Raw genomic sequence first — 57352 nt, forward strand, 5'->3', positions numbered from 1 at the left:
TGGCCAGGTAATCGTCGCGGACGGTGGCGAAACCATCTGTTAAGGCGACTGATAACACAGTATGACGAGGCCGGTGGGTGGGGTGTCTTCGTGCAGGGAAAAAGATGTCCGAGCGAAGCGAGTTATTTTTCCCGGAAGGAAGACACCCCACCCGACGGCCGCCGCCCCCGCAGTGGGGCAGCGACGAACAAATTGAAGGCAACGAAATCCATGAGTATCGCACCGGAGTTGGTGGAGGTTCTGCCCGCTCACAAATTTGACGAGAAACGTCTGCTTGATTGGCTGAAAGCGGAATTGCCAGAGGTTGGCCAGCGTATGGAGGTCAAGCAGTTCCAGGGCGGGCAGTCCAATCCGACGTTTTTGTTGGAAACGGATGGCGGCCGCTATGTGCTGCGCAAAAAACCGCCCGGGAAGACACTGCCCTCCGCTCATATGGTGGAGCGCGAGTTTCGGGTAATGGGCGCGCTGCACGACCATACGGAGGTTCCCGTGCCGCGCGTGCGAGTGCTTTGCGAGGACAGTTCTGTCATCGGTACGCCTTTCTATGTAATGGATTTCCTGGAAGGCCGGATCATCAGCCATTCCGCGCTTCGGGCGCTGGACCGGCAGGATCGGATGCCGGCGCATCACTCGGCCATCGATACGCTGGCAGCGCTGCATTCGGTGGATGTGAACGCCATCGGGCTGGGGGATTACGGGCGGCCGGAAGGGTATGTGGCCCGTCAGGTGTCCCGGTGGAGCAAGCAGTATCTGGCGTCGAAGACCGATGAGTTGCCGGCAATGGACAATCTCATGGCCTGGCTGCCGGAAAATCTGCCGGCGAAGGATGAGACCTCGATTGCCCATGGCGATTACCGGTTCGGGAACCTGATGTTGGCGCCGGATAAGCCCGAGGTGATTGCAATCCTGGATTGGGAACTGTCTACCCTAGGGCATCCGCTGGCGGATCTGGCCTATTACTGCCTGCCCTATTACCTGCCGTCGGATATGGAAGGCATGCGGGGACTTCGGGGCGAGGACCTGGAAGCCCTGGGCATTCCCGATGAGCAGGAGACCATTGCCCGGTATTGTGCCAGAACCGGTCGGGACGGCATCGACGACTGGCATGTGTTCCTGGCGTTTTCACTGTTCCGGCTGGCGGCCATTCTGCAGGGTGTCTACAAGCGTGCGCTGGATGGCAATGCGGCCAACGCAAACGCGCTGGAAGTGGGCAAGCGGGCGAGTCTGCTCGCGGATATCGGTTGGCAGATTGCCTGCGACGGACAGAAACAGTGAAGGGAGAGAGCGCCATGAAAGGCCCTATTGTCAATCGCATCCTGATCACCAACGACGACGGTATCAACGCCCCCGGTATTGCGGTGCTGGAAGGAATTGCCCGTCACCTCGCCGAGGAGGTCTGGATCGTGGCTCCGGAGCACGATCGCAGCGGTGCCGGCCAGAGTATTTCCATTCACAGTCCGCTGCGGGTCTACCGGTCCGGGGAGAAACGTTATGCCCTGTCCGGGACGCCGGCGGATTGTGTCCTCTACGCGCTGGCGGAGTGGTTTGGCGAGACGCCACCTGATCTGGTGCTGTCTGGCGTGAACTGTGGCGCCAATATCAGCGATTCGGTGCAGTACTCGGGCACAGTCGGTGCCGCGTTGAGCGCCCTGCACATGAACATTCCGGCGATTGCCCTGAGTCAGGCCTTCCTGAACCGGGAGGGGATTCACTGGTCACCGGTCCAGACCTACGGCGAATCGATCATTCGCCGTCTGTACCAGACCGACCGGGTTCGGGGCTGGAACGTGAATTTTCCCGCCTGCGACGCAGGAGAGATTTCCGAGGCACGCTGGTGCCGGCAGTCCACCGGATCCATACAGCGGCCACGGCTGCTGGCGGGTCAGGATGCCCGCAGCCTGCCTTACTGGTGGTTGGGCTTTGAACGCAGTTCCCGGCACATCGTGGCACCCGATGCCGACGTGACCGTGCTGAGGGAAAAGGCCATCGCCATCACGCCATTACGACACGAAGACCCCCTCCCAGGGGGCACTGATACTTTCGACCTGGCCGCCGGCGCGGCCGACGCATCAAACCGGGGAGACTAATCAACATGTTCACACGCCATTACAACGTCTGGCCGAAGGAACTGCCCAAGACCATGACGCTGCCGGAAACCAGTGTGTATACCAACCTGGAGATCTCCGCCCGGCGCTATCCGGACCACACCGCCATCATTTTCTACGATGCGCCCATGAGCTATCGACGGCTCAATGAGGAAGTGGAGGCGATGGCCGGGTATCTGCAGGCCCAGGGCGTCAAAAAGGGTGACCGGGTGCTGCTGTATATGCAGAACTCGCCCCAGTACGTCATTGGTTATTACGCCATCCTGCGCGCGGATGCGGTGGTGATTCCGGTCAATCCCATGAACCGCCATGCGGAACTGGAGCATTACATCGCCGACACCAGCGCTACGCTGTGCCTGGCGGGTCAGGAATTGGCCAGCTTTATCGTACCCCTGATCGGCGAAACCAACCTGGAGCAGGTGGTAGTCGCCTCCTACAACACCTACATCAACCTGGAAACCGACCTGAACCTGCCGGCGGAAGTGGCCGCGCCTGCCTGGTCGAAAGAGATTCCGGGCGTTGTCAGCTGGGACACCGCAATGGCGTCCGGGCACAAGCCCTCTGAACATACCGCTCAGCCGGACGATCTGGCGGTGATTCCCTACAGTTCAGGCACCACCGGCGCACCGAAGGGCTGCATGCACACCCATCGGTCGGTGATGGCGACGGCCCTGCACCGGGCGTTCTGGAACCTGAGTACGCCGGACACGGTGCAGCTTTCGACGCTGCCATTCTTCCATGTGACCGGCATGACCGGGTCCATGAACAGCCCGATCTACAGCGGCTCCACCTCGGTCATCATGACCCGCTGGGATCGGACCACCGCGGCGAAGCTGATCGAGCGTTACCGGGTGACCGGCTGGACCAACATCGTCACCATGGCGGTGGATTTCCTGTCCAACCCGGACATTGGCCAATACGACCTCACCAGCCTGAACACCATTGGCGGGGGCGGTGCCGCCATGCCGGAAGCGGTGGCAGAGAAACTCAAGCGGATGACCGGCCTGGACTACATCGAGGGCTACGGGCTGTCCGAGACCATGGCTGCCACCCACATCAATCCCCCCGATCATCCGAAGGCCCAGTGTCTGGGTATCCCGGTGTTTGATGTGGATTGCCGGATCATCGATGTGGACACGCTGGAGGAGAAAGGCCCCGGGGAAACCGGCGAGATCGTCTCCTGCGGCCCGCAGGTCACGCTGGGTTACTGGAACCGGCCGGCGGAGACCGAGAAGGCGTTTGTTGAAATCGACGGCAAGCGGTTCTTCCGGACCGGCGATCTGGGCTATTACGACGAGGATGGTTACTTCTTCATGGTGGATCGCGTGAAACGGATGATCAACGCTTCCGGCTTCAAGGTATGGCCGTCCGAAGTGGAAGGCCTGATGTACCGCCATCCTGCCATCCATGAGGTATGCATCATCTCGGCCCCGGATCCCAAGCGTGGTGAGACAGTCAAGGCCTGCATCGTGCTGACCCCGGAAGCGGACACCAATACCACCGAAGAGGACATCACCAGCTGGTGCAAGGAACAGATGGCGGCCTACAAGGTACCCACCATCATCGAGTTCGTCGATGAGTTGCCGAAGTCGCCTACCGGCAAGTTGATGTGGCGCGCCCTTCAGGAAGAGGAGTGGAAAAAACAGGCCTGAATAGTCACTAACCTAACAAAAAGTACGCAGAGCGAAACATAATTTTATTATGTTGACATGCGAAACGATCAGTGTAATTGTTTCAGGTAACGCCGCGGGGTGAGCCCGCCCCGCGGTTTAAAGCCTCAAACCATCCGATAACAACAAACACGGAGGGGCAGATTTGAACCTTTTCTTCCAGCAAATCATCAACGGGTTGACCCTGGGCAGCATCTACGGTCTCGTAGCGCTCGGTCTCACCCTGGTCTACGGAATTCTGCACATTCCGAACTTTGCCCACGGCGCGCTGTATATGGTCGGGGCCTTCATGTCCTACTTCTTCATGGTGGACCTTGGTGTTCATTACTGGGTTGCGATGGCGGGTTCCGCCGCGGTGGTCGCCATCCTTGGCATCCTGTGTGAGCGCCTGGTGTTCCATCCACTGCGAAATTCTCCCCCGATACACGACAAGATTGCTGCCATCGGGGTGTTGTTGTTCCTTGAGGCGACTATCCAGATGTTCTGGGGATCGGACTTCCGTCGGATGTCCTCGCCCTTCACCGGCATCATGAACTTTGACGGCCTGATCATTCCCGAGCAGCGCCTGCTGATCATTGTCGGCGCCTTTACCCTGGTGATCGGTCTTCAGCTGTTCCTGCGCAAGACCATGACCGGCGCCACCATCATCGCCATGGCCCAGAGCCGGGAAGGGGCGTTCCTGGTGGGGATCGACTCCAACCGGGTGGCCATGATGACCTTTGGCATCTCCGGCGCACTGGCAGCAGTCGCAGCCAGCCTCTATGCGCCCATCAACCTGGTTTACCCGGCCATGGGGCACCTGGTCATCATGAAAGCCTTCGTGATCATCATCCTTGGTGGTATGGGCAGCGTGCCCGGGGCCATCGTCGGCGGCATGATCATCGGTTTCGCCGAGGCGTTCGGTGGCTTCTACATCTCCACGGCCTACAAGGACATCATCGCCTTCGGTCTGCTGGTTCTGATTCTGTCTGCTCGCCCACAGGGCCTGTTTGCGAAGGGGGCGCACTGACCATGTTGTTCAAACTCGGAAGCTTTTTTATGAAGCCCGGCGCCAAGATGGCGCTGCTGGCCCTGGCCATCGTGTTTCCGGCCCTGGCCAGCAACGAGTACCAGGTGTACGTGATGGCGTCGGCCTTCGTCTGGGCGATTGCGGTGTATGGCCTTAACATCATCACCGGTTACTGCGGCCAGCTGAACCTGGCCCATGGCGGATTCTTTGCCATCGGTGCCTACACCCTGGGCCTGCTGACCTCGGATGCAGGCTGGAGCTTCTGGCCGGCGTTTGTCGCCGCGCTGCTGGTGACGGCAGTCCTTGGATTCCTGGTGGGCGTGGTGTCACTTCGTCTCAAAGAACACTACTTTGCCATTTTCACCCTGTGTGTCGGCTTCATCATTTATCTGTTGATGGACAAGTGGGAAGAGCTCACCCACGGACCGGTGGGTGTGCGGGACATCGCCGCACCCTATGGGTTCGGCGTGGTCGACTTCACCGAAACCACTCCCTTCTATTACCTGGTGCTGGCGTTCCTGGTGTTTTCCATCTGGTTCATGGGGCGTCTGTCCCGCTCCCTGCTGGGGCGCACCTTCATCGCTATCCGCAATGGTGATGAGCTGGCCCAGTCGCTCGGGATCAACCTGATGCGCAACAAGGTACTGGCATTCGTGCTGTCTACCACCTACGCCGGTCTGGCCGGTGCCCTCTACGCGGGTATGGTTCGGTTCATCGGGCCGGAAGAGGCCAACATCATTCATACGTTCGACATGATCACCTACCTGCTGGTAGGTGGCATCGGCACCCTGACCGGGCCGCTGCTGGGCACCATCAGTATTGTCTGGATTACCCAGTCCCTGCAGTTCCTTGAAGAGTACCGGATGATCCTGTTCGGCCCACTGCTGGTGGTCCTGGTTATCTTCTTCCCGCGGGGCATTACCGGCCAGTTCCTGACCTGGATGCACCACAAGGCCCAGACCCTGTCACCGGCCAAAAAGGAAAAAGCGAGCAAGGTCCAGACCGCCACTTCCGGGGAGGTGAAGAACAATGCTTAAAGTGGAACACCTGACCAAGATGTTTGGCGGCCTGGCGGCGGTCAACGATGTTTCCGTCGATTTCGAGGCGGGCAAGATCAACGCCATTATCGGCCCCAACGGGGCAGGCAAGAGTACGTTTTTCAACCTGATCTCCGGCCTGCACCAGCCCACATCCGGACGCATCCTGCTGGATGGGACGGATGTCACCAATATGCCGTCGGACAAGGTCGCTCGACTGGGCGTTGGCCGCACTTTCCAGACCACTAACCTGTTTGAACAGGCCTCGGTGCTGGACAACCTGATCGTCGGGCACCGTCTGCGCACCAAATCCGGCCTCTGGGACGTGCTGATCAACAGCAAGCGCCTGCAGCGTGAAGAAAAGGCGGCACGGGACAAGGCGATGGAAGCGCTGGATTTCGTGGGTCTGACTCATGTCGCGGGGCAGTTCATTGCCGACATTACCCAGGAAGAGCGCAAGCGGGTGGCCTTTGCACTGGCACTGGCGACCGATCCGAAAATCGTTCTGCTGGATGAACCGGCGGCGGGCGTGAACCCGGAGGAAACCCAGGGATTTGCCGAACTCATGCGCAAGATGGTCGACAACGGCCTGACGGTCTGTCTGATCGAGCACAAGATGGACATGATCATGAGCCTGGCGGACAAAATCATGGTGCTGGATCACGGCGAGAAAATCGCCGAGGGCACCCCGGAAGAGGTCCGCAATAACCCGGTTGTGATCGAAGCCTATCTGGGAGGTGATGAAGATGCTGCAGCTTGAGAATCTCGATGTCTGCTACGGCAGCTTCAAGGCCCTTTCTGACATCAGCATGACCGTCGACACCGGCGAACTGGTGGTTCTGCTTGGCGCCAACGGTGCCGGCAAGTCCACCCTGTTCAACGCCATCAGCGGGCTGATCAAACCGGCCGCCGGCGACATCCGTTTCGAAGACAAACACCTGAACGGCATGAAGCCGAATGCGGTGGTCTCTTCGGGTGTGGTGCAGTGTGCCGAGGGCCGCAAGCTGTTTCCCCAGATGAGCGTCCACCAGAACCTGATGATGGGCGCGTATGTCCATCGTCGGGATCGGGATGGCAACAAGAAACGCCTGAACGAGGTGCTGGAGTTGTTTCCGATTCTGGAGGACAAGGCGGGTCAGCCGGCGGGATCGCTGTCCGGCGGCCAGCAGCAGATGGTCGCGATCGGACGGGCGATGATGAGCCGCCCGCGTCTGCTGATGCTGGACGAGCCCTCCCTGGGCCTAGCGCCGCTGGTGGTCAAGCAGATGTTCGAAACCATTCAACAGATTAACAGCCTGGGCACCACCGTGCTGCTGGCTGAACAGAATGCCTTTGCGGCCCTGAAGATCGCTCACCGGGCCTACGTCATGGAGAACGGGCGCCTGTTGATGGAAGGTGATCGGGAAGCCATGCTGGGCAATGAAGAGGTACGCAAAGCATACATCGGGGCCTGACGAGTCCCGGACACTGAGCAATGACGAGCGCAATAAACCAGGAGAAAACAATGAAAATAGTAAAAAAACTGGGTCAGGCAGTCGCGACGGCAACTCTGGGCATGACCATTGCCACCGGAGCCCTTGCGGGTGAAGTCACCATCGGTTTCACCGGTCCGCTGAGTGGCGGCGCCGCCCTGTACGGGGAAAATACCCTGTCCGGCCTGCGTATGGCCGCAGATGAGATCAACGCCGCCGGCGGATTCGATCTCAATGGCGAGAAGACCACCATCAACGTGGTTGCCCTCGACGACCGTTACTCCCCTGCGCAGGCGGCCACCAACGCCAAGCGTCTGAAACAGGAAAACAACGCGCCGGTTATCTTTGTGCCGCATTCCGGCGGCGTGTTTGCGCTGCAGGAATTCAACGTGAAAGACGATTTCCTGGTCATGGCCTACACCAGCGTGCCCACCGTCACCAAGAAGGGTAATCCGCTGACGGTCCGGATTCCGCCAACGTTCGACAGCTACATGGACCCGTTCACCAGCTATGCGCTGGAGCACGAAGGCAAGAAACTGGGCATGGCCGGTGCCACCCACGAATACGCCAAGATCTGGGCGTCCATGATCAAGAAAGAGTGGCTGGCCAAAGGGGGTGAAGTCGTCTCCGAGAACCCGATGGACTACAACAAGTCTGCGGATTTCTTCACCGGCGTCAGCCGCGTACTGGCTGAAAAGCCGGACGTGATGTTCGTGGGCGGTGCTTCCGAGCCGACCGGTCTGGTGGTTCAGCAGGCGCGCCAGATGGGCTTCGAGGGCGGCTTTATCATCATGGACCAGGCCAAGATTGACGAAGTGTCCAAGGTTGCCGGCGGTCTGGATATGCTGAATGGCGCCGTGGGCGTGGTTCCGCTGAGCGCTTTCCAGGATGAGGCGGCGCAGAGCTTCATCAAGCGTTACCAGGAGAAATTTGACCGTACCCCGGGTTCCGAGGCTGCGTACAACTACCTGGCCCTGAACGCCATTGTGACCGCGATGGACGAAACTGAGTCCACCGATCCGAAGACCATCCGTGCCGCTCTGGGCGATGCGCTCAAGAGCATGCCGGCGATGAAGCGCCCGTATGACGTCACTGACGTGACCGAGGACGGCGGGTTTGTCTCCACGCCGGACATGGCCGTGGTCGAAGACGGCAAGATCAAGATGGTACCGATGCAGTAAACCGGCCATCTGACCATGGGGGCAGGCCAGCGATGGCTTGCCCCTTTTTGTTGGTATCGACGAGAGTGAGTGCAGGGCCGAGCAGAGGAGGCACCATGAAGCTGAAAGATTCAGTCGCGGTCATTACCGGTTCCTCGTCTGGAATTGGTGCCGCGATAGCAACGTTATTCGCCCAGTACGGCTGCCACGTGGTGATCACCTACAGCCGCAACGAAGAAGGCGCGCGTTCGGTTGCCGAAACCTGTGAGCGAGAGGGCGTCAGGACACTCGTCTGTCAGGCCGACGTGTCCATTGATGATGACTGCCGACGATTGGTTGACCAGACCATGGCGGCCTTTGGCCGGATTGATATCCTGATCAATAATGCGGGTACCACAAAGTTCTGTCCGCACGGGGATCTGGAGGGCCTGGACCAACAGGATTTTCTCGACCTCTATGCCGTGAACACCGTGGGGCCGTTTCAGATGACCCGGGCCGCCGAGAAAGCCTTGCGCACCAATGGCTCCGGTCACATCATTAACATGGCATCGGTTGCAGGCCTCGCCGGCGTCGGCAGTTCGATCGCCTATGCCGCCTCCAAGGGTGCGTTGATCACCATGACGCGCTCGCTGGCACGGGTCCTTGGCCCGGAGGTCCGGGTCAATGCCGTTTGTCCCGGGTTTGTCCAGGGTGAGTGGTTGAAACAGGGGTTGGGCGAGACCCGGTACCAGACCATGCTGGAAAAATACGAGGCGGCCGCTCCGCTGAAAAAGACCGCGTCGCCGGAAACCGTAGCGGATGTGTGCCTTGGCTTGATCATCGGTGGCGATCTTACCACCGGCGAAACGGTATTGATTGATGGCGGCGCCCATCTCGGATCGGCGCCGGTGCGCCGATGATCCATCGCTATCCCTGAAGAGGAATTCCCGGAACATGAGTGACAAACCAAGCATTCTGATTGTTGGCGCCGGTGCCATTGGCAGCTTTTACGGAGCCATTCTGAAAAAGGCCGGCTGTTCGGTGAGCACGGTGCTGCGCTCCGAATACGATGTGGTGAAAGAACAGGGTATCCGTATCAGCAGCCCCCTTGGCGACCTGTCGTACCGTCCGGATCATGTCTACCGGGATGGTGAAACGCCCGAAGACTATCCGGACTATCTGATCCTGTGCGTGAAGGTGCTCCCCGGTGTGGATCGTGTTGCCCTGGTCAAACCCTGGATGGGACCATCCACCCGGCTGGTACTGATCGAGAACGGCCTGGATATCGAGCGGGAGCTGGCGGACGCCTACCCGGACCATCCGCTGATCAGCTGCCTCGCCTTTATTGCAGCCAGTCGTACCGAACCGGGGGTGGTGGAGCACAAGGCCTACGGCAAACTGGTCATGGGGCGTTATCCAGAAGGCATTGACGACAACTGTCGGGAACTGTCGGCCCTGTTCCAGGCGGGCGGCATCGGGATTGACCTGACCGAGCAGGTGGTTGGCGAACGCTGGCGCAAATGCCTGTGGAATACGCCGTTCAATCCGCTCTCGGTTATTGCTAACGGCGCCGATACCCGAACCATTCTGGACACCGAAGGCGGTGAGGCCCTGATCCGCGCCATGATCCGGGAGGTGATGGCGGTTGCCGAGGCCGAAGGCTATCCGATGGATGAGAAGCTGATTGATCTGAACATCGAGGGCACGCGGAAAATGCCGCCGTACAAGAACAGCATGGCACTGGACTATCTCAACGGGCGAGCGATCGAGCGGGATGCCGTACTGGGTAATGTGGTGACGATTGCCGAGCGCCACGGCATCCCGGTGCCCCACCTCAACACCGTTCTGGTGACACTCCGTATGAGGGCAAAACTGGCCGGCGAGGACTAGCTCCCACCGGCCGGAAGGCTCAGCCGGTTACGTACATGGCCAGGTTTTCGGCCACGCAGGCCGGCTTGTCCTCACCCCGTATCTCGATGGTGGTCTGGTAGGTCGCCAGGGTGCGGTTCGCGTCCACCCGTTGCAGATCCACCAGTTTGATCCGGCTCCGGATTTCCGCCCCGACCTTCACGGCGGCGGGAAACCGGAGCTTGTTCAGCCCGTAGTTGATGGTGGCTGACAGGCCCGTGACTTCCAGCACCTGCTTGTTCAGCATGGGAAGCAGGGATGCGGTGAGAAAGCCATGGGCCACCGGACTTTTCCAGGGGGATTCCCGGCGCGCCCGCTCCACGTCCACGTGAATCCACTGGTGATCGCCGGTGGCGTCGGCGAACGCGTTTACCCGTTCCTGACTGATCTCGGTCCAGGGGCTTTCACCGATGACCTGCCCCACGTGGCTCTCAAGCTCCGTGATCGGAATACTGACCATATTGCTCTCCTGTATGCAGCGGCCGTCAAACGCCGTAGCCGGGGTTTTTGCTGTCCAGCAGGCGAACCAGCGCCGGCCAGGTCAGTGCCGAAGCCATACCGAGTTGCTGGGACTGCTCGGCGGTGGTGGCAATCGCCTGTTCGGAAGGCAGGTAGGTGGGGCCGCAGGCCAGCGCGCGAACCTGGATCTCGCAGGCCTTCATCAGGAAATAGAGGTACGTGAAGGTTTCCGGTACGTCCTTGCCGGCGGTCAGAACGCCATGGTTGCGCAGCAGCATCATGGATTTGTCACCCAGGTCCCGGATCAGCCGCTCGCGTTCATCCAGGTTCAGGGCGACGCCCTCGTAATCGTGGTAGCTCAGATGGTCCAGGCACAGCATGGCGGTCTGGCTCAGGGGTAACAGGCCATCCCGGTGGGCGGACACGGCGACACCGTCGGGCGCATGCAGGTGCATGACCGCACCGGCGTCTTCCCGGCCCATATGCACCGCGCTGTGAATGGTGAAACCCGCCGGATTAACGCGGCTGACACTGCCCGACTCGACCACCTCTCCATTCTTGTCCACCTTGACCAGGGACGAGGCCGTGATTTCGTGGAACAGCAGGCCGTAGGGGTTGATCAGGAAATGATGGTCCGGACCGGGTACCCGGGCGGACAGATGGGTAAAGACCAGATCATCCCAGCCAAACAGGGCGACCAGGCGATAAGCCGCGGCCAGTTCGGTGCGAACTTTCCATTCGGCCTTTCGCAGGTCCTGAAGGTCTTCGTTGGTGTTTGTTGTCATGATTATCACCTCTTGTATTAGGGCGATGGCCCTGTGCCTACCATAAAAAAGGGGGTGGCCACTGGCCACCCCCAAAAAGGCCTCTGACTGGTTGAGGGAGGCCTCAGGCTCACTGATGAAGGGGATTTAGCTGGCCTGTAACAGTGCGGCGTAACGTTCCAGATGGAAATCGTCATCGCCGAGTTGATGGTTGATCATCACCAGCCGCTTGGCGTAGTGGGCAAAGTTGTATTCCCAGGTCATGCCAATGCCGCCGTGGGACTGGATGCCCTTCTCGGAAATGAACTGGCCGGCACGTCCGATGACGTTTTTGGCAGCCGCCAGGATCCGGCGACGCTCATCGCTCTGGGGTTCGTCGGCGACGCTGGCGGCGAGAATGGCCATGGACCGGGCCTGTTCCAGCTCTGACATCATGTCCACCATGCGGTGCTGCAGAACCTGGAACTTCCCGATGGGAACGCCGAACTGCTTGCGCTGCTTCAGGTAATCCAGGGTCAGGTCGCAGGCCACTTCCATGGCGCCGACGGCTTCGCCGCACAAGCCGGAAATGGCACGGCCGGTCTGGTATTCAATAATGTCGGCGGCCTTGCCTTCTTCACCGAGCAGGGCATCGGTGCCGACCTTGACGTTGTTCAGCACCAGGTCGCAGCCCTTGGCGCCGTCGATGGTCGGATAGGTGCGTCGTTCAACACCATCGGCATCCGGGCTCACCAGGAACAGGCTGATGCCGCCGGCCTCGCGGGTGTCACCACTGGTACGGGCGGATACCACCAGGACGTCGGCACAGTGCCCGCCGATCACAACCGCCTTGCGACCGTTCAGCACGTAGCCGTCACCACTGTTTTCGGCGCGGGTTTCCACGTTGTTCAAGTCGTAGAAGCTCTGCGGCTCCTGAAGACCCACGGCAGCGCGGACCTCGCCGGACGCGATGCCACCGAGCCACTGCTCCTTCTGTGCATCGTTACCGGCCTGGCTGATCAGGCCGCCGCCGAGGACGACGGACTGCAGGTAGGGTTCGATGCACAGGCCGCGGCCGAGCTCGGTCATCACGCTCTGTACTTCGACACCACCGCCGCCAAAGCCTCCGAGCTCCTCGGGGAAGGGAACGGCGGTCAGGCCCAGTTCACCCAGTTGTTTCCAGAAATCCTCGCTGAAGCCCAGCTCGGATTCGCTGAATTCCAGGCGCTTTTCAAAGCTGTATTCACCGCGCACCAGGCGGGCCACGGTGTCCTGCAGCATCTGCTGCTCTTCGTTCAATCGGAAATCCATGGTCGCCTCCTTAGAGCCCGAGAATCATTTTCGACACGATGTTCTTCTGGATCTCGTTGGATCCGCCGAAAATCGAGAGCTTGCGGTTGTTGAAGTACTGGGCGGCCAGCGGTGCGGCGTTCTCATCGGAGAGGAACTCGCCGTCGTAGTCCAGATCCAGTTCTTCTTCCACGAACGGAATGGCGTAGGGGCCAATGGCCCGGCGTGCCAGATCGTTGATCGTCTGGCGGATTTCGGTGCCACGGACCTTCAACATGGAGCTCTCGGCACCCGGTACACCACCGCCTTCGACGGATGCAATGATCCGAAGGTTACTGATGGCGGCAGCGGTAAGATCGATTTCGACCTGGGCGATGCGCTGACTGAAGGACGGATCCTCGATCAGTGGGCGACCGTTCTTGAGACGACGGCCGGCCAGCTCTTTCAGATGCGACAGCGCCGCCTTGGAAATGCCAATGCCGGCAAGGCCGGTGCGCTCGTAGGTCAGTAGGTACTTGGCGTAGGTCCAGCCCTTGTCTTCCTCGCCTACGAGGTTTTCGACGGGAACCTTCACGTCTTCGAAGAACACTTCGTTGACTTCGTGCTCACCGTCCAGAGTGATGATCGGGCGTACGGTAATGCCCGGGGTGTTCATGTCGATCAGCAGGAAGGAAATACCCTCCTGGGCCTTCACTTCGGTATTGGTGCGCACCAGACAGAAAATCATGTTGGCGTGCTGGCCAAGCGTGGTCCAGGTTTTCTGGCCGTTGACGATGTAATGATCGCCCTCGCGCACCGCGCGGGTTTTCAGGGAGGCAAGGTCGGAACCGGCACCCGGCTCGGAATAGCCCTGACACCACCAGTCTTCGCCGCTCAGGATACGCGGCAGGTATTTCTGCTTCTGCTCTTCGGTACCGAACTTGATGATGACCGGCGCCACCATGTTCACCCCGAACGGAATGGAGCGGGGGACACCGTAGCGGCAGGATTCGTCGTCCCAGATGTGCTTCTGGACCGGTGTCCACTTGACGCCGCCGTACTCTTCCGGCCAATGGGTCGCGTACCAGCCTTTTTCAGACAGGATTTTCTGCCAACGCTGATGGTCTTCCTTCGACAGGCGACGGAACCCTTTCACCTTGGCAGCGATGTCTTCCGGAAGCTTCTCGTCAAGGAACGCCCGTACCTCATCACGGAAGGCAAGTTCCTCAGCCGTGTAGTTCATGTTCATCGGATAGCCTCTTTGTGAGTAAAAGCGAAAATCTATACCGCATAGCAGAATTGCTTAATCATGGAACATCATAACCGCTGTGTCAATCGCCCATTAATGAAGAGCGTAGTCGCAAATATTGGTTGGGAAGTGACGAACTTGCGAACGAATCTGCGGACTGGCCCCGTGGCCGCCGGAATCGGGATGGAGCGGGTGTTGAAAGCCCGGGAACCAGAGGGGTGGTTCCCGGGAGAGGGGCGTTCAGCGAGCGATCAGCAGGTCCATGTCCGGTGTCAGTGAAGCCCCGCTTTCGCTGACGACGACGGCCAGGTTGGGACCAACCAGATCAACGACGCGGGCTTTGCCGATGGTTTTTCCGGGGCGCCAGGCAACCGGTTGTCCGCTGGACGCCCGGACCAGGCTGCCCGGTTCGTGCACCGTGAGTTCCGTTCCCCGGGTTACGCCGTTGCTGGTCCCCGCGCTGATATATAGCTGGCCGTCGTCGCCGGGAAACGCCCGGAGCACCCACGGACTCAGGGTCGAACGCTCGGCCGCCAGTTTCAGGGCCGCGTCAGCAGGATTGTCCGAAGGCAGGTCGGTGGGCGGATAGGTGACCCCGGCGCTGGGGTCAATCAGGGTAAGTTCCCGGTTTTTCACCACCATCATCAGGCGAACGCCGGGGTAGACCGCCAATGCCCGGGCGCAGGCCAGTGAGCTCAGGTCGCTGCATTCAGGAAGTCGTGCGGCCGCATCCCGCAGTGCCGATGTCGGAACGGGTATGAAGCCATAGCCGGTCGCTTTGTTGCGCAGGGCCGTTTCCAACGCGGGAGTGACGTCGTCGCCGATAACAATCCCGATGTTGGCCCTGAGGGTACCGTCAGTTGGCGGGGTTGCCTGGGGCGCTGGTGCGGCCTCACTGGCTTCCGGTGTCCGGTTGCGTTCCCAGAACGGGGTTTGCCAGTCGGGCTTTTCATAACCCAGTGCTTCGCTGGAATCCGCCACTGAGATCTGCTCATCCGGCGGGGCGGTTGTGCAGCCAGTCAGTAGAAAGCCGGCAAGGCTGGTTGCGATCATCAGTTTTCGGGCCATGACCGTCATCGTGGAATCCTGTTTGTGGGTGAGTCGTAAGCGTATGGCATGGCTTTCACACGTGCCACCGGAACCCCCATAAAAAAGGACGAACCGGTGCGGGAACCGATTCGCCCAAGGGTGCAGCATGTGTGGTTCGTTTCCGGTACTTAGAACTTCACGGAGAGGTTCAGGCTGCCGGAGGAAACGCTGTTGTTACCAAAGCTGGCGCCATTGATAGGCGTTGGTACAGCCGTTTTGATAGTACCCAGAGGGGTGGAAACAGGAACGGCCTGTTGGCCACTGTCAACGAGAGGGTTGCCAGTCAATTTTCCTACATCGTTACTTGCAATCATGCCGGCAGTGGCCCAGACGCGAACAGCTTTGTTGACTTGGTAGCTGGCTTGGAGATCAAACACCATGGAGTTGTCACTATTGGTGCCATTGTCGACGTTCAGACTGCCCGCCGCTCCGGTGACCTTGAACTTGGGTGTAAAGTTATAGCCTACTTTGCCAATAAAAAGGCTTTCATTGTAATCTTTCAGGCCTTTAGCGTTACCCATTCGGTAGAGGCTTGTCGGATTAGCAGTGGATTCAGGGTTGTTGTTGATCATACTGGACCATGTGTCAAAGCCTGGAGAGACAAGTCCGCCGTCCTGTGAACCTACAAACTGAATTCCAAGATCGAGGTTCCCGATCGCTTTTTCGATACGAAGATATTCAGAGAAAGATGAATCACTGTAAACCAGTCCGTCCTTTCCGAGATCTGAATATGAAATAGTCGAATTGTACTGATCAATTTGGTTGTTCCCTATCCAGTTAAAGCCTGTAGTCAAGGAGAACATGTCGGCCACGGAGCCGGTGATATAAGGAGAGATAATGTCGGCGCCCTGAACTGAGTAACCCTGGCTTGCACCGCTGTTATTGTTAAACCAATGAACATATAGAAGGCCGGTCTTGAATTCCGAAAGTTTAGTGACAAACCCGAGACCTACCTGATCGCCGTTATCGTTGGAAAAAAAGCCCTGTTGATCACCCCGACGATCATAAAATGCTAGGACAGTGCCGAGGGTTGTCGGTACGATGCCGAGGATTCGGTCCCGGCGATCATCAGAAACGAGGAAGCCGTTATTCCAGTTGGATTCTTGGCGACCGATACGGAGAATCGCCTTGCCGGGTAGAGGCACTTGGGCATAGCCGAGGTCCAAGCTCACGAGTGGGCCACGGTTGTCCGTGTTGAAAGCTTCGTCTGCGCCAGTATTGTAGTTTAAATCATCGCCTTGCCAACGATCTCCAGTCAGCTCCAAGCGGGTATGTACCGAGACGCCCGTTTCTTCATCTTTGAAGTTGGCCGTCACGCGAAGCAGTTGGGCCAAGCCGTTATCGCGGGCGTCGGCAAAGTGACAGTCTGCTGGTGCGGTGATATCGGGGCAATCGCTCGTGTAATTGCCCGTCCAGGCACCAGAACGAATCGAGTACGCCTTGGCCTCGTAGTCCACACCCAGATCGGTCTGAAGCGCCTGAGCCGACGAAGCGCCCATCACGGCAAACGCCAGCAGGGAAACAGAACCCAGGGCTTTGGTTTTGTTGTGCTTTCGAGTGTTACTGCGTTGTTGTGTCATGCTTGTAAACCCTTGTTGTTGTGGTTTGGTGGTACGACTCTTTCTTATTGGATGCGTGTTTTTACTCGGGATTTTTGGAACCCGTGGGCGCCAAAACAGGGCAATCCGCACCTTGGCTGGAGCGGATCAAAAATGGGGTTGTCTGTGACAGATCGGCCAATCATTGTTGTTTTCTTGTTCCGAAAAATGTCTTTTGAATCTACATAATTTCGCAAAGCGAAACCATATACCACGTAAAGTTAGCAGATGAAAAAATAGCTGTCATCCCGTTAAGGTGAAAAAATATGCAAGTCCAAACGGAGAACCCGGGCGTGGAGGGCAATTCCTAACAAATTGCAATTGAGGATTATCAAGAATTTGCTTTGGGTCAAAAAGCGCATGTGATAGAAATGGAGTAGGAAATATTCGAAAACATCAGCGCAGACCTGTGTATGCGAAGACGTTTGTATAGCAATCCGGCCATCCGCATCAGCGTATTCTCCACGCTGATTGTGGCCCTGCTTTTTCTTTTTTCCGCAACGTCCGCCCAGCCTGCACTGGAACTCAAGTTTGATGGGCCCGCGTCCATCAAGATTGTATCGGTGGATGGGTCCGGGGATTCGCCGTCCTCCGAACCCCCGGTTCTCGCCGACCTGTCGCCGATCCTCTCCCTCCCGGAAGCTGATGCGTCCTTCTGCGTCAGTCTGGAGTTTATTCAGCCGCCTGAGCGGCTCCTGAGTTATCCGGCCTTGCCGCAGGGTCCGCCCGCCCTCGCATAGTAATTGTCGACTGACCTGGCGGTTCCGACCGCCCAACCAGATTGCAACTATGTGAGGATTCCCTATGAACAGTTTATTCAGTGCGTTACCGGTGCAGGATCTGACCCGCACCAGTGCCATCTCAACGGCAAAGCCGCTGGCCCATATCGGCCCTGACGACGCTGCCGTGCATCTTCTGACCGATTTTGCCGAGCAGAAACCCTCATCGCTGAGTTCCGGCATGCCGGTGACCGAAGCCCGGCTGTGGATGCGGCTTGCAGACACGCCGATCAAGCTGGTTGAAAACCAGGCCGGCGATTGTATTGGTATACTGACGATTCAGGATGTGAACGGTAAAAAGCCCATGATGGTGGCCAACCGTCAGGGCGCGGCCCTCCGGGACATTCATGTGCGTGATATCATGCGCCCACTGAGTGAAATTCCGGCGATCCATTACCGTGATCTGCGAGCCGCGACGGTTGGCGATCTTGTGAGTACCTTTCAGGAAGTCCACGAGGAATATCTGATGGTGCTTGATGACGACCGCCAGCATCCTGGCCAGACCTATCTGCGCGGCCTGCTCGTCGCGCGGGAACTGGCCAGCCGGCTTGAGCTGACGATCGATCTTGAACACCGTGCCACCAAGTTCTACGAGATCGTGAACGTGGTACAGGGAGGGTTCTAGGTCGATGGAGGCCCGATAGCCCTTGTGGTATCGGGCCAAACCCGGAACACTGGCCAGGATGCTGGTGTTCCAAAATCCATCCCAAGACCGAGAGGTAACATTCATGGCCATCAGGAAGCTGCTGATCGCGAACAGAGGCGAGATCGCGGTCAGAATTGCCCGGGCCTGCAGTGAACTGGGTGTACGCTCAGTGGCGATCTATTCGGAAGCCGATGAGTATTCGTTGCACGTCAAGAAAGCGGATGAATCCTACCAGATCAGCAAGGATCCCCTGTCGGGATACCTGAATCCGCATCACATTGTGAACATGGCGGTGGAAACCGGCTGCGATGCCCTGCATCCGGGGTACGGGTTCCTGTCCGAGAACGCGGAACTGGCCGCGATCTGCAAGGAGCGGGGAATTACCTTCGTGGGGCCGTCTTCCGAAGCGATTGCTTCCATGGGCGACAAGACCCAGGCACGACAAACCGCCCTGGCCGCTGGCGTTCCGGTAACACCCGGCTCGGAAGGAAATCTGGAGGATGTTGAGGACGCCGTGGCGCAGGCCGCTGACATCGGTTATCCGGTGATGCTCAAGGCCACGTCCGGTGGCGGTGGCCGGGGTATCCGGCGCTGCGATAACGAAAAAGAGCTACGCCAGAATTACGAGCGCGTGATTTCCGAAGCCACCAAGGCCTTCGGCAGCGCCGAGGTGTTTCTGGAAAAGTGCATCATTGAACCGCGCCACATCGAGGTCCAGATCCTGGCGGACAGTCACGGCAATGTGGTTCATCTGTATGAGCGTGACTGCTCCATTCAGCGGCGCAACCAGAAGCTGATCGAACTGGCACCATCCCCGCAGCTTGAAGAAAGCCAGCGCGAATACATTGGCGACCTGGCCAAGCGGGTGGCAAAACAGTGTGGCTACGTGAATGCCGGCACCGTGGAATTCCTGCTGGACCACGACGGCAGCTTCTATTTCATGGAAATGAACACCCGGGTGCAGGTGGAGCACACCATCACCGAGGAAATTACCGGGGTGGATATCATCAAGGCCCAGATCCGCATTGCCGCCGGCGAACCGCTGGGCCTCAAGCAGGAAGACATAAGCTATCGTGGCTTCGCTGCCCAGTTCCGCATCAACGCGGAAGACCCCAAGAATGGTTTCCTGCCAAGCTTTGGCCGGATCAGCCGCTACTATTCAGCCGGTGGCCCGGGCGTCCGGACCGACGCCAACATGTACACCGGTTATGAAATTCCGCCCTATTACGATTCCATGTGTGCCAAGCTGATTGTCTGGGCCATGGACTGGCCGGAGCTGATTGCACGCTCCCGCCGGGCACTGGGCGACATGGGTATTTACGGTGTCCAGACCACCATTCCTTATTATAAGCAGATCCTGGAACACCCCGATTTCCAGGGCGCTGATTTCAATACCGGTTTTGTCGAGCGCAATCCGCAGTTGTTGGAATACAGCAGCAAGACCCGCCCCGAATCCATTGCCACAGCCATTGCTGCCGCCATCGCAGCCCAGGCGGGCCTGTAAAAGAATATTGGAGAGATCCTGATGACTAAGCGCAAGATTCATATTACCGACGTTATCCTGAGGGACGCGCACCAGTCCCTGATCGCAACCCGATTGCGGACCGAAGACATGCTGCCGGCTTGCGAATGGCTGGATCAGGCCGGTTACTGGTCGCTGGAATGCTGGGGCGGCGCCACCTTTGATGCCTGCGTCCGCTTCCTGAAAGAAGATCCGTGGGAGCGCCTGCGGACCCTGCGTGAAGCCCTGCCCAACACCCGACTGCAGATGCTGTTGCGGGGCCAGAACCTGCTGGGGTATCGCCACTACGGTGACGACGTTGTCGGGGCCTTCGTGGCCAAGGCTGCCGAAAACGGCATGGATGTTTTCCGTATTTTTGACGCGTTGAACGACGTCCGTAACCTGGAAACCAGCATCAAGGCGGTCAAGAAAGCCGGCAAGCATGCCCAGGGTACGATCTGCTATACCGTCAGTCCGGTTCACAACACCGATGCCTATCTGGAACAGGCCAAAGCCATGGCGGATATGGGCGCCGACAGTATTGCCATCAAGGACATGGCCGGTCTGCTGACGCCGGGCGTTACTGCGGAACTGGTGGGCAAGCTCAAGGACACTCTGGACCTGCCGGTATTCCTGCACTCCCATGCCACCTCGGGCATGGCGCCGATGTGCCAGTGGGCGGCAATGGAAGCCGGCGTCGACCACATCGATACCGCGCTGTCGGCCTTCGCCGGCGGTACCAGCCACCCGCCCACCGAGTCGCTGGTGGCGGCCCTGCACGATGCCGGATTCGACACCGGTCTGAACCTGGAATTGCTGGACAAGGCGACCCGTTATTTCCGCGAAGTCCGCAAGAAGTACCATCAGTTCGAAAGCGAATACAACGGCGTGGACACGTCTGTGCTGCTGTCCCAGGTACCGGGCGGCATGATGTCCAACCTGGCGAACCAGCTCAAGGAGCAGGGCGCCCTGGATCGCATCCAGAACGTTTTTGAAGAAATTCCCCGGGTCCGGAAAGACCTTGGCTATCCTCCGCTGGTGACGCCGACGTCCCAGATCGTGGGCACCCAGGCGGTGATCAACGTACTCGCCGGCAAGCGTTACGAATCCATCACCAACGAGGTCAAGAAATACCTGCAGGGCTGGTACGGCAAGGCACCGGCGGCCGTCGACCAGGAGTTGCAGCGTCGCGCTGTCGGTAAAGAGGACCTGATCGAGGAGCGCCCGGCCAACCTGATTCCCCACGAGCTGGATGAGCTGCGCAAGCAGGTCGGCGATCTGGCCACCGCCGAAGAGGACGTACTGACCTACGCGATGTTCCCGGATCAGGCCCGCGCTTACCTCGAGCAGCGTCGCGACGGTACCCTGGAGCCCGAGCCGCTCGAGCCGATCCCTGCCAAAGGCACTGGCGGACCCGTGGATACCAAGTTCAAGATCACCGTGCACGGTGAGAGCTACGACATTCACGTTACCGGTGCCAACCCGGTCAGCGACGGTGAGCGTCGGTTCTACATGACTGTGGACGGCGTGCCGGAAGAGATTCACCTGGCGTCGCTGAGTGACGGCAACGAGGGCGGTGGCAAGAGCGGCGGCCGCGCCAGTGCCACCAAAGAGGGGCACGTCACCACCAGCATGCCGGGCAACATCGTGGACGTGCTGGTCAAGGAGGGCGATCAGGTCGAAGCCGGGGATCCGGTGCTGATCATCGAAGCCATGAAGATGGAAACCGAGGTGAAAGCCACCATCAGCGGCTCCGTCAAAGGCGTGTTCATCGCCAAGGGCGACCGCGTGGTGCCCGGCGAGGTTCTGGTGGACATCGAATAACGGTCCCGCCGGACAAAAAAAGCCCCTCGACTCGAGGGGCTTTTTCGTTTTGGGGTCAACCCGCTGTCAGGCGACTCAGCTGAACGCCTGGATCCCGGTCTGGCCACGTCCGAGGATCAGCGCGTGGACATCGTGGGTACCCTCGTAGGTGTTCACGGCTTCCAGGTTCATCACATGGCGGATGACGTGGTATTCATCGGCAATGCCGTTACCGCCGTGCATGTCACGGGCAGCCCGGGCGATATCCAGGGCCTTGCCGCAGTTGTTGCGCTTGAGCAGCGATACCGAATCCGGTGTGGCGATGCCCGCATCCATCATCCGGCCCAGTTGCAGGACGGACTGCAGACCAATGGTGATTTCCGTCTGCATATCCACCAGCTTCTTCTGGATCAGCTGGTTGGCGGCCAGCGGCTTGCCGAACTGTTTGCGTTCCAGTGTGTAGTTGCGGGCCGCGTGCCAGCAGAATTCGGCGGCGCCCAGAGCGCCCCAGCTGATGCCGAAGCGGGCCTTGTTCAGGCAGCTCAGCGGGCCCTTCAGCCCCTCTACCTGAAGCTTGTTTTCCTCGGGAACAAAGACCTCGTCCATGAAGATGGAGCCGGTGTCGGAGGCGCGCAGGGAGAACTTGCCCTGGATCTTCGGGGTATCGAGCCCTTTGGCGCCTTCCCGCTCAATGACAAAGCCGGTCACGGTGCCGTCGAGCTTGGCCCAGACCACGCAGACGTCGGCGATCGGTGAGTTGGTGATCCAGGTCTTGGAGCCGCTCAGCAGGTAGCCGCCGTCCACCTTTTTGGCTCGGGTTTCCATACCGCCGGGATCCGATCCGTGGTTAGGTTCGGTCAGGCCGAAGCAACCCACCATCTCGCCAGATGCCAGCTTTGGCAGGATGCGCTTTTTCAGTGCTTCCTGGCCATAGGAGAAAATCGGATACATGACCAGCGAAGACTGGACACTCAGCGCCGAACGATAGGCGGAATCCACCCGCTCGACTTCCCGGGCAATCAGGCCGTAGCAGACGTGGTTGAGACCCGGACCGCCGTATTCCTCCGGCAGGGTCGCGCCGAGCATGCCCAGCTCGCCCATTTCGTTGAAGATGGTGCGGTCGAACTTCTCGTGGCGGTTGGCCTCGATGATGCCGGGCATCAGTCGCTGGTCACAGAAGCTGCGAATGCTGTCCCGTACCTGGCGTTCGGTTTCGTCGAGTTGTTGGTCAAAGTTGAGCAGGTCGTCCCAAGGTGCGGAAGCCATACATGTTCTCCTGAAAATTAGTTGGAAACTCGTTCGATAACGGCGGCAATGCCCTGACCGACGCCAATGCACATGCTGACCAGGGCGTAGCGGCCGCCGCTGCGTTCCAGTTGGCGAATGGCGGTCAGGGCGATGCGGGCGCCGGAAGCGCCCAGCGGATGGCCAACGGCGATAGCGCCGCCGTTGGGGTTGAGTCGGCTGTCGGTCGGATCAATGCCTAGTTTCGTGGCACAACCGAGTACTTGTGCGGCAAACGCCTCGTTGATTTCAATAACGTCCATGTCGGCCAGCGTCAGGCCGGCCCGGGCAAGGGCTTTCTCGCTTGCGGGAACCGGGCCATACCCCATCACCCGGGGTGGAACGCCGGCGATGGCCGCAGACACGATGCGGGCGCGGGGGGCAATGCCTGCCTTTTCCCCCGCTTCCCTTGAACCAACCAGGAGGGCTGCTGCGCCATCGTTGATGCCGGAGGCATTACCGGCGGTAACAACGCCGTCTTCGAACAGGGGGCGCAGGCCGGACAGGGCCTCCAGGGTGGATTGCGGGCGCGGGTGCTCGTCATGTTCAACGCTCAACGGGGGCTTTTTGCGACCCTGCGGCACGTCGATGGGGAGGATTTCGCCTTCAAAGAAGCCCGTCCGCCGGGCCGCCTCGTAACGGGCCTGACTCTGGGCGGCAAAGCGATCGACCAGATCCCGGCTGAGATTCAGTTCCCGGGCAATGTTGTCGGCGGTTTCCGGCATGGTGTCGGCCCCGAACTCACGTTCGATCTGTGGGTTTGGGAAACGGGCACCAATGGTGCTGTCGAAGGCACGGAAATCGCGGCTGAATGGCGTTTCGCCCTTGGCCATGACAAACGGGGCGCGGCTCATGCTCTCCGCACCGCCGGCGACGAACAGTTCGCCTTCCTGGCACCGTACCGCGCGGGCTGCGTCGATAATGGCTGCCAGGCCGGAGCCACAGAGGCGATTGACCGTCAGTCCGCCGGTTTCAACCGGAAGTCCGGCCAGCAGGCCTGCGTGCCGGGCCAGGTTGCGGGCGTCTTCGCCGGCCTGGTTGGTGCAGCCGGCAATGACATCTTCATAGGCATCCGGTGCAAAGTCGTTCCGTTCCACCAAAGCCTTGATGACGTGACCGAGAAGGTCATCCGGACGAACCCTGGCAAGGGCGCCGGCGTGACGACCGAACGGGGTTCTCAGGCCATCATAGATGTACGCGCTCATAGGGAATCCCTCATGCAATTCATGGGCAGGCGAGAACGGGAGGGTCGGTGTTGCACTGCCACTTGTGCTAATATAATTTCGACAAGCGAAATCAAGTTTTGTAAAACGGTTGGAAAAGACTAATCTGCACGTATGGGAAATGCAAGCAGTGTTAAACGGTGAGCCGGAGCCCGCCTTATGAGCATGGCGTTACAATGGGTGCTGACCCTGGCCGTCCTTCTGGAGCTGTTGGCAATCGGCTCCGGGGTTCGCACGGTCAGCGAGATCGCCGGCGTTCTTGTGGTGCTGGCATTCCTGGCAGCACTTCCCCGTCTCAATGGCTATGCCCGTTTTCTGTTTCTGCTGTCCCTGGCGGCACTGATGCTGGCTGGAAGCGGCGGATACCTGGCTCCGGAACAATGGTTCAAGGCCTCATCGGACGCCGCATTCTATGCCGCATTTCTAGGCAGTCTCGGCATGATGCAGTGCCTGGTCCGACGGTTTGAAGTCCTGCGCCGTATTCACGATGTTCTGTTAGGTGGCCGGGCCTTATGGCTGTATCCCAAATACGCTCTGGTCAGTTGTGGTGTGGCGTCCGTGCTGAGTTTCGGCATGATGAGCGTCCTCTGCGGCACGCTGTCGGAGACACTGAGGGAGCGGGGAATTGAGGGCGGGTCCCGGTTAATCTGGCTCCGGAGTGTTCTGATCAGTGCCTTGCGGGGGTTTGCTCTGGTTCCCCTGGTGGCGCCGACCAGCGTCGCTGTGGCGATCCTTACTCGGGAATTGCCACAACTGAGCTGGTCACAGCTCTTGCCTTATGGCGCGGTGTCCGCCTTGTTGCTGGTGCTGATTGGCTGGTTTCTGGAGCATCGTCGTTTTCGGCAGATCAGTGGTGAACGAATGGCACTTGATGCCTGGCCGACAGGCACTACAAAGCTGCTCCTTCTGCTGATCATCGTTTTCACGCTGATGGCCTTGCTGGTTCTGCTGACCGGATTCAAGGTTTCCGTGGCCGCCATGTTTGCGGTTCCGGCAGTCACCCTTCTTTATATGACGATTGAGAGCGGAACACTGTCGGTGCTCGATGAAGCCGTCGGGCAAGTGGCTGGCATGGCCAATGAAATGGCGATTTTTGCCGCATCGGCCATTCTCGGGGTGGCTCTTTCGGCGGTCATTCCGGCGGACGCCCTGCATGGCGTTGTCGACTCCGGACAAGGCATGTTCCTGCTGGCGGTCATCGGGTTGTTGATGCTGCCACTCTTCTCCATGCTCGGCGTGATTCCGATCACCGTGCTCAGTGTTCAGGCAGGTCTGTTGCCCACACTGGTGGCGGATGGGCTGGATCCGCTGGTGATAGCCGTAGCGCTGGTGATCGGATTTTCACTGGCCATGATGCTGTCGCCATTTGGTCCATCAGTCATGCTGTTATCCCGGTTTGGACAAGTGTCCCGCTGGATTGTGGCGTTCCGGTGGAACGGTGTGTTTGTGCTGATCGCATTGCCGGCCCTGGCTGTCTGGACGGCCCTGGTGCTTGTCTGGTTATCCTGACGACAGGTTGCAGAGAAGGGGGTTGGCTTCAAAAAATTCCGACTAGCAAAATGAAATATCGAAAAAACCGACGAAAGCTGTATGTGTGTACCGCTAAGCGACTCTGATTTTGAAACATAACGCCAGAGTGTTTCACATTTGGCACGACTTTTGAAAAGAGTTGCTGGCACTTGAGTTGTTCAATGATTAAAATAACGCATCTTTGGTTATTCATAATACTAATATCCCGGTCAGCGGATCAGGCTAAGCTGTTGGAGGCGCCCGAATATGGCAAGAGCAACTATTGATTCACCAGAATTGCGGGTGGCATCCGGCGACGGCGTCCCGGTGAAGCCGGAGAAAGATCGCAAGTTTGTCGAGGCACTCTCTCGCGGGCTGGACGTCCTCAGGGCCTTCAGTCAGGGGTCTGTGATCCTGGGTAATCAGGACATCGCCCGGATTACCGGTCTGCCAAAACCCACCGTTTCCCGGATGACCTACACGCTGACCAAGCTCGGGTACCTCAGTTACAACACCCAGCTGGAAAAATACCAGTTGAGCTCCGGGGTTCTGGCGCTCGGTTACGCCTATGTCTCGAACCTGAAGGTGCGTCAGCTCGCCAAGCCCTACATGGATGAGTTTGCGCGCCAGACCAACATGTCCGTGGGGCTGACCTGCCGCGATCGTCTTCACATGATTTACGTGGAGAACCGCCTGCCGCCGGAAGCGTCCCTGCTCCGCATGGAGATCGGGCTGAAGCTGCCCATGGCCACGACATCCGCCGGGCGTGCCTATTACTCTGCCATCAGCGACAACGGTCGTAAGCTGATTGACGAATCCATGGAGGCAAAATACGGAGATTCCTGGCCCGAGAAGAAGGCCGGTCTGGAGCAGGCCATGCAGGATTACAAGGAGCATGGTTTCTGCCTGTCCCTGGGAGAATGGGACCGGAACATCAACTCTGCCGGCGTGCCCATCCATCTGCAGGATGGCACCATCATGGCGCTGACCTGTGCCGCACCGTCCTATCTGGTGTCGGCTGAAAAGCTCCGTGAATCGGTGGCTCACCAGTTGGCAATGCTGGCCGGGGATATCGAGTCGCTCGGCGTGTGATATTTCAGAGCGACAGATAAGCCGTTCGGGCCGCTGATTTCAGGACCGTAACACCAAAAACCGCAGACGAATGTCTGCGGTTTTTTTATGCTTACTATTTAATTGGCGGTTGAAACGGCGTATAAACTTGTATTAAATCGTACGTATGTTTCGCTAGTTAAAATCATATTCCATATAAGGCGAGGAGGAATTATGTCTGAGGTGGTTTCGTATAACAGAGAAGGCAGTGTTGGTGTCATCACGGTAGATTATCCACCGGTCAACGCCCTCAGCCATGCGGTCCGCTCAGGGCTGCTCGCCGCTCTGGAACAGGGCCAGAAAGATGCCGAAGCCAAGGTGCTGCTTCTGGTTTGCGAAGGCCGGACCTTCATTGCCGGTGCCGATATCCGCGAGTTCGGCAAGCCCATGCAGGAGCCGGGCCTGCCCGAAGTGGTCAATACCTTTGAGAACAGCGACAAGCCGATTGTGGCCGCCATTCACGGTACGGCCCTCGGGGGCGGTCTGGAAACGGCGCTGGGCTGTCACTACCGGGTTGCGCTGAGCAGTGCCAAGGTGGGGTTGCCGGAAGTGAAGCTGGGGCTGTTGCCCGGTGCTGGCGGCACTCAGCGTCTGCCGCGTCTGACTGGCGCCCAGAAAGCGCTCGAAATGATCACTACCGGTGAGTTTGTCGGTGCAAAAGACGCCCTGGCACTGGGTATTGTCGATGCCGTCGAGGATGGCAGTGACATTCGTGCCGCCGGTCTCGCCTTCGCCAATAAGCTGGCTGACGAGGGCAAGCCGGTTCGTCGTGTTCGTGACATCACCGACAAGATCGACGCCGAGAAAGGCAGTGACGTGTTCGATCAGTTTCGTGAAGGTCTGAAAAAACGGGCCCGTGGCCTGTTCTCTCCGTTCAAGTGCGTGGATGCGGTGGAAGCGGCCTTCAACCTGCCGTTCGACGAGGGCATGAAGCGCGAGCGGGAACTGTTTATGGAGTGCATGGAATCGCCCCAGCGCGCCGGCCTGATCCATTCGTTCTTTGCCGAGCGGGAAGTGTCCAAGGTCAAGGGGCTGTCCAAGGATACCCCGGTCCGTGATGTGAAAACCGTGGGTGTGATCGGTGCCGGCACCATGGGTGGTGGCATTGCCATGAACTTCGCCAACGTCGGGATTCCGGTCACCATGGTGGAAGTCAAGCAGGAAGCCCTGGACAAGGGTCTGGCAATCATCCGTCGCAACTACGAGAACTCCGCCAAGAAGGGCAAGCTGACTCAGGAGCAGGTGGAAGAGCGCATGTCGCTGATCACGCCGAGCCTCACCTACGACGACTTCAAGGATGTCGATCTGGTGATTGAGGCGGTGTTCGAGAACATGGCCATCAAGAAAGAGATCTTTGGCAAGCTGGATGCGGTCTGCAAGCCGGGCGCGATCCTGGCGTCCAATACCTCCACCCTGGATATCGATGAGATCGCCTCCGCCACCAAGCGTCCCGAAGACGTGGTAGGCATGCACTTCTTCAGCCCGGCCAACGTCATGAAGCTGCTGGAGAACGTTCGCGGCGAGAAGACGTCTGACGAGGTGAAGGCGACGGTGATGGCCGTCGCCAAGAAGATCAAGAAGGTGGGTGTCCTGGTGGGCAACTGCCATGGTTTCGTGGGCAACCGCATGCTGCACAAGCGCGGTGCCGAGGCCATGTCTCTGGTGAATGAAGGTGCCACGCCGCAGCAGGTGGACAAGGTGCTGACCGACCTGGGTTACCCGATGGGTCAGTTTGCCATGTCGGATCTGGCCGGTATCGACGTTGGCTACCGCATCCGCGAGGAGCGCCGGAATGCCGGTGAGCACGTGGAGCCGAGCTGGATGGACAAGCTGGCGGAGCAGAACCGTCTTGGCCAGAAGACCCAGGCCGGTGTCTACCGCTACGAGGAAGGCAGCCGCAAGCCGATTCCGGATCCTGAGGTCGAAAAGCTGATCGAAGAGTTCCGTAAGGAGCAGGGCATTACGCCGCGGGAGATTTCCGATCAGGAAATCCTCGAGCGCTGCATGTACGTGATGATCAACGAGGGCGCGAAGATCCTGGAAGAAGGTATCGCCGATCGGTCGCTGGATATCGACATTGTCTGGATCTACGGCTATGGCTTCCCGGCATACCGTGGTGGCCCCATGTTCTGGGCCGATCAGCTGGGTCTGGACACCATTCTGAAGGCCGTGAAGACCTATCAGGACACCGTGGGTGGTGAGCAGTGGAAGCCGGCGGCTTTGCTGGAGAAGTTGGTGGCTGAGGGTAACAAGTTCGGGGATCTTTGATTTCTCGAGACTCAGTTTGGGGGCGGGTCGCGGGGCGGGAACCCTTTTCCTCTGGGAAAAGAACTCGCTTCGCTCAGACAGCTTTTCCCGGGCGGAAAAGGGTTCCCGCCCCGCGACCGACAGAATTTTGAGTTCAGGTTTGACCGGGCTGCGCCCGATCCAAGCCATTCGACTATATGAGGACGTTTGTTATGTCTGATGCCGTTATTGTTTCCACTGCCCGCACCGGTCTGGGCAAATCCTACCGGGGTGCACTGAACAACACTCACAGCGTGGATATGGCCGGTCATGTGATCCAGCACGCGGTTCAGCGTGCGGGTATTGATCCGGCGATTGTCGAGGATGTCATTCTTGGCGCGACTTTCCACGAAGGTGCGCAGGGCAAGAACATGGCTCGCCTGGCGGCGATTCGGGCCGGGCTGCCGGTGACCACCGCCGGTCTGTCCATCAATCGTTTCTGCAGCTCCGGTCTGCAGTCCATCGCTATCGCGGCCCAGCGTGTGGTGTCCGAGAAAGTGCCGGCGATGGTTGCCGGTGGCGTGGAGTCCATCTCCCTGGTGCAGAACGACAAGCTGAACAGCTTCCACGCCACCAACGAGTGGCTGATGAAGCACAAGCCCGAGCTGTATTTGTCCATGATTGAGACCGCAGACATCGTGGCGCAGCGGTATAACGTGAGCCGGGAAGCCCAGGACGAGTACGCCCTGATCTCCCAGCAGCGGACCGCTGCGGCGCAGGAAGCGGGCAAGTTTGACGACGAGATCGTGCCCTATGACACCACCATGCTGGTGAAGGACAAGGAGACCGGTGAGGTCAGCCAGAAGGATGTCACGCTGACCCGTGACGAGTGCAATCGTCCGAACACGACGCTGGAAGGCCTGCAGGGGCTGGATCCCGTCCGTGGCGAAGGCAACTTCGTGACGGCGGGTAACGCCAGTCAGCTGTCCGATGGCGCGTCGGTCTGTACCGTGATGAACAGCACCTACGCCGAGAAGAACAACATTGAGCCCATGGGCATCTTCCGTGGCTTTGCCGTGGCCGGTTGTGAGCCGGATGAGATGGGTATCGGTCCGGTGTTCGCCATTCCGCGTTTGCTTGAGCGCAATGGCCTGACCATGGACGACATCGACTTGTGGGAACTGAACGAAGCGTTTGCCTCCCAGGTGGTGTACTGCCGTGACCGGTTGGGCATCCCGATGGAGAAGCTGAACGTAAATGGCGGTTCCATTGCCGTGGGTCATCCATACGGTGTGACCGGCTCCCGTCTGACCGGCCATGCCCTGATCGAGGGTAAGCGTCGCGGTGCCAAGTACGTGGTCGTGACCATGTGCATCGGGGGTGGCCAGGGCGCTGCCGGTCTGTTCGAAGTGGTATAACGGAGGGGCGTCGCCATGCAGCAGAAAATCGTCAATCCCGGTGATCTGGCCTTCCAGCTGTACGAACTACACGATGTGGAAAGTGTCCTGAGGTTTGATCGGTATGCGGATCACAGCCGCGAGACGCTGCAGGCGGCGCTTGACCTTGCGTTGAAGGTTGCGGCCGAGGAGTTTGCGCCTCACGCGCGCCTGGTGGACGAAGAGGAACCCACCTTCGAGAACGGCCGGGTGGAGATGCGTCCGGAGGTTCGCAAGGCACTGGATGTTCTCAAAGGCACCGGCCTGATGGCGGCCAGTCAGGACTACGAGCGTGGCGGTATGCAACTGCCGGCCGCCGTGGCCCAGATGTGCGTCGGGATGTTGAAGGGCGCCAATGTGGGCACCCAGGGCTACGCCGGTCTCACCATCGCTGCCGCTAACCTGATCCTGGCACACGGCAGCGATGAACAGAAAAGCCGTTACGCCGAGCAGATGCTGGCGGGGCGGTTCTTCGGCACCATGTGCCTGACTGAACCCCACGCCGGTTCTTCCCTGGGCGATCTGCGCACCCGCGCCGAGCCCCAGCCGGATGGCAGCTACCGCCTGTTCGGCAACAAGATCTACATTTCCGGCGGCGACCACGAGCTGAGCGACAACATCGTTCACATGGTGCTTGCACGACTCCCGGATGCACCCGCCGGGGTCAAGGGTATCTCCCTGTTTCTGGTGCCCAAGATTCTGGTCAATGAGGACGGCAGTCTGGGCGAGCGGAACGATGTGGCCCTCGCCGGCCTGATCCACAAGATGGGGTACCGGGGCACCACCTCCACCATGCTCAATTTTGGTGAAAAGGACGGTGCCGTCGGCTATCTCGTTGGCCAGCCGCATCAGGGCCTCGCCGCCATGTTTCACATGATGAACGAGGCCCGCATCGGTGTGGGTCTGGGTTCGGTGATGCTGGGATATACCGGCTACCTGCATGCACTGGATTACGCCCGCGAACGTCGGCAGGGAAGACCGGTGGGCGAGAAAGATCCGCAAAGCCCCCAGGTTCCCCTGATTCGCCACGCCGATATCCGCCGCATGCTGCTGGCCCAGAAGGCCTACGTGGAGGGTGGGCTGGCCTTGTGTCTGCAGGGCGCGATGCTGGTGGACGAGAAGAAGTTTGCCGAGACTGACGAGCAGCGGGAGCTGGCCGCCGGCCTTCTGGACCTGCTTACCCCTGTTATCAAGTCCTGGCCCTCCCGATACTGCCTGGAGGCCAACAGTCTGGCGATCCAGGTACACGGGGGCTATGGCTATACCCGGGAATACCCGGTGGAGCAGTTCTACCGGGATAACCGGCTGAATCCGATTCACGAGGGCACCCACGGTATCCAGGGGCTGGACCTGCTCGGGCGCAAGGTGTCGCTGGCGGGCGGTCGTTTCTACCAGGCACTGATGGACCGTATCGAAACATCGATTGGCGAAGCGCGTCAGCATCAGCGCCTGGCGGATAGTGCCGATCGGCTGGAGCGTGCCGTCCGGGCGATGGCCGAGGCAACCGACGCCATAAATGCCGAAAAGGCCGGCGGCGATAAAGAGAAGGCACTGGCCAATGCCACCCTGTACCTGGATGCTTTTGGTCAGGTGGTGGTCGGCTGGCTCTGGTTGCGTCAGGGTATACGGGCATTGGCCGGCCTGTCAGGCAACGGCGAGCAGACAGCTGACTTCTATGAAGGTAAGTTGAAGGCCTGTGATTACTTCGCCCGGTATGAGTTGCCTTCGGTCCTGCATACGGCCGAGCTGCTGAAAGCAGTGGATACCACTGCCCTGAATATGGCCGACGAGGAATTCTAGAAAGCCGAACACGACAACAACGTCAACAAAATAAGGGGAGTACAGATGGACAGACAAGCCAAAGCGGTGGTCTGCCGGGAATGGGGCAAGCCCGTCCAGGTTGAGACCATCACCGTCGAGGGTCCCAAACGGGGCGAAATCACCATCAAGATCGCGGCCTGCGGTGTCTGCCACAGCGATCTGTCTGCCACCACGGGCAAGATCCAGTATCCGCCTCCCCTGGTCCTCGGCCATGAAGCCGCCGGTGTGGTGGTCGAAGTGGGTGAGGGCGTGACCGAGTTCAAGGAGGGCGACCATGTGGTCAGCTCTTTCATCTCCATGTGCGGCAAGTGTCGCCAGTGTGTTCGCGGACGTCCGGTTCTCTGTGAAAACGCCAGAAAAGCCATGTTCACCCTGCCGGACGGTACCGTGCGTACCAAGGATGCCAACGGCGAGCCTCTGAACGTGTTCGGCGCCTGCGGAGTGATGGCCGAGTACGCCACCATGCACGTCGATAACTGCGTCAAGGTGGACCAGTCGGTGCCCATGCAGAACGCTGCCCTGGTTGGTTGCGCTGTCATGACCGGTGTCGGGGCTGTGTTCAATACGGCAAAGCTGGAGCCAGGCTCCCGGGCCGCGGTCTTCGGTATTGGCGGTGTCGGCCTGAACGCGATTCAGGGTTGTGCCACCGCCGGTGCGGAGATGATTGTGGCCGTCGACAGCAATCCGAAAAAACTGGAAATGGCCCGGGAATTCGGTGCGACCCATACCGTTGATATCAATGAGGTCGAGGATGCCGCAAAGGCGGTGAAGAAGCTGACCGGTGGTGTCGACTATGCCTTTGAATGCGTTGGCGCGGGACCGGTCGTCGAGCAGGCCTACAAGAGTCTGGGCCGCGGCGGCACCGCTGTCGTGGTAGGCGTGGCCGATCCGAAGGACAAGACGTCAATCACCACCCTGACGCTGCCCGCCGACGAGAAGACCCTCAAGGGAAGCTGGCTGGGGTCAGCCCGGCCGCAGCACGATTTCCCGCGCATCCTGGGGCTTTACAAGGCCGGTAAACTGAAGCTGGACGAACTCATCACCCGCACCTATCCGATCGAGGACGCCGCGCAGGCGTTCGATGATATGGTGGCGGGCAAGAACGCCCGGGGCGTGATCGTGTTCGAATGAACACCCGGGCGGACAGAGACTGATCAAGGGGAATCCTATGAATGATCTGAGCAAGAATTACATCAATGGCGAATGGGTCGCGTGGTCCGGTGAAACCATCGACGTACACGAATCCGGCACGGGCGAGGCGATTGCACGGGTACCGGCCTCCGGTCGTGAGGAAATGGAACGGGCCGTGGCCGCGGCTGATGCCGCATTTGAGTCCTGGTCCGAGAGCACGCTGGAACAGCGGATCAAGGTGTTGGAGCAGCTCCACGCGGGACTGAAGGAACGGGCGCCGGAGATTGCCGAGACCGTGTGCCGGGAAGTGGGCATGCCGATCAAGCTGGCCACCGCCATTCAGGCAGGTATGCCGGCCACGGTCACCAAGACCTACCTGAAAATGTTGCCGGACTTTCCGTTTAACGAGCAGTCCGGTAACTCCGAAGTGCAGTACGCGCCGGTCGGTGTGGTTGGCTGCATCACCCCATGGAACTACCCGCTGCACCAGGTGATCCTGAAGATTGTTCCGGCCATCGCCGCCGGTTGCACGGTGGTGCTCAAGCCGTCGGAAATCGCGCCCCAGAGTGCCTATATCCTGGCGGACATTCTGGATGGTACCGATCTGCCCAAGGGGGTGTTCAACCTGGTCTGTGGCCACGGCCACACCGTGGGCGACACCCTGATCAAACATCCCGATGTGCGGATGGTATCGTTTACCGGTTCCACTCGCACCGGCCATCTGATTGCCCACGCGGCGGCGGATGATTTCAAGCGCATCGCCCTGGAGATGGGCGGCAAGTCCGCCTCGGTGGTGCTGCCGGATGCGGATTTGGCGGCGGCGGTCAAAGGCACGGTCAACAACTGCCTGCTGAATTCGGGGCAGACCTGTACCGCGCTGACCCGTCTGCTGGTGCCGGCGGACAAGCACGACGAAGCCTGCGAGCTTGCCTCTGCAGCCGTCGCCAAGATGACCCCGGGCAATCCGCTGGAGGAAACCACACGCCTGGGGCCGCTGGCGTCAGGGCAGCAGCGGGATCGGGTCATCGACTACATCAAGCTGGGGATCGAGGAAGGTGCCACCCTGGTGACCGGTGGTCCGGAAGCGCCCGAAGGCTGTAATCCGGGCGGCTTTTTTGTCCGTCCAACGGTGTTTGGCAACGTCAAACCGGACAGCCGGATTGCCCAGGAAGAGATCTTCGGCCCGGTACTGTGCGTCATTCCCTACACCGATGAGGCAGAGGCGATCCGCATCGCCAACGGTACGCCCTATGGTCTGTCCGGTGCTGTCTGGTCCGCGGATGGGGACCGTGCCAAGCGCGTGGCCGGCAAGCTACGCACCGGCCAGGTGTTCGTCAATGGCGGTGCTTTCAACCCGGTTGCGCCGTTTGGTGGTTTCGGCCACTCCGGCATCGGCCGTGAGTTCGGCAAATGGGGCCTGGAGGAGTTCCTGGAGATCCGTTCACTCCAGCTCTGATGCGGGCAGGAGGTCAGACCTTGCCGCCGAGCAGGATTCGCACGGCGGTACAGGCGTCCTCCAGTTCCTCTTCCCGTGGTTCCCGGCCGCCGAGAATGTCGCTGTAAAGGCAGGATTCGGCGAGCCGCACCATGAAGTAGGACAGGCTTTCGATGTTCATGGGCGGGGTGATATAGCCCCGGGCCACCTGGTCCCGGAGGATCCGGGTGTTGGCCTCGACCGTGCGGGCTCGCAATGTCGACTGGGACGAGGTCAGGATCTTCAGGGCGTACTCGGGATCCTGATGAATGAAGCGCCGGAGCGGCTCGAAATGCAGCACCGTGGAGTTGATGTGCCGGTAGACGCCAACCACGAAGTCGATGCCGTGGCCCGGTGTGATGGCGAGAGCTTCCTGTCGCAACGGCTCGTAGAGGGACCAGAGCACTTCTCCGATCAGCAGATCCTTGTTGCCGACCCAGCGGAAAAGCGTGGCCCGCCCGATGTTGAGTTCATCGGACAGGGAGGCAAGGTGAATGCGCTCTCCCTTTAACCACATCCGTCGGGCACGTTTGAAGGCGTCTGCCGGTGTTGGCTTTGTTGTCGCTCTGGCTGTCACAGGAACCTCATAACACAGTTGCGAACCATTCTAACGACAAAACGGAAAACCCGCTATGAAGACAAGAATCACTGAACTGTTCGGCATCCGTTATCCCATCATCCAGGGTGGCATGCACCACGTGGGTTACGCCGAGTTGGCCTCAGCGGTCTCGAACGCTGGCGGACTGGGCATCATCACCGCGCTCACCCAGCCGACACCGGAAGATCTCGCCAAAGAGATTGCCCGCTGCCACGAGATGACCGACCAGCCGTTCGGCGTCAACCTGACGTTCCTGCCGTCGTTCAAGGCGCCACCCTATCCCGAATACATCGATGCCATCATCCAGGGCGGCGTGAAGGCGGTGGAGACCGCCGGGCGGAGCCCGGAGCAGTACATGCCCCAGCTCAAGGCCGCAGGCATCAGGGTGATCCACAAATGCACGTCGGTGCGCCATGCCCTGAAGGCCGAGCGCATTGGTTGTGATGCGGCCAGTGTCGATGGCTTTGAATGTGGTGGTCACCCCGGGGAAGACGACATTCCCAACTTCATCCTTCTGCCCCGGGCGGCGGAGGAACTGACCATCCCGTTTGTCGCCTCTGGTGGTATGGCTGACGGACGCAGCCTGGTGGCCGCCATGGCGCTTGGTGCCGAGGGCATGAACATGGGCACCCGGTTCCTGGCCACAAAAGATGCTCCCATCCACGACAACGTCAAGCAGGCCATCCTGGAGGCGGACGAGCTCCAGACCCGGTTGATCATGCGGAACCTCCGCAACACCGAACGGGTGATGAACAACGCGGCTGTGGAAGAAATCATCCGGATCGAAAAAGAGAAGGGCGAGGCGGAAACCATCGACGATATCCGGCATCTGGTCACCGGCGCCAAGGGACGTCTGGTGCTGCAGGAAGGCAAGATGGATGAAGCGGCCTGGAGTTGCGGCATGGTCGCCGGCCTGATTCACGATATTCCGACCTGCGACGAGCTGATCCGCCGGATCGTCGATGATGCCAACGCGATCGTTCGCGAACGCCTGACCGGTTTTCTGGGAGGCTGAGCCATGAGCGGATTGTCGTTACTGGCCGACGGTGGCTGTTTTTTCGAGGGCCCGCGCTGGCGTGATGGTCGCTGGTGGGTCTCCGATTTCTACCGTCATGGCGTCTTCACGGTGACGCCTGATGGCGATATGGAGAAGGTCCTGGAGATGCCCCAACAGTCGTCCGGCCTGGGGTGGCTGCCGGACGGATCCCTGCTGGTGGTCTCCATGCTTGATCACAAGATCCTCCGCCGGCGGCCCGATGGCGGTACGGAAATCTATGCCGACCTGAACGACCATGCCACCGGCCACGTCAATGACATGGTGGTTGCAGAGGACGGCACCGCCTGGGTTGGTAACTTCGGTTTCGACCTTATGGGCGGCGCCGACCTGGAACCGGCAACGCTGGTCCGGATCGACACCGACGGCACCGTGACCGCAGCCGCCGGGGACTTGTGGTTTCCGAACGGCATGGTGATCACCCCGGACGGTCGCACGCTGGTCGTCGGGGAGACCTTCGGCAACTGCATGACGGCATTCACCATCGAGGCTGACGGTAAGCTTTCCAATCGCCGTCCCTGGGCTGCCTTTGGAGAGCGCCCTGAGCGCGGGCCACGGCGGGACATGCTGAAGCAGCTGGCGGTCGGGCCGGATGGCTGCTGTCTGGATGCCGAGGGCCAGATCTGGATTGCCGACGCCTTCAATCAGCGTTGCGTCCGGGTGGCCGAAGGTGGCGAGATCACTGATGAGATTCGTGCCCCGGACGGTCAGGGAGTATTCGCCTGCATGCTCGGCGGTGAAGACGGCCGGACACTGCTTCTGTGCTGTGCACCAGACTCCGCTGCAGGTCGCCGAAAACAGGCTCGGGAGGCCGCCCTGATGACCGCCCGCGTCGCTGTTCCCCACGCCGGTCGGCCTTGAGTCGCCTACCTGCCGTTTCGGGTTTCGGCCGATCTCTCCGGACGTGATCGTTTCGTGATATTTCTGGGCTAGACTCAGGAAAAGTCACGAAAAAGGGACGGGAGTCCGGGGAGACCATGACACGAACCGTACTGATTATCGAGGACAACCCCGGTATCGGCGAACTGGTGCGCATGCAGGTGGCCGATTTGGGCATGGAGCCGGTCCTGGTGGATAACGGCGAGCAGGGCCTGGTCCGTTTTCGCCAGGGCGGTATCGATCTGGTCATCCTCGACCTGATGCTGCCTGGCATGGACGGTCTGGCAGTGTGTCGTGACATCCGCGCCGGTCAGGGTTACGTGCCGGTGCTGATGCTCACCGCCAAGAGCACCGAGCTGGACCGTGTGCTGGGACTGGAAATGGGGGCCGATGACTACCTGACCAAGCCGTTCAGCGTGGCGGAACTCTCGGCCAGGATCAAGGCGCTGTTCCGCCGTGTGGATGCGCTCGCGGCCAGGGCGGAGGCGACGCCCGAGCCGGAGGAGATCGTCGTCGACGGGCTGCGCGTTGACCCGGTCCGGCGCCGGGTCATTGTCCGGGACCAGGAGGTGGAGCTGACTGCCCGGGAGTTTGACCTGCTCTGGTATTTTGCCCGTCACCCGGGCCGTGTCTTCAGCCGGGCCCAACTGCTGGATGCGGTCTGGGGCTACAATCACGACGGCTACGAACACACCGTGAATACTCACATCAACCGGCTCCGGAACAAGATCGAGGCGGATCCGGCCGAACCCCGCTACGTCCAGACGGTCTGGGGCGTCGGCTACCGGTTCATGGACTGAGCCATGGTCAGACCCATGTTACGAACACTCTACGGCCGACTGGCACTGGCGCTCTTCCTGCTGCTGGTGACCGTGGGAGGGTTGTTCACGGTGCTCAGTCTGTATTCCGTGCGCGAGTACACCGCGGCGGTGAACCAGGAACTGAACCGGGACCTGGCGCGGAATCTCGTGTCGGATCGCAACCTGGTGACCGACGGCCGGCTGAACCGGGACGCCCTGAAAAAGCTCTTCGAGTTGTACATGACCATCAATCCGAGTATCGAGATCTACCTGCTCGATTCGGACGGTCGCATCCTTTCCTACTCGGCCGACCCCGACAAGATCAAACGCAAACGGGTGTCGCTCGGACCCATCCATGAGCTGCTCAGCGATCCATCGTCGTTTCCACTGCTCGGCGATGATCCCCGCAGCCATGATCGGCGCAAGGTGTTTTCCGTTACCCCTGTGCCCTCGGAAGCGAATCCCACGGGGTACCTGTACGTGGTCCTGCGGGGCGAGGAATACGACCTGGCCGAGAGCATGGTCCACAGCCGTCAGTTGTTGCAGATGGGCGCGGGCGCCCTGGCGGTGAGCCTGTTCGTGGGCCTGCTGGCCGGTTTGCTGTTTTTCCGCCTGCTGACACGTCGGTTGTCCCGGCTGACAGAACGGGTTGAAGCCTTTGAGGCTGACGCAGCGACCCCGGCGGCAGATTCCCGCGATGAAGTAACGGTAACCGGGGATGACATCGACTATCTGTCCGACCGGTTTGACCAGATGTCCCAACGGATTGTGGCCCAGCTGGAGCTGCTGAAGGACAAGGATCATCAGCGTCGACAGTTGGTGGCTCAGGTGTCCCATGACCTGAGGACGCCATTGGCCTCCATCCAGGGCTACCTCGAGGCGCTGAAGCTGAAACAGGACAGTCTGGCCCCGGCGGAACGGCAGCGTTTCCTGGAGATTGCGCTGTCCGAAAGTCGTCGGCTGGCCCGGCTGGTGGACGAGCTGTTCGAGCTGGCGGCACTGGAGGCCCGAGAAAAGCGTGCCTCACCGGAACCGTTTGCAGTGGCTGAACTGGTGCACGACGTCGTTCAGAAACACCTGCCGGAGGCGGAGGGAGCCGGGGTTACGCTGCACCTGGGAGTCATGGAGCCGGTCCGGGCACTGGCAGACATCGAGCTGTGCGAACGGATTCTGGACAACCTGATCGGAAACGCTATCAGACATTCGCCTCCCGATAACACGGTCCTGCTGTCGGTGTGCGCCGAAACGAGTGGCGCGAGCATCGCCGTGGTGGACGCCGGCCCGGGCATTCCTCCGGATCAGATCGACCATGTCTTCGAGCCCTTTTTTCAGGGCAACACCCGTTCCCGGGTCGGGCACGCGGGGCTGGGACTGGCCATTGCCCAGCGGCTGGCCAGGCTTCAGGATGGTCGTATTTCAGTAAACAACCGGCCCGGGGGTGGTGCCGAATTCCGGCTCTGGTTGCCTCCGGCTGACAAGGCGATCACCGGTAGGAATGGATAACCCGGATCGTTATGGATTCGTGATAAACGGAAAACGGTTTTGTGAAACCTCAGCGTTAGGCTGATCGTACTGAATGATCAGAGGAGGTGTTTATGAAACGCAAAACGATTGGGGCAGTGTTCACCCTGGCTGTAGCGCTGGCCGCGTCAGTCTTTGCCCTTCAGGCGTCGGCTGAAAAGCAGACCAGGGCCGATACACAATTCGCACCGGATAATCCGGATCTGTCGGTCGCGACGTTCGCCGGCGGCTGTTTCTGGTGTGTGGAGGCCGGTTTCGAGAAGATTCCCGGCGTGGTTGAGGCGGTGTCCGGCTACGCGGGTGGCGATGTGGACAATCCCTCATACGAACAGGTCTCTTCCGGCGGTACCGGCCATACCGAATCCGTGCAGGTCTATTACGATCCCACGAAGATGACCTACGAAGGGTTGTTACAGGGCTTCTGGCGGATGATGGACCCGACCGATGCCAAGGGTCAGTTTGTGGACCGGGGCAACCAGTACCGGCCGGTGATTTTCTACCATAACGAGGCGCAGAAGCGGCAAGCTGAAGCTGCCAAGGCGAAGCTGCAAGCGTCCGGCATCTACGACAAGCCGGTCGTGGTGGCGATCGAACCCCTGAAGAAGTTCTGGCCTGCGGAAAAATACCACCAGGACTACTACGAGAAGAATCCGATCCGGTACCACTTCTACACCTTCAATTCGGGCCGCTACCAGTTTATCGAGAAGGTGTATGGCGAAGACTATGAGCTGGATTTCTCCCGCTTCAAGCCCGATGCCATGAATGCGCCATCGGCCAGCAAGGGGTTTGATCCGGATGCCTTCACCAAACCGGACGATCAGACGCTCAGGCAGGAACTGACGGATCTGCAGTACGAGGTGACCCAGGAGGAGGGCACTGAGCCGCCCTATGACAACCGGTACTGGAACAATAAACGGGCGGGACTCTATGTCGACATCGTTTCCGGGGAACCGCTGTTCTCGTCCCGGGACAAGTTTTCATCCGGCACCGGATGGCCCAGCTTTACCCGGCCGATCAAACCGGATGCGGTGGTTGAAAAGAAGGACACCTCGTTCTTCACGACCCGCACGGAAATCCGCAGCCGGTACGCCGATTCCCATCTGGGACACGTGTTTGATGACGGTCCTGCGCCCACGGGATTGCGGTATTGCATGAACTCGGCGGCCATGCGCTTCATCCCGCTCGACGACATGGCTGCTGAGGGCTATGGCCAATACATCGACCAGGTGAAAGGCGAATCCGGGTCCGGGAATTAAAGCCAGAGATCCCGGACCGGGGTGTCCGGTCTGAAATGATGCCAGATTTGCGCCTGTAGCAGCTCCGATGTCGCCAGGGCATCGATCAGGGCATTGTGAGAGGCGTAGTGGGGAAGCCCGTAGCGGGCCCGGCTGTCCGCCAGTCGGATCGACACGGGCTTTTTTCCCATCAGCCGTTGCCAACGGCTCGGGCGACGGTCGGGGTGAAGGTGAGCCTCGATCGCCATGGTGTCGAGGACGGGAAACCGGATGCCCTCACCCAGTCGCCATTGCAGGGCGACGTCCAGGAACGGTCGTTCGATGTCCCGATAGTGGACGACGGGGATGCGTCCGTTCAGGAAGCTGAAAAGCCTGTCCAGAACCTCGCCCAGATCCGGGGCCTCATCGATATCGCTGTGGGTAATGCCATGAATGGTAATGGAGGTCTGGTGCAGCGGCAGGGCCGGTCGAACCACCTGGTGCCAGCAGTGATTCAGTTCGATGGCATTCAGGGTAAACGGCACCGCGCCAACGCTGACAATGGAGTGCTGGCTCGGGTCCAGCCCCGTTGTCTCGAAGTCGAGAGCCACCAGGGGAACGTCGGAAATCGGCGTTTCCGGATCGACACATCCGGCCTCGTAGAAGGCCTTGAGTAACGGTGTCCTGGCCTGTTTTGCCAGGGCGGCATACTGGTCCGGCCAGGGGAGACTATGAAGGTTTCCCGCATTTGCTGGATTACTGGGCATTGCGACCCACCTGGGCGTTGTACCGGAACCGGAGGAATTTCTGGGCATTGCTGACGACCTGGAACGCATCCTTCAGGTGACTGCGTTCGAAGGGTGACAGGTCTTCGGGGCGGACATTGTTGTCCGGTTCCCGGTCGGCCTCGATCGCCAGTGCCTGATGCCGTATCCGGACGATGGAGATGAACTCCAGGGCGTCCCTGAGGTTGCCCAGGTCGTCCTCCAGCAGCAACTTGGTCTTGCCGATCGCCTGGAGCCGGTCGAAGGAATTCTGGGCCCGGGAGCCGCACGCCAGCGCGTGCACCCGGATCAGATCCGACACCGGTGCTGTGCCCCGTCGCTTGAGGTTGAAGGTCTTTCGGTGCTGGCCGTCCTCTTCCAGTACGAACGTCCGGAAGAATCCCAGTGGCGGTGTACGGTTCAGCGCATTACGGGCCAGCAGCGTAAGGAAGCGCTGACTGTGGCTGGCTTTCTCGGCCACCAGGGTTTTCAGCGATTCGGCGAATTCGGTGTGGCCATGGATGCCATCCAGGTCGAAGAAAATATTGCTGTTGAGCAGGGCGTCGGCCCTGGGGTTCTCGATCCAGTCGGTGAAGTACCGCTTCCAGACGGCCAGTGGCTGTCGCCATTTCGGGTTGGTCGCCATGATGTCCCCAGTGCAGTACTTGTAGCCACATTCGGCGAGGCCGTCGCTGACGAATTTGGCCAGCGCGAGGAAGTAGGGATCATGCTCCTCCGGCACGTAGCTGTCGTCCAGGATCATGGCATTGTCCTGGTCGGTCACCACCAGCTGCTCGTCCCGGGCCATGGAGCCGAGCGCCATGAAGCAATAGGGAATCGGGGGCGGCCCGAGTTGCTCCTCGCCGAGTTCGAGCAGTCTCTGGGTAAAGCTGCGACCAATCCCGGCCATGGCACTGCCGATCATATGGGAGTTGGCGTCCTCGTTGACCATCCGGACAAAGGTGTCCCGTACGCCCAGGCTGATACGCTTCAGCCCTTTGACGTTGGTTTGCTGGTAGATGTTGCTGACCAGGTAGAGGCTGCTCTGACTTTCGTATTTCACGATATCCGAAAGGGCGATGACCCCACGCACTTCGTCCCTGTCCATCACCGGAAGATGGTGAACGTTGTTGTGCAACATGGTGAGCATGGCTTCGAAGATAAACGAGTTGGCGCGGATCGTGATCAGGTCTTCGGACATGATGTCCGAGATGGGTGTCTCGGAGGGCAGGGCTTCAGTGACGGCGCGGGTGCGCAGATCCCGGTCGGTGATGATGCCGTGCAGTTTCGGCGTGTCGCCGGTTTCGTCCATCAGGAGCAGCGCCGATACGCCCTGGTCGGTCATGATCCGCGCTGCCTCCTGCAGGCGCACGGTGGAGGGGGCCGAAACAACCGCGCGGGAGATAAGACGGGTGACGCGGGAGGTCATCAGGTCGTTGGACTTCTCCCGTCGGGAAAGCGCGGAGCGCAGGCGGCTCCGATCCTCGATCTCGACAAAATCCGCGAAGTTTTCGTCGTTCTCGAAGAGGAACTGAAAGATGTCATCCGGAATCCGGTAAACCAGGGTGTCTTCGAGGGCCTTGGCCGGGAAACGGGTCTTCTTGTGCATCAGCAACCCGAATTGCCCGAAAATCTCCCCCTCGCCGAGCCGGCTGTAGAGCTCTCCGGAGCGCCGGAAGACCTCCACCGCACCGCTGCGAATGTAATACAACCAGGTGTTGGCGGCGCCGAACTCAAGAATCGTGGTGCCGGCCCGGAAATACTGGATTTCGATATTTTCAACGACCTGATCGAGAAGCGCTTCGGGCATCTCGTCGAATGGCGGGAATTGGGCCATGTGGTTGCGGATGTCGATGAGCTCCGGCTGCATAACGCTCCCTGATGGGCGATCCGTGGATACTGAAAAATGTCAGTTAATCAAGGACTATAGCAACACCCGGAGGCACTGGCCACGGCCGATGCCGGATCGATTCGATTGACCACTATGCAGGCAATTGCTAGCCTTGCCGCACTTTTTCAGGTGTCCGTCGCAAAGCGCGACGGGTGAAACGGGAAATCGGTGAGCCTGGTGAAACCCACTGGTGCAAGTCCGATGCTGCCCCCGCAACGGTAAGCAGGAACCGGCGATCTGTCGCGCCACTGTGCCCTCGGCATGGGAAGGTGATCGCCCGGGAACCCATGGTTCCGCCTGTAAGCCCGGAGACCGGCCTGGAAAACACACCCGGAGCTGCGGTGGGCGGCTTGGGTGGGCGACGTCCGGCCCTGCTGAGCATCCCGTCTTCCGCCTGCCCTCCCTCTGTCCGCGATCCGAACCTGATTTCCCGTGCGGGTGCGCGCGGTCAGCGGAGAACCAGCAATGTCCAAGAAGTGCTTTCCTGTCCCCTTGCTAGGCGCGAGCCTGGTCTTCCTGCCCATCACAACCCTGGCTCAATCCAACGCCGGTACCGAGGGTTCCGAACTGGACCCGATCGTCGTCACCGCAACTCTCGGCCCGGAGACCGTGGGCGAGAGTCTGTCCTCGGTCACGGTGATCGACCAGGACACAATCCGTCGTCAGCAGCCGGCCGAGTTCCGCGATCTGTTGAGGGCGCAGCCGGGTATCAATGTGGTTTCCGACGGAAGTTACGGCAAAACCACCAGCGTGTTCCTGCGTGGCGCGGGAAGTTCCGGTACGGTCCTGTTGCTGGATGGTATCCGTCTGCGCTCTGCCACGGCGGGCATTCCGCCATGGCAGTTCCTGCCGACGGATCTGATCGATCGCGTTGAGCTGGTTCGGGGTGCCAAGAGTTCCCTCTACGGCGCCGACGCCGTTGGTGGCGTCGTGCAGGCGTTCACCCTGACTCCGTCCGAGGGCCAGCGTGGTTGGATGGATGTGGCCGGTGGCTCCCATGATACCCGTTCCACATCTGCTGGGCTGGCGGCCACGGAAGACAACACCTCAGTTTTGCTCGGTGGTCTCTATTCGGATACTGATGGCACTAATCTGCGTAAAGGCGGTGAAGACCGTGGCTACCGTAATGCAGCGGGTCTGGCCAAGGTCAGTCACAGGTTTGAACGTGGTGGTGGCGTCGGCGTCACGGTGCTGCAATCCCAGGGTAATACCGAGTTCGAAGGGGGCGATACCGACTTCATGATCCGGGCAGCCGGGCTGCATCTGGAGGCGGTCGCAAGCGATTACTGGCGGACCCGCATCCAGTTTTCCGAGTCGCGGGACGAACAGGAAACCTTTGGCGACTATCCCAGTGTCTACAACACGCTGTCCCGGTCGGCCCGTTGGGAAAACACCCTGACAGCGGGCGTGCATGAGCTGGTCCTGGGCTCCGAAATTTCGCAGGACGAAGTGGGCGGCAGCGACCAGTTTGCCGAGGACAGCCGCACCAATACCGCCGTGTTCGGCCAGGGCCGGCTGAACTTCGGAGCTACGAACGTCACCGGCAGCCTGCGCATGGATGACAATGAGGCCTACGGCCGGAATGAGACCGGTGGCATTGCCCTCGGACACGAGTTGGACCGCTCGCATCGCGTTCGGCTCAGCTACGCGACGTCCTTTCGTGCTCCCACGTTCAACGACCTGTACCTGGTGACCCCTTACTACAGCGGCAATCCGGATCTGCAGCCGGAGAAAGGCCGTATGGTCGAAGCCGGATTTTCCGGCCGGTACCAGACCTGGTTCTGGGATGTGGCGGTTTATCAGAACGAAGTCCGGGACCTGATCACCTATGTGTCGGATCCGGTTACCTGGCAGGGCACGATGGAAAACGTGGAAACCGCCCGCATTCGGGGGATTGAGTGGACGTCCGGTTACCGTACCAGCCAGTGGGACCTTCAGGCAGCGCTCACCTATGCCGATGCCGAGAACCGCGATACCAACAAACGCCTGCCCCGACGGGCCCGGAAAACCGCCCGCCTGGACGTGGACCGGCTGTTCGATCAGTGGTCGGTCGGTGCCACCCTGGTGGCCGAGGGCAATCGCTACAACGATGCGGCCAACAGCCAGTTGCTGCCTGGCTATGGCACCATGGACCTGCGCGGAACCTGGCAGTTCCTGCCGGGCTGGTCCGGGCAGTTGAAGGTCGCCAATGTCTTTGACCGTCGTTACGCCGCCAGTCTGGGCTATGACAGTACCACCATGGAAAACTTCCGTTATCTGGCAGCCGGTCGGACGTTTCTGGCGTCGGTGCGCTATGATTTCGGCCACTAACCCACTCAAAAAAGCGGCGTAACACCCTATGCGGGCGCATCCGATTCTGGCACTGGTCCTCTGGTTGATCCCCCTGGCGGGGTTCGCGGCCGATCTCTGTGCCAGCGATGCGCTCGACCGTCGCGTCTGTCTGCCTGATCCCGCCAGGCGGGTCGTTTCCCTGTCACCGGGAACCACGGAACTGCTGTTTTCCGCCGGAGCCGGTGCGTCGGTGCTCGCGGTCAGCGCGTGGAGTGACTACCCGCCGGCGGCTCGGGAGCTTCCCAGGGTCGGCGACAGTACCCGCCTGGATCTCGAGGCCATTGTTGCCCTGCAGCCGGATCTGGTGGTGGCATGGACCGACGGCAATTCCCGGGCCCAGCTCGACCGGATTTCCGCATTGGGTATTCCGGTGTTCTGGCTGGCGCCAAGACAGTTCCAGGCGATCGCAAGCGCGGTGGAAACGCTGGGGATATTGACCGGACACGCTGCCCTTGCCCGGCAAAGGGCGGCCGGCTTTCGGCGCGAACTGGAGAGTTTGCGGGCTCGCTTTGGCGATGCCCCGCCGGTTCGCGTGTTCTATCAGGTCTGGGGCGAACCGTTGATGACCGTGAACGGCGAGGAATTGATCAGCAAGGCGATTGCCCTTTGCGGCGGTGTGAACGTGTTCGCCGATTCGCCCCGCCTGGTCCCACGGGTTTCTCGGGAAGCGGTGATTGCCACCGATCCCCAGGCGATCCTGACTGCGGGTCGTGGGGGGGATGGCCTGGCATCCTGGCGGGCGTTCCCGGGCCTGGCGGCTGTTGAGCGGGGTAACCTGTTCGCCCTGACGCCGGACCTGTTGCAACGGCCCACGCTGAGAATGCTGGATGGGACGCGCGAATTGTGCCAGACACTGGAGACCGCCCGTGATCGTCTCTGACCGGCGTCGTGCCCTCGGTGTGCTGCTGGTGCTGGCGGTGGTAGCCGTTGCGGGCTCACTCACTATCGGCAGTGTCCCCCTGCATCCCGGGGACGTGGTATCGGTTCTGTTTGGTGGCGGCGACGAACTGCAGCGTACCCTGATTCTGGATCTCCGACTGCCCCGGACCCTGAGTGCTTTCGCCACCGGCGGGCTGTTGGCGGTGGCGGGAGCCTTGATGCAGGTGCTGTTGAGAAACCCACTGGCAGATCCCTACGTTCTGGGTCTGTCCGGCGGGGCGGCGGTCGGCGCGCTTATGGCCATGCTGGGCGGCGTTGCCGGCTGGCTGGTGTCTGGCTCCGCATTCGCCGGGGCGATGCTGTCGACCCTGCTGGTGTTCGGTCTGGCCCATGGCAGCGGCAGCTGGACTCCGGCCCGGCTTCTGCTTACCGGTGTGGTGGTGGCAGCCGGTTGGGGGGCGTTGATGACACTGCTGCTCGCCATGGCCCCAACCAGCCGATTGCCCGGAATGCTGTACTGGCTGATGGGGGATCTGTCTCATGCCGGATCGCCCTGGCCAGCGCTGGCGGTGCTGGTGGTGGTTTGCGTGCTTCTGTTTCCCCTGGGGCGCACCCTGAATGTCCTGGCACGGGGGCATGTCCAGGCGGCGGTGCTGGGTGTGTCGGTCCGTCCACTCGAATGGCTGGTCTACCTGCTTGCCAGTCTTCTGACATCGGTGGCGGTGACCACCGCAGGCACGGTCGGTTTTGTCGGACTGGTGGTACCGCACATGCTGCGGCTTCTGATCGGCAACGATCAGCGCCTGATCCTGCCGGCCTGCGCCCTGGCCGGAGGCACCCTGGTGCTGGTGGCCGATACCGTGGCAAGGGTGGTGATCGCGCCGGAACAGCTACCGGTCGGCGTGATCACGGCGCTCATGGGCGTGCCCACGTTCCTCTACCTGCTGTACCGGAGTCGCTGACATGAGTGTTCTGGAGACGGACGAGCTGGTCATCGATATTCCCGGCAGGGCGTCGGGATCTGCCCTGTCCCTCACCGTCTCGCCCGGGGAGGTCTGGGGCGTACTCGGTCCGAATGGGGTCGGCAAGACAACGCTGCTGCACACCCTTGCGGGACTCCGTACACCCCGGTCCGGTCAGGTCCGGCTCGATGGCAACCTGCTCGCGGACATGGGACGGCGACGGATTGCCCGGCACCTGGGGCTGGTGTTTCAGGAACACCAGGATGGATTCCCGGCGACGGTTCTGGAAACCGCACTGGTGGGGCGTCACCCCTGGCTGTCTCCCTGGCAGATGGAGTCGGCATCGGACCTCGGCCGGGCCCGGGACGCGCTGGCACGGATGGATGCCGTCGATCTGGAGCATCGGCTGGTGCACACCCTGTCCGGCGGAGAACGCCAGCGGGTCAGCATCGCCACGGTGCTCACCCAGAACCCGGGCATCTGGCTGCTCGATGAACCGACGAATCACCTGGACCTGCATCATCAGGTGGCGGTCATGAAACTGCTGCGGGAGCTGGCCGGAACCGGTCGCGCCATCCTGATGGGACTCCACGACCTGAATCTTGCGGCGCGATGGTGTGACCAGGTCCTGCTGATGTTTCCCGACGGTCAGGCCTGTTGGGGACCGGTGCGCGAGATGCTGCTCCCGTCGGTGCTTGAATCGCTGTATGGCCAGCGGCTCAAGGCGACCGAACTGGACGGATGCCCGGTATTCATTCCGGTTTGACGGGCGCTGTCAGGGATTTCCGGTCGCTGGCCGGCAGCCAGATCTCGACACAAAGGCCGGATTGGCCATCCGAGCGATCGCCGAGCGTCAGACTGCCCTTGTGAAGATCGGCAATCCGTCTGGCAATGGCGAGGCCAAGACCGGCGCCCGCGCCCTGGCGCTGATCCAGCCGGGTAAAGCGGCTCAGTGCCCGCTCCCGATCCTCCACGGCAATGCCCGGTCCCTGATCGCAGATCTGCACCAGGAATCCGCCTGCTTCCTCCCGCATGGTGGTTGTCACTCTGGTGCCGGGTGGGCTGTACTGGATCGCATTGGCCAGCAGCGAGCGCATCATCGTATTAATCAGTGCGCTGTGACAGGACACCATCGCCAGCACGCACTGGTTGTCCAGTTCCGGTTCGATCTGCTTCTTGAGGGCCAGCGGCACCACATCGGCGATGCTCTGTTCGATCAGTTCCGCCAGGTTCACAGGTTCTGCGTGAAAGCCGGTGCCGGCATCGACCCGGCTGAGCAGCAGCATCTGCTCGACGAGGTGCACCATCCGGTCCACGGATTCGGTCAGGGAATCGAATTCCTCCGGGTGGCGTGTGGCAAGCCTTTCGAGATTCAGGCGCAGGGCCGAGAGTGGCGTCCGTAGTTCATGGGCGGCGTCGGCAGAGAATCGTCGTTCACGTTCGAGTGCCTGGTTCAGGCGTCGCAGGAGGCCGTTTACGGCCTGAACCAGGCCCGCCACTTCCTTGGGTGCCTGACGGTCGTCCAGCGGGTGTATGCGTTCGGGTGCCATGTTCCGGATCGGCTTTTCCAGGATGCGCAGCGGTCGGAAGCCGAGCTGGATGGAAATGATCACGCCAATCACCAGCAGAGGCAGAATCACCACCAGGGGCAGTACGTTGGCCAGGGCGATTTCCCGACTGAGTTCATCGCGGACGTCTTCCCGCTGCGCACTTCGTATCCAGAAACCGCTTACTGGATCCTGCAGGGTGAATGTCCGCCACCGGTAGTCGGTCAGTGATCGCCAGGCAAATCCCGGTTGAAGCCCCCTGGATTCGTCCATAGGCAGCGTGTCGAGTATCGGCTTGCCGTTCGGAGCCCATACCTCAAAGGCAATCTTTCTCTCGTATTTGTGTCCCGCACCGCCGGGCAGAATTTCATCATCGCCATTACTTTCCCCGTTTGCTGGCTGGGGTAATGCCAGCGTGCGGGTGAGTATTGCCGCCAACTGATTGGTGGGCTGGTCGGGAGCCAGATTCTGAACCAGTCCCTGGACGATCCGCGTGTTCTGGGCGAGCTCGGCATCGAACAGCTCCTCGAGCTGATGGTCGCTGACCACAAAATCCCAGATGGCGGCGACGGATGCGATCAGAAAGACCGTGCTGGTGATCAGGATGGTCAGCTTGCGGGTCAGACTCATGCGGACTCCCCGGCGGCAGTGCTGTCGAGCATATAACCCACGCCGCGCACCGTCCGGATCGTGTGTTTGCCAACCCGTCGTCGTAGGTGGTGAATGTGGACTTCGAGTGCGTTACTTTCGACGCCCTGTTCCCAGCCATACAGCTGTTCCTCCAGTCGCCGGCGGGTCGCCACCTGATTGGGGTGGCGCATCAGGTAATGCAGGATCTGGAATTCGCTCTTGGGCAGGGCAACGCTGTCGCCATCGATTGCCAGCTGGGCGGTCTGGGTGTCCAGAGTGAGGCGTCCGACGCTGAGCCCCGAGACCGCGCTGCTGGCAGAGCCCCGGCGGGTCACCGCGCGAATCCTGGCCTTGAGCTCGGCCATGGCAAAGGGTTTGGTAAGGTAATCGTCGGCTCCGGCATCCAGACCATTGAGCTTCTCATCCAGGGTTGTTCGCGCGGTCAGGATGATGACGGGGACATGGTTCCCCTGCTGCCGGAGCCGTTTGACGATGTCCAGGCCGTCGACCCGGGGGAGGGTCAGATCCAGGATCACCAGGTCAAAATGCTCCTCGCACAGGGCATTCATGGCCTGCTGGCCGTCGTCCAGCCAGTCCACGGTATTGTGGTTCTCCCGCAGCATGTCGAGCATGGTGCGGGCGAGCATGTGATCGTCCTCTACCAGTAATATCCGCATGTATCCGTTCCACCAATAAAAAAGCCCACGTCCTGGCGTGGGCCTTTGATGATGCCAGTCCGATCGATCAGTCGTCGATCTCTTCCTTTACGGGCTTGCCGTTAACCGGATTGTAGTAGATTTCGACACGCTTTCCGTCTTTCTGCCAACCGTAGATTTCATAGCAGTTGGTGTCTGTCACTTCAAAGCGCTTGATCTTGTAGCCCTGTTCCTCAAGAGATTGACGAAACATGTCCTGATCCTTCCAGGATGACTTGGGTGCGCTGGTACACTCCGGCTCAGCCAGGGCCATTCCGGAAACAGTGGTCGCAAGGGCCAGGGTCAGGGCTTTGGTGATCGTCTTTGCTTTCATGGTAACTCCTTTTTGAGTGATAAACGCAAGGTCACGCTCAGGCGAGGTCATCGCCGCTCGGCGGGCGTTTTTTGCCGGTGATCATGGCGCGCGGCAGGTTTTCACCGTGACGCCGACTGGCTACAAACACCCCGGCAAGGTGTGCAACCACAAGAACCATGACGCCGTCTGCCAGGAAGCCATGGGTTTCCTCCACCCATTCCACACCCCAGAACATGTCGGTGGTCTGGAGCCAGCCGGTGAACGCGGTTGCCGCCAGGGCAATCATCAGCATGACCACCATGGCACCGCCGGCAGGGTTGTGGCCGATGTGCCGGCGTTCGCGTTTGGCCACAATGTCACCCAGGTAGTCCAGAACGACCCGGGGGTGATGAACGAAGTGGCGGAATCGGGCGTAGTGGGAACCGACGAGACCCCAGATAACCCGGAAGGTCAGCAGCCCGGCGATGATGTAGCCAGAGATCTCGTGGGGATCGTCCCATTCGCCTCCGGTAATCCAGGAAAACGTGAAACAGGCAACCAGGGCCCAGTGGAAAATGCGGACCAGAGGGTCCCACACGCGAACGGATTCAGGCATTGTCTGCTCCTTTGGAAGATTGAGTGGTGACGGTGGACTTCGAATTCACCGGAATGCGGAAAAGGATATAGCGACGGTTGTGGTCAATCTGCTCTGCCCGGGCGTCCAGCTTTTGCCGGAGTGTCCGATCGTTTTTCGGGACGGCCAGCAGCATGGGACGTTCCAGAGTGCCCGAGGCCAGTTTCTCGTTAAGCGTCTCGGACGGGATGGACTGGACTTCCCCTTCACCGTAGAAGCGGGCGGAAAACGGTGGCTTGTCGAGGTACACCAGCGGATGGTTCGCCAGATCCGAGCGCGCACGGGAGCGTTCGATCATGGCTTTCTCCGTCTTCAGGTCGTCCGGATGCAGGCTGAGCCAGAGTGTGGCGCCGGCACACAGCACGGGTGCTGCCAGAATGCTGGCTACGACGAGGTTTCGGCCCGTTCTTGCTGGCTCGCGGGGCAGCAGGTTGGAAACCAGTACCGCCAGGAAAGGCAGACCCGGCAGCACATAGGTCCAGAGGATATTGCCGGCCAGCGTGAAGAACAGGGCGGGCGTCAGTGCTGCGCCGATCACCAGGCCGGTTACGCCCCGAGTCCGTGTCAGCCATTGGTTCTGATCGCCGTTCCGACGCCACTGCTTTTTAATCCACCCGCCCAGCGCAATCAGTCCCCACGGGAAGCTCGCCAGAACCAGATACAGCCAGATGGTGCCTCGCGGGAAGTCGTGGGCATCACCGTACAGATCGCCCTGCCAGTTACTCACCAGGAAGCGCTTGATGTGCTCGCCGACGATGAAGTAATCCAGGAAGCCCGGGGTCTTGAGCTCGGCCAGGATGTACCAGGGCAACACCAGCACCAGCATGGCCAGCGTGCCGCGGACCCAGGGCAGACACTGCCAGAGCCGTTGCCACTGCCGGCTTAACAGGGCCCAGAAGAACACGGGCGCGCCGGTCAGAACCACGGCAACCGGACCCTTTGCCAGGAGGCCAATGACCAGCCCCAGGAAGAACAGCCAGGCCCAGCGTTCGCTGCCACCCTGCAGTCGGACAATCAGGCCCGTAAGAATCATGGTGGTGCCCAGCGCCAGGAAGGAATCGGTCATTACGGTTCCCGCGCTGACGAACCCCAGTGCCATGGTGGCGTAAATCAGTGCTGCCCAGAGACCGGCGCGCTGCGCGCTGTCGGATGCCTTTTCCGGATGCAGCGCCACCCGCGTGGCATAGACGAGGTAAACGATACCGACGTTCGCCAGCCAGGACGGCAAGCGTGCCGCGAACTCGTTGAAACCGAACAGTTTGAACGACAGGGCCTGACACCAGAAGGAGAACGGTGGCTTGCCCCAGAAAGGCACGCCCGCATCGAACCAGGGTGTGATCCAGTCGCCGCTGGTGGCCATGACCCGGGCGATTTCCGCATAGCGGGGCTCGGTGGTATCCGCCATGGGCAACAGGGCAGACAGTCCGAGCCGGAGTGCCAGGATCGACACCAGGGTCCAGAAAAGGGTATTAACCGTGCGGGTCATCGCTGGCCACTCTCAGTGAAGGAACAGATTCATCGGCATGGTCGTTGCTGTCGTCAGCGACGATGAAGACCGGTCGTTGTTTGGTTTCCATGTAGATCCGGCCCACGTATTCACCCAACAGCCCTACGCACAGTAACTGCACGCCGGAGAGAAAGGTGATCATGGCGATCATGGAGGCGTAACCCGGCGTGGAAATGCCCAGCATCAGCGCCTTCAGTACCTGCCAGGCACCGAAAAATCCCCCGGCCGCAGCGGCCAGAAAGCCAAGGATCAGCGCAATGCGCAGCGGGCGGGTGGAGAAGGAGGTAATGCCCTCCATGGCCAGGTGCATCAGTTTGAAATAGTTCCACTTCGTGGTGCCCGCAGCCCGCGGATCGCGATCGAATTCCAGCGTGACGGTCGGCATGCCCACCCAGGCAAACATGCCCTTCAGATAGCGGTTGCGCTCGGGCAGCTGATTCAGGGCGTCGACGGTGCGCCGGCTCATCAGGCGGAAATCACCGATGTCCACGGGAATGGGGGCATCGCTGATACGGTTGATCAGGCGATAGAAGAGTGACGCCGTGGTGCGTTTGAGCCAGCTTTCGCCGCAGCGTGAGCGGCGCTTCATCAACACGACGTCGGCACCTTTGTGCCACTCCGACATCATTTCCGGGATCAGTTCCGGTGGATCCTGCAGGTCGGCGTCGATCAGCACGACGGCGTCTCCGCGGGCATGCTGGAGTCCGGCGCTCACCGCGGCTTCTTTCCCGAAGTTCCTGGACAGCTGCAGTATCCGGATATCCTTGTGACGGCGCCGTGCCTGCATCAGCAGGGCCACGGAATTGTCCTGGCTGCCGTCATCGACGAACAGGAGCTCTACCTCTCCCTCGATTTGCCGGCTGACCATGGCCAGTCGATTCAGCAGGGTAGGCAGAACGTCGGCCTCGTTGTGAACCGGGACGACGATGCTGAGAGTGATGTTATTCCGGGGTTTCATCGGGTGCCTCGTGGAACACGAATCTTTGGGCGAACAGGAAGTTGGCCAGCGCAACCACCGCCGTAGCGATGCCCTGTGACCAGACGATGCCTGCTCCGGCGCCGATCAGCGCGGAAAAGGCGACGAGATTGAGAACCCACCCCAGTGCGGCGCCGGCAAGATACCGGGGAAAGGCAACACCGTGTGCCAGGTTGGATTCGAAGGTGAAGCGGTGCTGGGCGAGGTAGTTGACCAGCAGCCCGACGCCGGCACCAATCGACGTAGCCACCCGTGCGTCCACCCCTGTCTGCACCAGTGCCCACATGGTGAGCCAGTGAATAAGGGTGGCGCCGCCGCCGGCGACCAGAAACCGGGGCAATCGGCCGAGTCGGGTTTCAAGCATGGTCAGTAGTTTCATTGAACCTCATGAAGGTTTTGCTGCAATTCAGTCACGGGTTGTCACTTTAGAGTTTCTTTCTTAAGCAAGCCTTAACGCAGGTCACTTGCAAAGCTTAAGGCCCTCATAAGCTTTCTGTCAGATTAGCTTAAGACTGGTTTAAGGCGGCCTGCCTAGTCTGGTTTGCGTCGTAGAAGTCTCGCCTGATCGGGCGACCGGAGAGTGCAATGACAGACCCCTTGATGATGTCCACGTGTTGTCCCCTGGATTCGGGAGACGTGGTTCCCGTCCTGCGCTGCGGTCGGCGTTGGTTGAGCGAGATACTCCCGGGAACCGGTGTCGCCGAGCTGGTCACCGGTTTTATTCGCCAGCGGTTCCTCATGGCCTACGGAGCCGAGCCGGTCCTGCGGATTCCGGGACTGCTGGCCCTGACGACCGGGCAGGGGTCCCTGCTCGCGGCGGTCGGCGTCCGTGATGCCAGTCGTGAACGTCTGTTCCTGGAGGACTACCTGACGGTGCCCGTGGAAGACGTCATGCCGCGGCCCGGCCTTTCACGTCACCGGATTGCGGAAATCGCTCACCTGGCGGGTGTCGAAGCGGGGGTGAGTCAGTATCTGTTCACGACGCTGGCACTGTGGCTGAACGCCGCGGGGTTTGAATGGGTGGTCTGCACCGGCACTGGCCAGCTGCGCAACAGCTTTCATCGCCTGGGTATCGATACGCAGGTGCTGGCGGAGGCCGATCCGCTGCGGTTGCCCGATCAGGGCGCGGGGTGGGGCCGCTATTACGAACACCGGCCGGTTGTCATGGCAATCCATGTGCAGGACACCATCGCTGCGCTTGAAGGCACAGGTCTTTTGCGCCTCGCACGTTTTCTGTCCGCACCGAACACCCGAATTTCTTCCAACGGAGGCCGATATGGCGTTATTGCCTGAGCTCCTGAAAAAGCAGGCTGAAGAACATCCCTCGGACATCGCGCTACAGGCAGGCGATACGGTCCTTACCTACGCCCAGACCATGGCCGCCGTGGAGGCTCTGGCGGATAAGCTCAGGCACAGTGGACTGAAGCGGGTCGGCCTGTGCGGCGATAACTCATTGCCCTGGGTCCTGGCCGATCTGGCCTGCCTCATGGCGGGCGTTGTCTGTGTGCCGGTGCCGGTGTTTTTCTCCCGTGCACAGACCGAGCATCTGACGGAGCGGGCCGGACTGGAAGCACTGCTGTCGGATGAGACACTGCCCGACAGCGAACCACTGGGACACGGCGTCCGGTTCCGTCATCTTCCGGTGTCCGCCGCCTCAGCCTGGATGCCGGAACAGACCGCCAAAATTACCTTTACCTCCGGCAGCACCGGCACACCCAAGGGGGGCTGTCTCTCGACCGAGCAGATGACGGCCACCACCCTGGCACTCAGGGCCCGACTGGATGGTGTGTCCATGCGCCATCACCTGTGCATCCTGCCGCTGGCAACGCTGCTTGAGAACATTGCCGGTGTTTACCTGCCACTGCTGATGGGGGCCACGGTCTCGGTCGCACCCTTGGACAGCCTCGGGATGACCGGCAGCAGCGGACTCAACCTGGAACGACTGGTGCAGGGGATCAACCGGGTGGCTCCGGAATCCCTCATCCTGGTACCGGAACTGGCGATGGCGCTGGTCGGAGCGACCGAACAGGGAATGCTGGACCCGTCGAGCTTCCGCTTCCTTGCGGTCGGCGGTGGCCGGGTATCCCCCGACCTCCTGATACGCGGCCGCAATGCAGGGTTGCCGCTCTACGAGGGCTATGGCCTGTCGGAGTGCGGCTCTGTGGTGGCACTTAATGTCCCGGGCGGTGAGTGCTCCGAGTCCGTTGGGCGACCGTTGTCCCACGTTGAGGTGACAGTCGATGACGAGGGTCACATCCGGGTCCGGGGCAATACCCACCTCGGTTACCTGGGCGATGAGCCGGAGCCTGATGGCTGGCTTGATACCGGTGATATCGGTGCCATCGACGAAGCGGGCTTCCTGTCCGTCAGCGGGCGGGCGAAGAACCTGCTGATCACCAGTTTCGGGCGGAATATCAGTCCGGAATGGCTGGAGAGCGAACTGGTTCAATCGGTAGGTGCCCGCCAGGCGGTGGTGTTCGGTGATGGAGAAGCCCATCCCCGCGCCCTGCTGGTGGTCCCGGACGGGCGGGCGCCGGAAACCATCCGCACGCAGGTGAGCGAGCTCAATGCCGGGCTGCCCGACTACGCGCAGCTGGAAGCCGTCTACATTCTGCGACAGCCGCTGACCCAGGCCCGGGGTTACGTGACCGCCAACGGCCGGCCCGTCCGGCACCAGATATCCACCGACCTTCCGACCCTGATGGCCGGCGCTTTTCCCCTTTTTCTGAACCTGACCGATGAAGTGTCAGGCTCTGCCAACACGCCAGGAGAAACCACTATGGCATTTTTCGACCGTCTTCAATCCGAAACCGCCGAAGCGCGGGCCCACGTGACAGGTGCCCCTGTGATCGGAGCCATCCGTGAGGGCCGCTTCTCCCTGGAGGGCTACACCTGGTTCCTGACCCAGGCCTATCATCACGTGAAACACACCGTGCCGTTGATGATGGCCTGTGGCGGCCGTCTGCCAGAGCGTCTCGAGGACGTTCGCAAGGCGCTGGTGGAATACATCGAGGAGGAATACGGCCATCACGAGTGGATCCTCAATGATCTGGAGGCCTGCGGCGTCGACAAGGACAGCGTGCGTCATGGTCAGCCCGACGTGTCCATCGAGTTGATGATTGCTTACCTGTACGACCGGATCAACCGCGGCAACCCGGCGGCTTTCTTCGGTATGGTCCAGGTGCTGGAGGGAACCTCGATTGAGCTGGCTACGCCGCTGGGCGAGGCGATCCAGACGCAGCTGGAACTGCCCAATCAGGCGTTCAGTTACCTGTATTCCCATGGGGCGCTGGACCAGGATCATTTCGAATTTTTCCGCAATCTGATGGACAGCATTACAGACCCCGAGGATCAGCAGGCCATCATTGACTCGGCCCGGATGGTCTACCGGCTGTATGGCGATATGCTGCACAGCATCCCGTTGCCTTCGCGGCAGGAGGAAAACAAACATGAGGCTGCATAATCGCGTATTCCTGTTGCTGGGC

The 57352-nt window shown here is 60.4% G+C and carries 52 protein-coding genes and 1 riboswitch (2 of these 53 running past the window's edge); of the genes, 34 read left to right on the forward strand and 18 right to left on the reverse strand.

Going from position 1 to position 57352, the window contains the following annotated elements; all coding sequences use genetic code 11:
* From MLD04_RS12080 to MLD04_RS12130, 11 genes are all read left to right on the forward strand, one after another.
* Positions 1–43, forward strand: the 3' portion of a protein-coding gene (locus MLD04_RS12080; RefSeq protein ID WP_248158638.1) for an SDR family NAD(P)-dependent oxidoreductase. It extends 725 nt beyond the left edge of the window; 43 of the gene's 768 nt are visible here — the last part of the coding sequence; its start codon lies off the left edge, out of view; it ends in the stop codon at positions 41–43.
* 167 nt (positions 44–210) lie between these two features.
* Positions 211–1275, forward strand: coding sequence for a phosphotransferase (locus tag MLD04_RS12085; RefSeq protein WP_248158641.1), 1065 nt, complete (start codon positions 211–213; stop codon positions 1273–1275).
* 14 nt (positions 1276–1289) lie between these two features.
* Positions 1290–2087: a 5'/3'-nucleotidase SurE gene (surE, locus tag MLD04_RS12090; RefSeq protein ID WP_248158644.1), complete on the forward strand. Its 798-nt coding sequence runs from the start codon at positions 1290–1292 to the stop codon at positions 2085–2087.
* Positions 2088–2092: 5 nt separating this feature from the next.
* Positions 2093–3757 carry a long-chain fatty acid--CoA ligase gene (locus MLD04_RS12095; RefSeq protein WP_248158647.1) on the forward strand — a complete coding sequence of 555 codons (1665 nt, stop codon included), beginning with the start codon at positions 2093–2095 and terminating at the stop codon, positions 3755–3757.
* A 163-nt stretch (positions 3758–3920) separates the two neighbouring features.
* Entirely contained in the window at positions 3921–4784 is an 864-nt protein-coding gene (locus tag MLD04_RS12100) for a branched-chain amino acid ABC transporter permease (protein WP_008940318.1), read from the forward strand.
* Between the two features lie 29 nt (positions 4785–4813).
* Positions 4814–5821 (forward strand): branched-chain amino acid ABC transporter permease, encoded by a 1008-nt coding sequence (locus tag MLD04_RS12105; RefSeq protein WP_248158649.1) that lies wholly within the window; start codon positions 4814–4816, stop codon positions 5819–5821.
* Positions 5814–6581, forward strand: a complete 768-nt coding sequence (locus MLD04_RS12110) for an ABC transporter ATP-binding protein (RefSeq protein ID WP_008940320.1) — start codon at positions 5814–5816, stop codon at positions 6579–6581. The genes MLD04_RS12105 and MLD04_RS12110 overlap by 8 nt, the downstream gene beginning before the upstream one ends.
* Positions 6568–7275: an ABC transporter ATP-binding protein gene (locus MLD04_RS12115; protein WP_248158651.1), complete on the forward strand. Its 708-nt coding sequence runs from the start codon at positions 6568–6570 to the stop codon at positions 7273–7275. Before MLD04_RS12110 ends, MLD04_RS12115 begins: the two co-directional genes overlap by 14 nt.
* Before the next feature lie 50 nt (positions 7276–7325).
* The gene (locus tag MLD04_RS12120) at positions 7326–8474 is read left to right on the forward strand and encodes an ABC transporter substrate-binding protein (protein ID WP_248158654.1); all 1149 of its coding nucleotides are present in this window, start codon (positions 7326–7328) and stop codon (positions 8472–8474) included.
* Positions 8475–8569: 95 nt separating this feature from the next.
* Positions 8570–9352: an SDR family NAD(P)-dependent oxidoreductase gene (locus MLD04_RS12125; RefSeq protein WP_248158658.1), complete on the forward strand. Its 783-nt coding sequence runs from the start codon at positions 8570–8572 to the stop codon at positions 9350–9352.
* Positions 9353–9386: 34 nt separating this feature from the next.
* Complete coding sequence (locus tag MLD04_RS12130) at positions 9387–10322, forward strand: ketopantoate reductase family protein (RefSeq protein WP_248158667.1); 936 nt, start codon at positions 9387–9389, stop codon at positions 10320–10322.
* 19 nt (positions 10323–10341) lie between these two features.
* Here the strand turns inward: MLD04_RS12130 and MLD04_RS12135 are convergent, their stop codons facing one another.
* From MLD04_RS12135 to MLD04_RS12160, 6 genes are all read right to left on the reverse strand, one after another.
* Positions 10342–10800 carry a MaoC family dehydratase gene (locus MLD04_RS12135; protein WP_248158668.1) on the reverse strand — a complete coding sequence of 153 codons (459 nt, stop codon included), beginning with the start codon at positions 10798–10800 and terminating at the stop codon, positions 10342–10344.
* A gap of 25 nt (positions 10801–10825) precedes the next feature.
* Positions 10826–11584 carry a class II aldolase/adducin family protein gene (locus MLD04_RS12140; RefSeq protein WP_008940326.1) on the reverse strand — a complete coding sequence of 253 codons (759 nt, stop codon included), beginning with the start codon at positions 11582–11584 and terminating at the stop codon, positions 10826–10828.
* Between the two features lie 126 nt (positions 11585–11710).
* Positions 11711–12853 carry an acyl-CoA dehydrogenase family protein gene (locus MLD04_RS12145; protein ID WP_248158669.1) on the reverse strand — a complete coding sequence of 381 codons (1143 nt, stop codon included), beginning with the start codon at positions 12851–12853 and terminating at the stop codon, positions 11711–11713.
* Between the two features lie 10 nt (positions 12854–12863).
* On the reverse strand, positions 12864–14060 hold the full coding sequence (locus MLD04_RS12150; RefSeq protein ID WP_248158671.1) for an acyl-CoA dehydrogenase family protein: 1197 nt from the start codon (positions 14058–14060) through the stop codon (positions 12864–12866).
* Between the two features lie 240 nt (positions 14061–14300).
* A complete protein-coding gene (locus MLD04_RS12155; RefSeq protein ID WP_248158674.1) occupies positions 14301–15137 on the reverse strand; it encodes a hypothetical protein in 837 nt (278 codons plus the stop codon).
* 140 nt (positions 15138–15277) lie between these two features.
* A complete protein-coding gene (locus MLD04_RS12160; protein ID WP_248158677.1) occupies positions 15278–16729 on the reverse strand; it encodes a hypothetical protein in 1452 nt (483 codons plus the stop codon).
* Between the two features lie 431 nt (positions 16730–17160).
* Between MLD04_RS12160 and MLD04_RS12165 the strand changes: the two genes are divergently transcribed.
* The 4 genes from MLD04_RS12165 (at position 17161) to oadA (ending at position 21497) form a co-directional block, all read left to right on the forward strand.
* Entirely contained in the window at positions 17161–17487 is a 327-nt protein-coding gene (locus MLD04_RS12165) for a hypothetical protein (RefSeq protein ID WP_248158679.1), read from the forward strand.
* A gap of 64 nt (positions 17488–17551) precedes the next feature.
* Positions 17552–18151: a CBS domain-containing protein gene (locus MLD04_RS12170; RefSeq protein ID WP_008940332.1), complete on the forward strand. Its 600-nt coding sequence runs from the start codon at positions 17552–17554 to the stop codon at positions 18149–18151.
* Positions 18152–18254: 103 nt separating this feature from the next.
* Positions 18255–19676, forward strand: coding sequence for an acetyl-CoA carboxylase biotin carboxylase subunit (locus tag MLD04_RS12175; RefSeq protein ID WP_248158681.1), 1422 nt, complete (start codon positions 18255–18257; stop codon positions 19674–19676).
* Between the two features lie 21 nt (positions 19677–19697).
* The gene (gene oadA / locus MLD04_RS12180) at positions 19698–21497 is read left to right on the forward strand and encodes a sodium-extruding oxaloacetate decarboxylase subunit alpha (RefSeq protein ID WP_248158684.1); all 1800 of its coding nucleotides are present in this window, start codon (positions 19698–19700) and stop codon (positions 21495–21497) included.
* Positions 21498–21572: 75 nt separating this feature from the next.
* Here oadA and MLD04_RS12185 read toward each other — a convergent pair whose 3' ends face one another.
* Together MLD04_RS12185 and MLD04_RS12190 are read right to left on the reverse strand one after the other, a co-directional pair.
* Positions 21573–22742, reverse strand: coding sequence for an acyl-CoA dehydrogenase (locus MLD04_RS12185; RefSeq protein WP_248158686.1), 1170 nt, complete (start codon positions 22740–22742; stop codon positions 21573–21575).
* Between the two features lie 17 nt (positions 22743–22759).
* Positions 22760–23965, reverse strand: a complete 1206-nt coding sequence (locus tag MLD04_RS12190) for a 3-oxoadipyl-CoA thiolase (protein ID WP_248158688.1) — start codon at positions 23963–23965, stop codon at positions 22760–22762.
* 177 nt (positions 23966–24142) lie between these two features.
* Here MLD04_RS12190 and MLD04_RS12195 point away from each other — a divergent pair, with 177 nt between their 5' ends.
* From MLD04_RS12195 to MLD04_RS12225, 7 genes are all read left to right on the forward strand, one after another.
* Positions 24143–25492, forward strand: coding sequence for a hypothetical protein (locus tag MLD04_RS12195; protein ID WP_248158691.1), 1350 nt, complete (start codon positions 24143–24145; stop codon positions 25490–25492).
* A gap of 267 nt (positions 25493–25759) precedes the next feature.
* A complete protein-coding gene (locus MLD04_RS12200; RefSeq protein ID WP_248158694.1) occupies positions 25760–26584 on the forward strand; it encodes an IclR family transcriptional regulator in 825 nt (274 codons plus the stop codon).
* Positions 26585–26776: 192 nt separating this feature from the next.
* Positions 26777–28870, forward strand: a complete 2094-nt coding sequence (locus MLD04_RS12205; protein ID WP_248158697.1) for a 3-hydroxyacyl-CoA dehydrogenase NAD-binding domain-containing protein — start codon at positions 26777–26779, stop codon at positions 28868–28870.
* 191 nt (positions 28871–29061) lie between these two features.
* On the forward strand, positions 29062–30246 hold the full coding sequence (locus tag MLD04_RS12210) for an acetyl-CoA C-acyltransferase (RefSeq protein ID WP_248158711.1): 1185 nt from the start codon (positions 29062–29064) through the stop codon (positions 30244–30246).
* A 15-nt stretch (positions 30247–30261) separates the two neighbouring features.
* Positions 30262–32064, forward strand: a complete 1803-nt coding sequence (locus tag MLD04_RS12215) for an acyl-CoA dehydrogenase (RefSeq protein ID WP_248158713.1) — start codon at positions 30262–30264, stop codon at positions 32062–32064.
* A gap of 45 nt (positions 32065–32109) precedes the next feature.
* Entirely contained in the window at positions 32110–33216 is a 1107-nt protein-coding gene (locus MLD04_RS12220; RefSeq protein ID WP_248158714.1) for a zinc-binding dehydrogenase, read from the forward strand.
* A gap of 37 nt (positions 33217–33253) precedes the next feature.
* Positions 33254–34672, forward strand: a complete 1419-nt coding sequence (locus tag MLD04_RS12225) for an aldehyde dehydrogenase family protein (protein WP_248158715.1) — start codon at positions 33254–33256, stop codon at positions 34670–34672.
* Between the two features lie 13 nt (positions 34673–34685).
* Here the strand turns inward: MLD04_RS12225 and MLD04_RS12230 are convergent, their stop codons facing one another.
* On the reverse strand, positions 34686–35207 hold the full coding sequence (locus MLD04_RS12230) for a QsdR family transcriptional regulator (protein WP_008940345.1): 522 nt from the start codon (positions 35205–35207) through the stop codon (positions 34686–34688).
* Between the two features lie 115 nt (positions 35208–35322).
* Between MLD04_RS12230 and MLD04_RS12235 the strand changes: the two genes are divergently transcribed.
* The 5 genes from MLD04_RS12235 (at position 35323) to msrB (ending at position 40798) form a co-directional block, all read left to right on the forward strand.
* Positions 35323–36303 (forward strand): NAD(P)H-dependent flavin oxidoreductase, encoded by a 981-nt coding sequence (locus tag MLD04_RS12235; protein ID WP_248158717.1) that lies wholly within the window; start codon positions 35323–35325, stop codon positions 36301–36303.
* Positions 36304–36306: 3 nt separating this feature from the next.
* A complete protein-coding gene (locus MLD04_RS12240; protein ID WP_248158719.1) occupies positions 36307–37203 on the forward strand; it encodes an SMP-30/gluconolactonase/LRE family protein in 897 nt (298 codons plus the stop codon).
* Positions 37204–37319: 116 nt separating this feature from the next.
* Positions 37320–38021, forward strand: a complete 702-nt coding sequence (locus MLD04_RS12245) for a response regulator transcription factor (protein WP_248158720.1) — start codon at positions 37320–37322, stop codon at positions 38019–38021.
* A 3-nt stretch (positions 38022–38024) separates the two neighbouring features.
* Complete coding sequence (locus MLD04_RS12250; protein ID WP_379883712.1) at positions 38025–39524, forward strand: sensor histidine kinase; 1500 nt, start codon at positions 38025–38027, stop codon at positions 39522–39524.
* A gap of 92 nt (positions 39525–39616) precedes the next feature.
* Positions 39617–40798, forward strand: a complete 1182-nt coding sequence (gene msrB / locus MLD04_RS12255) for a peptide-methionine (R)-S-oxide reductase MsrB (protein ID WP_248158723.1) — start codon at positions 39617–39619, stop codon at positions 40796–40798.
* On the opposite strand, the gene MLD04_RS12260 is transcribed toward msrB, so the two are convergent.
* Together MLD04_RS12260 and MLD04_RS12265 are read right to left on the reverse strand one after the other, a co-directional pair.
* A complete protein-coding gene (locus MLD04_RS12260) occupies positions 40795–41523 on the reverse strand; it encodes a 3'-5' exonuclease (RefSeq protein WP_248158725.1) in 729 nt (242 codons plus the stop codon). The two genes, msrB and MLD04_RS12260, sit on opposite strands and share 4 nt — an antisense overlap.
* Positions 41513–43390 carry a DUF294 nucleotidyltransferase-like domain-containing protein gene (locus MLD04_RS12265; protein ID WP_248158735.1) on the reverse strand — a complete coding sequence of 626 codons (1878 nt, stop codon included), beginning with the start codon at positions 43388–43390 and terminating at the stop codon, positions 41513–41515. The genes MLD04_RS12260 and MLD04_RS12265 overlap by 11 nt, the downstream gene beginning before the upstream one ends.
* Positions 43391–43521: 131 nt before the next feature.
* Positions 43522–43746, forward strand: a riboswitch (cobalamin riboswitch).
* A gap of 130 nt (positions 43747–43876) precedes the next feature.
* Between MLD04_RS12265 and MLD04_RS12270 the strand changes: the two genes are divergently transcribed.
* The 4 genes from MLD04_RS12270 to MLD04_RS12285 are packed head-to-tail and all read left to right on the forward strand — an operon-like array spanning position 43877 to position 48349.
* Positions 43877–45721 carry a TonB-dependent receptor plug domain-containing protein gene (locus MLD04_RS12270; RefSeq protein ID WP_248158738.1) on the forward strand — a complete coding sequence of 615 codons (1845 nt, stop codon included), beginning with the start codon at positions 43877–43879 and terminating at the stop codon, positions 45719–45721.
* Positions 45722–45749: 28 nt separating this feature from the next.
* Positions 45750–46622, forward strand: a complete 873-nt coding sequence (locus MLD04_RS12275; RefSeq protein WP_248158739.1) for a cobalamin-binding protein — start codon at positions 45750–45752, stop codon at positions 46620–46622.
* Positions 46570–47583 carry a FecCD family ABC transporter permease gene (locus MLD04_RS12280; protein ID WP_282451881.1) on the forward strand — a complete coding sequence of 338 codons (1014 nt, stop codon included), beginning with the start codon at positions 46570–46572 and terminating at the stop codon, positions 47581–47583. Before MLD04_RS12275 ends, MLD04_RS12280 begins: the two co-directional genes overlap by 53 nt.
* 1 nt (position 47584) lies before the next feature.
* Positions 47585–48349, forward strand: coding sequence for an ABC transporter ATP-binding protein (locus MLD04_RS12285; protein ID WP_248158741.1), 765 nt, complete (start codon positions 47585–47587; stop codon positions 48347–48349).
* Here MLD04_RS12285 and MLD04_RS12290 read toward each other — a convergent pair.
* The 7 genes from MLD04_RS12290 to MLD04_RS12320 all read right to left on the reverse strand — a co-directional run bounded on the left by MLD04_RS12290 (position 48336) and on the right by MLD04_RS12320 (position 54246).
* A complete protein-coding gene (locus tag MLD04_RS12290) occupies positions 48336–49760 on the reverse strand; it encodes a sensor histidine kinase (RefSeq protein WP_248158742.1) in 1425 nt (474 codons plus the stop codon). The two genes, MLD04_RS12285 and MLD04_RS12290, sit on opposite strands and share 14 nt — an antisense overlap.
* Positions 49757–50437, reverse strand: coding sequence for a response regulator transcription factor (locus MLD04_RS12295; RefSeq protein WP_248158743.1), 681 nt, complete (start codon positions 50435–50437; stop codon positions 49757–49759). Before MLD04_RS12295 ends, MLD04_RS12290 begins: the two co-directional genes overlap by 4 nt.
* Positions 50438–50504: 67 nt before the next feature.
* The gene (locus MLD04_RS12300) at positions 50505–50789 is read right to left on the reverse strand and encodes a PepSY domain-containing protein (protein ID WP_248158744.1); all 285 of its coding nucleotides are present in this window, start codon (positions 50787–50789) and stop codon (positions 50505–50507) included.
* A 37-nt stretch (positions 50790–50826) separates the two neighbouring features.
* Positions 50827–51366 carry a cytochrome b/b6 domain-containing protein gene (locus MLD04_RS12305; RefSeq protein WP_248158746.1) on the reverse strand — a complete coding sequence of 180 codons (540 nt, stop codon included), beginning with the start codon at positions 51364–51366 and terminating at the stop codon, positions 50827–50829.
* Positions 51359–52870, reverse strand: a complete 1512-nt coding sequence (locus tag MLD04_RS12310; RefSeq protein ID WP_248158749.1) for an ArnT family glycosyltransferase — start codon at positions 52868–52870, stop codon at positions 51359–51361. The genes MLD04_RS12305 and MLD04_RS12310 overlap by 8 nt, the downstream gene beginning before the upstream one ends.
* Entirely contained in the window at positions 52854–53849 is a 996-nt protein-coding gene (locus tag MLD04_RS12315) for a glycosyltransferase family 2 protein (protein WP_248158752.1), read from the reverse strand. Before MLD04_RS12315 ends, MLD04_RS12310 begins: the two co-directional genes overlap by 17 nt.
* Complete coding sequence (locus tag MLD04_RS12320) at positions 53833–54246, reverse strand: GtrA family protein (protein WP_248158754.1); 414 nt, start codon at positions 54244–54246, stop codon at positions 53833–53835. The genes MLD04_RS12315 and MLD04_RS12320 overlap by 17 nt, the downstream gene beginning before the upstream one ends.
* Before the next feature lie 206 nt (positions 54247–54452).
* Here MLD04_RS12320 and MLD04_RS12325 point away from each other — a divergent pair, with 206 nt between their 5' ends.
* The 3 genes in view from MLD04_RS12325 to MLD04_RS12335 are tightly spaced (each overlapping or abutting the next) and all read left to right on the forward strand, a layout consistent with a single transcriptional unit that may run on beyond the window.
* Positions 54453–55160: a thermostable hemolysin gene (locus tag MLD04_RS12325; protein WP_248158757.1), complete on the forward strand. Its 708-nt coding sequence runs from the start codon at positions 54453–54455 to the stop codon at positions 55158–55160.
* On the forward strand, positions 55144–57330 hold the full coding sequence (locus MLD04_RS12330) for an AMP-binding protein (RefSeq protein WP_248158760.1): 2187 nt from the start codon (positions 55144–55146) through the stop codon (positions 57328–57330). Before MLD04_RS12325 ends, MLD04_RS12330 begins: the two co-directional genes overlap by 17 nt.
* Positions 57317–57352: the 5' portion of an SDR family oxidoreductase gene (locus MLD04_RS12335; RefSeq protein WP_248158762.1), read on the forward strand. The gene runs 753 nt beyond the window's last position; only the first 36 of its 789 coding nucleotides appear in the window; it begins with the start codon at positions 57317–57319; its stop codon lies off the right edge, out of view. The genes MLD04_RS12330 and MLD04_RS12335 overlap by 14 nt, the downstream gene beginning before the upstream one ends.

Origin of the sequence: Marinobacter koreensis, from assembly GCF_023156285.1 — a bacterium.
In the GTDB taxonomy this organism is placed as follows: Bacteria; Pseudomonadota; Gammaproteobacteria; order Pseudomonadales; family Oleiphilaceae; genus Marinobacter; species Marinobacter koreensis.

Excerpts from the sequence above, each read along its gene's own strand:
- MLD04_RS12270 (WP_248158738.1), top strand. The coding sequence starts at position 43,877 with ATGTCCAAGAAGTGCTTTCCTGTCCCCTTGCTAGGCGCGAGCCTGGTC.
- MLD04_RS12200 (WP_248158694.1), top strand. The coding sequence starts at position 25,760 with ATGGCAAGAGCAACTATTGATTCACCAGAATTGCGGGTGGCATCCGGC.
- oadA (WP_248158684.1), top strand. The coding sequence starts at position 19,698 with ATGACTAAGCGCAAGATTCATATTACCGACGTTATCCTGAGGGACGCG.
- MLD04_RS12215 (WP_248158713.1), top strand. The coding sequence starts at position 30,262 with ATGCAGCAGAAAATCGTCAATCCCGGTGATCTGGCCTTCCAGCTGTAC.
- MLD04_RS12140 (WP_008940326.1), bottom strand. The coding sequence starts at position 11,584 with ATGACAACAAACACCAACGAAGACCTTCAGGACCTGCGAAAGGCCGAA.
- MLD04_RS12165 (WP_248158679.1), top strand. The coding sequence starts at position 17,161 with ATGCGAAGACGTTTGTATAGCAATCCGGCCATCCGCATCAGCGTATTC.
- MLD04_RS12285 (WP_248158741.1), top strand. The coding sequence starts at position 47,585 with ATGAGTGTTCTGGAGACGGACGAGCTGGTCATCGATATTCCCGGCAGG.
- MLD04_RS12105 (WP_248158649.1), top strand. The coding sequence starts at position 4,814 with ATGAAGCCCGGCGCCAAGATGGCGCTGCTGGCCCTGGCCATCGTGTTT.
- MLD04_RS12225 (WP_248158715.1), top strand. The coding sequence starts at position 33,254 with ATGAATGATCTGAGCAAGAATTACATCAATGGCGAATGGGTCGCGTGG.
- MLD04_RS12260 (WP_248158725.1), bottom strand. The coding sequence starts at position 41,523 with ATGCCCAGTAATCCAGCAAATGCGGGAAACCTTCATAGTCTCCCCTGG.
- MLD04_RS12130 (WP_248158667.1), top strand. The coding sequence starts at position 9,387 with ATGAGTGACAAACCAAGCATTCTGATTGTTGGCGCCGGTGCCATTGGC.
- MLD04_RS12310 (WP_248158749.1), bottom strand. The coding sequence starts at position 52,870 with ATGACCCGCACGGTTAATACCCTTTTCTGGACCCTGGTGTCGATCCTG.
- MLD04_RS12220 (WP_248158714.1), top strand. The coding sequence starts at position 32,110 with ATGGACAGACAAGCCAAAGCGGTGGTCTGCCGGGAATGGGGCAAGCCC.
- MLD04_RS12240 (WP_248158719.1), top strand. The coding sequence starts at position 36,307 with ATGAGCGGATTGTCGTTACTGGCCGACGGTGGCTGTTTTTTCGAGGGC.
- MLD04_RS12085 (WP_248158641.1), top strand. The coding sequence starts at position 211 with ATGAGTATCGCACCGGAGTTGGTGGAGGTTCTGCCCGCTCACAAATTT.
- MLD04_RS12245 (WP_248158720.1), top strand. The coding sequence starts at position 37,320 with ATGACACGAACCGTACTGATTATCGAGGACAACCCCGGTATCGGCGAA.
- MLD04_RS12135 (WP_248158668.1), bottom strand. The coding sequence starts at position 10,800 with ATGGTCAGTATTCCGATCACGGAGCTTGAGAGCCACGTGGGGCAGGTC.
- MLD04_RS12300 (WP_248158744.1), bottom strand. The coding sequence starts at position 50,789 with ATGAAAGCAAAGACGATCACCAAAGCCCTGACCCTGGCCCTTGCGACC.
- MLD04_RS12315 (WP_248158752.1), bottom strand. The coding sequence starts at position 53,849 with ATGAAACCCCGGAATAACATCACTCTCAGCATCGTCGTCCCGGTTCAC.
- MLD04_RS12320 (WP_248158754.1), bottom strand. The coding sequence starts at position 54,246 with ATGAAACTACTGACCATGCTTGAAACCCGACTCGGCCGATTGCCCCGG.
- MLD04_RS12160 (WP_248158677.1), bottom strand. The coding sequence starts at position 16,729 with ATGACACAACAACGCAGTAACACTCGAAAGCACAACAAAACCAAAGCC.
- MLD04_RS12175 (WP_248158681.1), top strand. The coding sequence starts at position 18,255 with ATGGCCATCAGGAAGCTGCTGATCGCGAACAGAGGCGAGATCGCGGTC.
- MLD04_RS12280 (WP_282451881.1), top strand. The coding sequence starts at position 46,570 with ATGGGACGCGCGAATTGTGCCAGACACTGGAGACCGCCCGTGATCGTC.
- MLD04_RS12330 (WP_248158760.1), top strand. The coding sequence starts at position 55,144 with ATGGCGTTATTGCCTGAGCTCCTGAAAAAGCAGGCTGAAGAACATCCC.
- MLD04_RS12305 (WP_248158746.1), bottom strand. The coding sequence starts at position 51,366 with ATGCCTGAATCCGTTCGCGTGTGGGACCCTCTGGTCCGCATTTTCCAC.
- MLD04_RS12095 (WP_248158647.1), top strand. The coding sequence starts at position 2,093 with ATGTTCACACGCCATTACAACGTCTGGCCGAAGGAACTGCCCAAGACC.
- surE (WP_248158644.1), top strand. The coding sequence starts at position 1,290 with ATGAAAGGCCCTATTGTCAATCGCATCCTGATCACCAACGACGACGGT.
- MLD04_RS12190 (WP_248158688.1), bottom strand. The coding sequence starts at position 23,965 with ATGAGCGCGTACATCTATGATGGCCTGAGAACCCCGTTCGGTCGTCAC.
- MLD04_RS12205 (WP_248158697.1), top strand. The coding sequence starts at position 26,777 with ATGTCTGAGGTGGTTTCGTATAACAGAGAAGGCAGTGTTGGTGTCATC.
- MLD04_RS12125 (WP_248158658.1), top strand. The coding sequence starts at position 8,570 with ATGAAGCTGAAAGATTCAGTCGCGGTCATTACCGGTTCCTCGTCTGGA.
- MLD04_RS12150 (WP_248158671.1), bottom strand. The coding sequence starts at position 14,060 with ATGAACATGAACTACACGGCTGAGGAACTTGCCTTCCGTGATGAGGTA.
- MLD04_RS12120 (WP_248158654.1), top strand. The coding sequence starts at position 7,326 with ATGAAAATAGTAAAAAAACTGGGTCAGGCAGTCGCGACGGCAACTCTG.
- MLD04_RS12325 (WP_248158757.1), top strand. The coding sequence starts at position 54,453 with ATGACAGACCCCTTGATGATGTCCACGTGTTGTCCCCTGGATTCGGGA.
- MLD04_RS12170 (WP_008940332.1), top strand. The coding sequence starts at position 17,552 with ATGAACAGTTTATTCAGTGCGTTACCGGTGCAGGATCTGACCCGCACC.
- MLD04_RS12230 (WP_008940345.1), bottom strand. The coding sequence starts at position 35,207 with ATGTGGTTAAAGGGAGAGCGCATTCACCTTGCCTCCCTGTCCGATGAA.
- MLD04_RS12290 (WP_248158742.1), bottom strand. The coding sequence starts at position 49,760 with ATGAGTCTGACCCGCAAGCTGACCATCCTGATCACCAGCACGGTCTTT.
- MLD04_RS12250 (WP_379883712.1), top strand. The coding sequence starts at position 38,025 with ATGGTCAGACCCATGTTACGAACACTCTACGGCCGACTGGCACTGGCG.
- MLD04_RS12295 (WP_248158743.1), bottom strand. The coding sequence starts at position 50,437 with ATGCGGATATTACTGGTAGAGGACGATCACATGCTCGCCCGCACCATG.
- MLD04_RS12110 (WP_008940320.1), top strand. The coding sequence starts at position 5,814 with ATGCTTAAAGTGGAACACCTGACCAAGATGTTTGGCGGCCTGGCGGCG.
- MLD04_RS12155 (WP_248158674.1), bottom strand. The coding sequence starts at position 15,137 with ATGACGGTCATGGCCCGAAAACTGATGATCGCAACCAGCCTTGCCGGC.
- MLD04_RS12115 (WP_248158651.1), top strand. The coding sequence starts at position 6,568 with ATGCTGCAGCTTGAGAATCTCGATGTCTGCTACGGCAGCTTCAAGGCC.
- MLD04_RS12185 (WP_248158686.1), bottom strand. The coding sequence starts at position 22,742 with ATGGCTTCCGCACCTTGGGACGACCTGCTCAACTTTGACCAACAACTC.
- MLD04_RS12265 (WP_248158735.1), bottom strand. The coding sequence starts at position 43,390 with ATGCAGCCGGAGCTCATCGACATCCGCAACCACATGGCCCAATTCCCG.
- MLD04_RS12195 (WP_248158691.1), top strand. The coding sequence starts at position 24,143 with ATGAGCATGGCGTTACAATGGGTGCTGACCCTGGCCGTCCTTCTGGAG.
- MLD04_RS12275 (WP_248158739.1), top strand. The coding sequence starts at position 45,750 with ATGCGGGCGCATCCGATTCTGGCACTGGTCCTCTGGTTGATCCCCCTG.
- msrB (WP_248158723.1), top strand. The coding sequence starts at position 39,617 with ATGAAACGCAAAACGATTGGGGCAGTGTTCACCCTGGCTGTAGCGCTG.
- MLD04_RS12145 (WP_248158669.1), bottom strand. The coding sequence starts at position 12,853 with ATGGATTTCCGATTGAACGAAGAGCAGCAGATGCTGCAGGACACCGTG.
- MLD04_RS12235 (WP_248158717.1), top strand. The coding sequence starts at position 35,323 with ATGAAGACAAGAATCACTGAACTGTTCGGCATCCGTTATCCCATCATC.
- MLD04_RS12210 (WP_248158711.1), top strand. The coding sequence starts at position 29,062 with ATGTCTGATGCCGTTATTGTTTCCACTGCCCGCACCGGTCTGGGCAAA.